The sequence below is a fragment of the Flagellimonas yonaguniensis genome, assembly GCF_029193885.1.
In the GTDB taxonomy this organism is placed as follows: Bacteria; Bacteroidota; Bacteroidia; order Flavobacteriales; family Flavobacteriaceae; genus Flagellimonas; species Flagellimonas yonaguniensis.
The window spans coordinates 173,015-230,685 of the sequence record NZ_JARFVB010000005.1 but is presented as its reverse complement, the minus strand read 5'-3'; the positions used below and the strand labels follow the sequence as shown (position 1 = coordinate 230,685).

The window sequence follows — 57,671 nt, the reverse complement described above, 5'->3', positions numbered from 1 at the left end:
GCCCCTTTTACAATTTTCACGATCATGTATTTCATGGTCTTATATTATTAATTTCTACAACCTAAGTTTGTCTTGCTTACGTGTTTTTGAACATCAAAAACTCCATGGGTTTTAGCTTTACCTTGATGAAAAGGCGGCCAGCTTCTTGATCTGTATTCTTTTCTATTCTGATTTTTTTCTTGTTCCCATAGAGGCATACCATATAGGTGCCTTCTTTATTGATAGAGTTATCTATTGCTATGTATTCTTCTTTGGTTTCCTTTGGCGAAGAATTATAGACGACAAGGATCTCGCCCTGATGTAGGATCCTTGAAAATGCCAATAGGCATTCCTTGCCATCGGGAAAATGAAAATCAACCCCGTTTTTTGAAATTTCCCTGAAATACATTCGACCGAACTTTAGAATGGACTCTTTCTGCCTTAAATGTGCCAAGACCGAAATTCGCTTGAATATCCATGAACCTTGGTTCAATACGTTGGTCTCCTTATCATCGGGATCGAACATTCCTTCCCTGATATACCGGTCATCCATACCGTTGCCCTCAAAACCCTGTTCGGTACCGTAATAAATACATGGGGCGCCAAGGGCGCAAATGAGAAAGCCCATTCCTGCAACAATTTGTTCAGGGGTGGCATTATGGCCAAAGCGGTGCTTAAAGTCCATCCCCACCTGGTCGTGGTCATCGATATAGGTTACCAAGAATTCCCCATACTCACCCCGGCTTAAGGCATTCTTTTGCAAATCCGAATACCGTTGTATCAATCGGTTCGGGGATGAATTCCCCTTTATGACCTCTGCCAGAACACTGTGTAACGGATGATCTAAAATGGAATCTAGCCCGTAATATACATTCCGGTCCTTCGGCAGCATTTTGGGGCCTATATAGGGATTGCCCATCTCATCATTACCGATAATTTCGCCAAACAGGAAAAAGTTTCTCTTGCCCAAGGTGTAGGCATATTCCCTTATGTTGGAACAAAAACGGCTAATGTCGTTTCCTTTCATGTGTTTGACGGCATCCAAACGAAAACCGTCCACATCCGTCTCGCGTATCCAATAACAGTGTATCTTGACCAATATATCCAGTAAACTTTCGCTGGCGGGAGAACCATCGTTCCTAAATGTTTTTAAGGTAAAGAAGTCGCCTTCCTGGGTCTCGGGATACGCATCGAAATTCCTGATCTGCCCTTTTCGGTTATACATTTCGGGGTCTGCCAGTTCGACTGGAAGCGGCCTGTCCTTCTGGCGCCAACCTCCTAGTGGAAACCGTTGGCCACCAGCATAGAAATAATCATAATCAAAAGGATAGGACCAATTATCGCCTGAATGGTGCAGAACGATATCCAAAAAGACCCTTATATCAAGCCCGTGTGCCTTGTCCACCAATTGTTCCAGTTCTTCCTTGGTGCCCCAGCGTTTGTCCACGTCCATATAGTTCTGGATGGCATAGCCATGGTAGGATCCTGGGTTATTTTCAAACACGGGACTTAACCAGATAGCCGTACAGCCCAAATTTTTGATGTAATCGATATTGTCTGTGATGCCTTTGATGGTGCCCCCAAAAGGCTTTTGCAGCTGGTCTTCGTTCCCGAAACCGGCATGCCGGATATCGAAATTCATCGAATGCCGTTTATTGCTATCATGAAACCGGTCGACCATCATAAAATAAATGATCTCCTCCCGCCATTCCCTGTGACAGTTTACCCAGTACGCCTTGCCCGGTTTCGGGGAAAGATCTATTTTGCTAATTGATTTTATCATTATCCGTTTCTTTTAATAATTAAACAGTTGAATATTCGGTAGTCCTTTTTACATCGCTCACTTTGGTTCCCCCTGGCTTATTTCCATAAAACCTATCGAATACCATGCAGGCCGTTAGGTCCCCGGTAACGTTGATCGCAGAGCGGAACATCCCGAGCAAGCGCTCGACCCCGATGATGATGATGATTCCTTCGGCGGGAATTCCTGCACTGGATAGTACAGAGGCCAAAATCACCACGCCACCACCCGGGATGGCCGGGGTGCCGATGGAAGCGGCGACTATGGTAACTACGACAACGATGACATTGAGAAGGCCCATTTCAAGGCCATAGGCCTGTGCTATGAACAAGGTCGTTATGGTCTGATAGAGGGCCGTCCCGTCCATATTCACGGTAGTCCCGATGGGGATTATGAAATTACTGATGGCCCCATCCACCTTAAGTTCTTCCTCCGCTGTTTTCAGCGATAAGGGCATTACCGCGGCAGAGCTTGTTGTTGAGAACGCCAAAAGCTGTACATCCGTGATCTTTCGCAAAAATTTAAAAGGGTTGCTCTGGCCAAGTATGCTGACCAGCATGATGTAAATGCCGAGCAATATGAGCAATCCCATCAGTACCACGAGCACATAAAATCCCAGACCCGTTAAGGAGTTCAGGCCAACGCTCGACGTAAGCTGTGCCATTAGACCGAATACGGCGACCGGAACCAATAACATGGCCCATTTGACCACCGTCATACAGATTTCCTGTATGGCCCCTAAGAGCAATTTTACAGGTTTGAGCAGGTCGTCGGTCAGCGACAATACGGCGACCCCTATGATAATGGTAAAAATGACGATGCTCAACATTTCGCCACTTACCATGGAGGCCAATGGGTTTTCGGGCAGTAAATTGGTTATGGCATTCGGAATATCGTTTATTCCAAAGGATAGTTCCGAACTTTTGGCAGCGTCGGCCAATGCATTTGTATGATCGACTTCCGCCTGTTGGTGCAGATATTTTCCGGGGGAAAAGATCAGTGCAAGTACGGTGCCTATGGTTACCGATATAATTGTTGTCGATATGAAATATAAGAGTACGCCACCACCCAACCTTTTCAAGTTATCCTTATCGTTACTAGCGATACCTGTAATGATGGAAGCCACGATCAAGGGAATCATGATCATTTGCACCAGTTTCAGGAAGAGCATACCCGGCAGGGCCAGCCAATTTCCTAGAACATCGGCTGTGCTTTTGGTGATCCAACCGTTTTGGGGGCTTAACAACAGGCCGACCCCGACACCGAGGAACAAGGCAATTATAACCTTGAGCCACAGCCTATTTTCTACCAGTTTACGCAGGTAGTGGTTTAGGGATTTTAATGACTTTATTTCCGTATCGAGCATGCTTATATCTGTATTATGCCACTGTGATTCTTTTCTCAATGTAAACGCCCTGGACCGCATGTATCAATTCCACCCCTTCCTTAAAAGGCCTTTGAAAGGCCTTCCTTCCCAAAATAAGCCCGGACCCTCCAGCTCGTTTGTTTACGATAGCCGTTGTGATGGCCTCGGTCATATCGGACGCCCCTTTGGAACCCCCGCCAGAATTAATCAATCCAATTTTGCCCATAAAGCAATTGGCGACCTGTAAACGGCACAAATCGATGGGGTGTTCCGTTGTCAGGGTTTTGTACATGGCATCGTCATACTTCCCAAATTGAAGGTCTTTAAAGCCAAAATTTGTTGTGGGCAATTTTTGTTTGATGATGTCCGCCTGTATTGTTACTCCAAGGTGGTTCGCCTGCCCTGTTAGATCCGCGGCGGTGTGATAGTCCTGTTTATCCGTTTTGAAAGCATCGTTGCGGGTGTAGCACCACAAGATTGTGGCCATACCGAGGCTATGGGCCTCGGCAAAGGCTTCCGCAATCTCTTTCAACTGTCGATTACTTTCCTTGGATCCAAAATAGATAGTGGCACCAATAGCAACCGCGCCCATTTCCCAAGCTTCCTTGACTTTCCCAAAAAGGTTTTGGTCATAGGCATTGGGATAGGACAGGAGCTCATTGTGGTTGATCTTCACAATAAAGGGGATTTTATGGGCATATTTACGGGCATAGAGACCCAGCGCACCGAAGGTCGATGCCACCCCGTTACAACCCGCACCGATGGCCAGTTTTATAATGTTTTCCGGATCAAAATAATCGGGATTCTTATAAAAGGAAAAAGCGGCACTATGCTCAATCCCCTGGTCTACGGGAAGTATGCTTAAATACCCTGTATCCTTTAGATTGCCATGCCCGTACAATTGGGCAAGGCTTCGAAGCGTTTGTGGGCTTCGATTACTATTGACAAAAACTTTGGAGACAAAATCAGCATCAGGCAATTGTAGTTCATCCTTGGTGATCTTTTCGCTTACGTGGTCCAGATAGAAGGAAGCTTTGTCCCCTAATTGTTCCACTATATTTTCGTATGTTTTCATGTGTTTATTTTTTTGTTTTTCAACGGCCATATGTAACATCCATATAATCATTTCGTTGTGTGACAAAATTTTTGGTCATAGATGTTTCATTGTCCTTTTTTATCCGATTCCTAAACTTTCATTGGTCTTTTCGATGGATTTGTGCGCATCGGTCTCAATACCAGTAAGGGCCCGAATGGCGTCGATGGTCTCGGGGATTACGATCGCTTGATTGTCCACCACGTAGGCATAAAAAAGTTCATCGCCCACAACCTTGAGCATATCTTCCCAAAGTGCCACCTCGTACATGTCGCCCCATGGTCTGCCCATGTCCAAAAACATTTCCTTGATCGTGTTGTTGGAGACCAAGCCTTGGTCATAGTGTATCAATTTGATACGGCTCGAAGTTTTAAAGGCGTTGAGCACTTCTTCTTTAGATGCTTCTTTCTTTAGCTTCACGTTCCAATAATGCATATGGCTCAGGGTTTCGGGCACTTTTACCGCCGAGGTGATCACATCCAAATCCGGGTCGACACTTTGCGCATCGGGCCCTTGATGACTTGGGATGTCTTTTTCAGGCACCATGGTGTTCATTATACCTCCTAAATGGCTTTCCCATGGGTCGGTGGCCCTTCTTAATAATGTTCCCCGTGCATAATCCAATAAATCTGCCCTTTTTAAAGCGGTCAATGTTCTCAAGATTGATGTGGTATTACAGGAAACCACTCGGGTAGCATCAATATTTAGCGCCGTACTATAATTGTTTTCCGCACTAAAGGAATGTCCTGTGGTTTCGTGTTTTTCGCCACCTTGAACAATGAACTTAATACCTTGTTTTTTATAGACCTCTACGTTCTTTGCCGCTATATTCTTCGGAGTGCAATCCACCACAAGGTCCACTTTATCCAATAAGTCCTGCATATTGCCCATTACCGAAATGCCCGAAGCCTTCATTTGTTTTTCCGCTTCGGTGGTTGCCGCATAGATATCATAATCCTTTCTTACAGCGTTCTTTATGCGCCAATCGCTGATAATGTCGCAAATCCCGACTAGTTTCATGTCATCCTGTAACTGTATGGCATCGGCAACTCTTTTGCCGATGACCCCGTATCCTACTACTGCAATATTTTTCATATCCTTATTATTATTTAACTGTTAATAATTTTTTACTGTTTCCGTGTAATAGTAGCGCGCCCATTACCCCTGCTATCATCGAAGCGAATAGGATGCTTACCTTGGCCGTAAATATTAGGGACTCGTCCGTGAAAGCCAATTCATTTATAAACAATGACATTGTAAAGCCTATTCCTCCAAGAAAGGCCACACCATAAATCATGTTCCAATTCACGTTTTCCGGTAGTTTGGCCAGTTTAAATGCGACCAGCAGTCGTGAAAAAGCGGTAATACCGATAAATTTTCCAAAAATCAGACCTAGACCAATCCCCAAACTAACGGGACTGGATAGTACTTTCAACAAATCTCCATGAAGATGTATTCCAGCATTTGCCAAAGCGAACAAGGGAAGAATTACAAAGCCCACTATTGGGTTTAAAGTCCTTTCCAATTTTTGAAGTGGAGTTTCAGCCTCGGAACTTGCAGTCTTTATATCCTCCAATATCTCCAATTGCGTTTTTGAGATAAGCGTGCCCTTTATCGACTTGGTTTCTTGAAATCTCTTATGCAAACGGTCTAAACGCTCTAAAAAGGTATTCTCCTTAATTTTTACCCTACCAGGAATAGCAAATGCCGTCAGAATCCCGGCAATGGTTGGATGTACCCCTGAAAAAAAGAAGGCCAGCCAAACACCACCGATACCAATGATGGCATAGAACCAAGTGCTTCTCACTCCAGCATAATTGCCTATAATCAAAGCTCCGAAGAACAATAGCCCATGCAGTAAATCCATCTCGGATATACCGGAAGTATAAAATAGGGCAATGACCAAGACGCCTCCCAAATCATCCACTATCGCCAACGTAATAAGAAAAACCCTTAAAGAGGCTGGCAGTCTTTTGCCGACAAGGGCCAGGACCCCTAGAGAAAAGGCAATATCCGTGGCCATGGGAATGCCCCAACCATTAGAAGCTTCGCCCGAGCTATTGAACATAAAATAAACAAGGGCAGGAAGTACCATGCCACCTATAGCTGCACCAATAGGTAGCACCGCATTCTTTGGGGATGAAAGTTTACCACCGATTATTTCACGTTTCAGCTCCAGACCTACTTGTAGAAAGAAGAGGGCCATCAAACCATCGTTGATCCATAACAGCAGTGGCTCCGATAGCTGAAGACTGCCAACGGTAAAGGCAATATCAGTTTGCATTAAGTCGATATAATATTCCTTCCACGGCGAATTGGCCCAGACCATTGCGACGACGACCGTGATAAAGAGAACAACACCACTGTTATTGAGTTCTTTGGCCGTGCTGCCGAAGAATTTAATAATGCCGTTATTTGTAAGGTGTTTAGACATCAATACTGGATTTTTTTGTGTTTACATCCTTTTCCAAATGATTTTCGGAATTATCCTTTGTTTGAGTTTTCGCAGTATTATTAAGTTTGAAATTCCTAATAATTACCCTATTGCTCTTTTCATAGGAAAAATAGCTTACGGCCCAATTGAAGCCGACCAATAACTTGTTTCGAAACCCACTAATGGATAACAGGTGTACGACCGACCACAGCAACCAGGCAAAATAGCCGGCAAACTTTAGTTTACCTAGATCTGCAACAGCCTTGCGCTTACCAACGGTAGCCAAAGAACCCTTGTCCTTATAGCTAAATAACCCTATTGGTTTATCATTGATGATCCCCATCAATGTGCAGGCAAGGTATTTTCCCTGTTGGATGGCCGCCTGTGCTACCTGTGGGTGGCCTTTTGGGGTCTCTTCGGAAATCAGGGCGGCAATATCCCCGATGGCATAAATGTTTTCTTGACCGTCTACTTTCAAATAAGCATCGGTTTTTAAGCGATTTCCCTTCACTACATGCCTCTCATCGATACCCTTTGGGAAGTCCCCTTTTACACCTGCCGTCCAAATTAAGTTCTTGGCCAAAATCGTCTTCCCACTTTTGGTTTGTACGATCCTACCATCATAATTGCTAACGGACTCTTTCAGCAATACTTTCACGTTTAGATTTTCCAAATAGGTCAGGGTTTTTGAAGAAGCTTTGTCGGACATGGCCGAGAGCACTTCGTCCATAGCTTCCACCAAATAAATGTTCATTATGGAAGAAGGGTACTCTGGATAATCCTTTGGTAGAATGTATTTACAAAACTCCGCCAAGGCACCTGCCATTTCTACCCCTGCAGGGCCACCGCCCACAATCACAAAATTGGTAAGGGCATCGCGTTCCTCATCATCGCATGTAATCGCGGCCTGCTCCAAGTTTTGCAACATCATGTGGCGGATGTTCAGGGAATCCCGGATATCCTTCATGCCCAAACTATTTATTTCCACTTCTTCCATACCGAAGAAGTTGGTCTTTGTTCCCGTAGCCAAGACCAGATAATCGTAGGTAAGTTTTCCTTTGTCCGTTATGACAGTATTGGTAGAGGCTTGAATTTCCTTTACCTCGGCCAGCCTGAAGCTTACATTCTTATACCCCTTAATTTGTTTTCTAAAAGGGAACACAATACTATCGGGTTCGAGGCCGCTAGTGGCTACCTGATAAAATAAGGGTTGGAATTGATGAAAGTTGTTGCGGTCTATCAGTACAACCTGAATATCTTTGTTTTTCAGCCCTTCCACCAATGCTAGACCCGCAAAGCCCCCTCCAACTATAACTACCCGTGGCAACCTAGAATTTGGCAAGCAGATAGCTTCCGTCACTTTACATGTATTGTTGTTGATACGGTCTAACATTTGGTTATTGCTCATTAACTTTTTACTGATTATTTTTCTCTTTCGAGTCGCGTTTCCGTACTATCATGACGGAACAGTCGGCATGCGTTGCCAAGGACTGGGAAACCGAGCCAAGCAGAAATCTGGAAAATGCACCATGACCCTGCGACCCGACTACGATTAAATCGGCATCAAAGGCTTCCGCCTTTTCCAAAATTGCACTTTTGGGAAGGCCATTGACCACCGCTGTTGTTATAGACAATGCGCTATTATTGTCACTTAATGATTTTGAAGCTTCATTAACAAGATCTTCTGCTGATTTTTTCGCATTGGATACCGTTTCTTCATAATAATTGCCAAGTGTGCCGCCCAATGGAAGGGCACCAGGAGCGGCCAACATGGGATTTTCGAACACATTCAAAATACATACTTCGGTACCCGCAGGCAACGGCAGCGCTGCAAGTTCATCTATGGCGACTTTACTAAAGTCAGAACCATCTATTGCTAATACTATTTTCATCTTTTTAAATTTATTTGTTCATGATTAATTATGCTTAATTCCCATATTGCCAAATCAACTTACGACCAAGGGTTTCATCAATTTTTTCCAATACAAATGCTCGTATAGCCCCGACCAGTACATTCCGAAAGTGAAAGCGAACAACAGTTCCTCAACGGGGATACCAATAACCAATATATGGGTCAGGTTCTCCAGATTCCAGTAGAGTTCCACATAATCGGGATAGAACGGAAGGATGCTACCGAAATAAATAAAGTAGAGCACCGTGAACAATAGACCTCCGATCCAAATCTTTTCTATTAAATCTGGCCTGCAATACAGCGTTGCCAAACCGCCCATGAACATGGCTAGAATCCCACAATAAATATGGTTCAATTCGGTAAAAAGACTCAAGGCCCCGAAAACCAAAACTGGAACAAAGAGAATATATACATGCAGGGAGTGTCTTCTATGACTTCTTTCGGTGTGCGGGAATTCAACGTAGCCACGTTTAAAAATAAGATTATACAATACCGTACCAATACCCCCAATAGCGAATGAAAAGATGAGACTTTCAATATCGAAGCCTGTCTTTATCGCCAAATCAAAAAGGGACGGCGGATGCCAATATTCAGGAACGAACAAAGGTTCTGTAAGCCCGAAGGGCATCGTTATCCAACTCATTTTGAGCATTTCCTTCCTAGAATCCTTTTTCAGGAGGTAAACCAGGCCCCAAAGGGCAAGGAGGATAAGCGACCATATAAACCAAACGTATTGCATAGGAATCTTCTAGTTGATATAATTATGTCCAGATTCAACAGGTCTTCCCTGTCGCCGAACTGTTTATTGAATATTTTACTAAAGGAATACACCAAGGCCAGCTGCACATGGTGCCCGATTTTACCAAATAAGTTTCCATTGGCCCCCTTGTTATTTTACCCATTTTTTGGCACTTACCACTAGCAGATTGTCAGGAAAAAACAATATACCAGCGGTCAATGCAGTGCCATATTCTAAAGCCTCTTCTATCCACAAGCTTAGATTATCTCCTCTTAATTTGTGCGTTATAAAAGCCTGCAATGCATGCTCCGATAAGCCATCCCAGAATAAAGGTTTGTACGATGCCAAAGAGAGCCTCCAGTAGGGGGACATCCATTCTTATAATATTGGTCGTGTCCAGACCGTGCAATAGGCTATTGAAAAATAATATGCTCCCTTCTTGCCCTGCGGTAGCCATGACGACCATACAGCCCAGATAAATCAAGGCTCCTGTGAGACCGAATGCAAAACCAAGTTTTTTTACGTTTAATCGATACATGATTGTTGTTTTTATGTTAATAGTTGTTCCAAATTCATTTGTGGAGTAAAGACCCTTTGTGCTAAACCAAAATTTTAATTAATGGTTCTTTTCCATACTTTTTTTGTACTCCATCTTATTGTGCATAGCTTTTTCCAATTCCTCATGCTCCAAAGTGTGGTCACAAAAGGTGTTGCTCAAAAGGCTGTCATTGGCAATGACCGGCATAAAATGATGGGTGGTCAATAGCATAAGGTCAGGGTATCCAGTAATCATATCGCTCAGTTTACCGGCGAGAATGGTATCGTTTGCCGCTGCTTTTACGAGTTCGTCTACCATCATGCCCGTGGCATGATCATTATCCATCATTTTGGTAATATACTTTTTGCCCAAATCGTGGTCTTCGACCATCAAGGTCAAGACTTCCTCTTGTTTAGAGGGGTTCTTAAGCATATCCTTTACAGCACTTTCCTGTTTTTGTGCACAGGCCGATAATGTGAAAACGGCCAATACAATTCCTACTGCTTTTTTGATTTTTGTTTTCATTTTGATTCATTCTAAGTGTTACTAATTGCTTATTATTCCTAGTGTCATGTTAAAGTTGAAATGACACTATTCGGATTTTAGAATCCTTTTTGATTCTTCAAATTCCTCTTTTGTAATTTCCCCATTGGCAAATCTTTTTTTGAGAATTGCGAGAGGGTCTTCCTTCTTTGATTTTCGGTACGGGATATCGTATGGCACAAAGAAGATCCATATTAAGAGGATCAACCATATGATCCACCATACGAAGTGCATACCGCCCCAGTGTCCGTCAAAAAAATGCATAGTTTTAGATTTAAAGATTAATAGTTGTTCGTTGTTGGACTATTTGTCCGATCTTAAAAGATTCCTTGATTGCTCATATTCCTCCTTGGAAATCTCGCCCTTGGCAAACCGGATTTTGAGCGTTGTTACCGGATCGTCTTCATTGATTTCTGCACCAGATGTGCCAGACGGCGCAAAAAAAATCCAGCCTAAAGCCACTAACCAAATTGCCCACCAGATAAGGTGCATTCCCCAAAAAAATCCATCTCTGTAAAACATGTTCTTAATTTTATGGTTACTATTATTTTAAATGATCTCAGTTATGGTATAGCCCTCAAGTTTGTTGAGTTGCTTTTGCAAATCTTCTACTGAAAGTTTCTCCTTCATACTGATGATCGTCTTTCCTTTTGGGCTTAAAAAGATTTCCGTTTTCTCAATGTCCGGGTGTGCTTCCATGGTTTTTTTTACCCTTGCTATACATCCGCCACAGCTTATTCCGTTTATTTGATATTTATGTTTCATTGGTTTCTGATTTTTTTAATGATGGCTATGGCCCTTATGTTCCTCATTGGTTTCAGATGCCAACGATTTTTTTTTACCATATTCGTGTTGCTTATTATTCTGTTCCGAATGGTTATGCCTACCGTGGCCATGTGCGCCATGCGGCATAAAGAGATGAAACACGAACATCAGGATGATAAAGCCAAAAAGTCCGTTATATCCCGTAATGCCCAATGCTGGGGCGAAAAAAATTAATAGTAACGGAAGTCCGCAACCGATAACCATCCATATCCAATGACCTTTCATGATTTCTATTTTTTAGTGTTAAATTTTATATACTTTAATGATGATCGCCATGACTTTGGCTTTTGCTCAATTCCAATTTGGCCTGTTCAATATTATCTACTCCTTTCTCGGCCATCATATCCATGCAAGACTCCATACAATCTTCGCTCATCATGCCTTTTTCATGCATCATTTTCATCATATCGCCCATCATCATTCCATCTTTCATCATGGATTGCATCATGTTTTTCATCATCATGCTATCTTTCATCATGTTTTTCATCATCATGCTATCTTTCATCATCATTTGCATACCCTGGCCTTTCATCATATTACCCATCATCTGTTGGTTGCCCTGCATCATCTGCATGGCATGGTCGTTCCCTTTCATATTGTCCATGAATTCGGTCATATAGCTGTGATTATTGGCAATTGCATCAAAGAGTGCCGTTCTCGTTTGTGAATTTTCGAGCATAGCATTAGAATCTGTTTTCTGGTTGCAACTGGATAGGATAACCATTGCGAATACCGAAATAATGATTGTTATTGTTTTCATAGTGTTATATTTTAATTATGATTCAATTGTTATCTTTTTTTGGAATTTTGCTCCCATAGCTAAGCATCTATTACTATGGGAGCATCTACCTCTAACCCTAATTTGCTGATTTAAGAAACTCTTCAATTTTTTTACTTTCATTTTCGGTAAGATTGGCCCTTACCCTCATATGGAGGCTAATGGTTTCCCAATCGGTATCGTTATAATCTGCTGGAGATGGGGCAATATGACAGCGATTACAGGTCTCTCCCCAAAGCTGTGCTCCTGATTTCTCTATCTTGAAATCATCAGCTGTATCCGCTACCGTTTCGGCGGGCACATCCGAATATTTTGTCTTGGTTGAAGAGCACGCAACCACCGTCAAACCCGTGATGGCCAGTAAGGCCAAGACTATCGATAATTTATATGTTGTTTTCATTTTTTTGCTTTTTATGATTCGATCAAAATCCTATGGCCCAATGCAGAAATAATCCATCTGTATTTGTGATTCCATTACCGTCATGGCCTCCTTCTGTTTCCGTGGTCTGGTAACTCAACTTGACTACAGAACGCCAGCTCAGCCAATAGTTGACGCCAAAGGCATACTGAACTGATTTTTCCTCCCATTCGGCACCCTCGGGAGCATTGAAATCTGAATATCTTCCAACAAACTCCAATTTCTTGACAAAGTCATTGCTTGCCATTGTAGGCCTATAGCTCAATTGCCCATAAAAGGAATTACTTTGGTTATCAAAAGAGTATTCTTCTGCGATACCATCCTCCAGTTCTGTAAAAGTTGCCGTATCCACATTGGAATTATTGTATTGCGCCTTTACGTCAACTACGCCGCCTATTCCTGATATTTGTTTGACAAAGGAAAAATCCAAGGCATAGAGAAAGGCACCGATATCTTCATATTCTGAATCTTCTTCCCCCGTTCCACTAGTGGAATACGCTGAAAACCCTATTTCTGTGGAAGAATCAGAAAAAGGCAGCAACCCGATTCGACCCCCATAAGCCTTGGCAAGATTGGTGTCCTCATAATTCTCGAATTGAAGCATCCCCGCTTCTTCAGGTTCCAAATTACCGTCCTTGAGACGTGGACCGTTTGTGGAGTATACCGAATAGTTCAAAGTAGGGCCTCCCAAATCAAATGCCCCTCTTAATTCTACCCCTATACCCGAGGAAGGTGCAATCCCGTCATGCCCATAGCCCAAAGGCGTATTGGGCAATCTGTTAATCCATGCAGGATGCAAGCGTTCCATAAAAGTGCCAAATGGTAAAAGAAATTTTCCGGCCCTAACGGTCATGTTTCTATTAAGTACATACATAACGTCCGCATATTCCAAACCGGTTTCCAGTTCGTTCCCTTCAAGAACAAACTCCAGTTCTGCCTCGAACATCAGCCTATCTGAATGTTTATAAAGAAATATTGGAGCAAAGGCCGCACCCAAAAATGTGGATTCTGTTTCATCGCCAGAATCCATATACTCAAATCCTGTATGCCCGTAACCACGCAGCATAAATTGGGTCTTGCTCGGTTCAAACGTGTTATAGGTCTGGGCGTATGAAGTTGTACCTAAGACCACTACTGTTAGAAAATATATTAGCTTTTTCATTGTTTCAAGGTTCTGATATAGTTAATCAATTCCCATCTTTTCTTTTCGGGAAGAGCGGTTTTATAGGAGGCCATGGGTGAGCGTCCTTCCTCTAGTTTCCAGAAAATTGCGCCGTCGGTCTGGGCTTGGAACTCGGCACTGGTCAAATTGGTCGGTAGCGGCTTTAATCCTGCGCCACCAACGCCATCACCTTTGCCCTTGGCTCCATGGCAGACCACACAGAGCATTCTGTACGTCCTTTTCCCGTTTGCCACTGCATCTGTGTCCCCCTTTAAGGGGTTGACAATCTTATCGGCACTTGCAGGGGCTACCCATTTTTCTTGGGCATGGCCATTGAACCCGAGAATTAACAAACCTGTGACCATTAATATGGTCCAAATACGTATGTCTCTTTTGTTTTTCATTTTATTGGTATTGAATTGTTAGTAAATCTATTTTTTGTTGGATGTTTACATCTGCATAATTTTCGTTCTTATCTATATAATTTCGTCCAGGAAGCTTCTTTCCCATACTTGGCTGTTTTTATAATCTGTCATGCTCAATCCAGTAACATTTTTAAACTGTCTGGATAAATGGTTCACGCTACTATAATCAAGTAGATAGGCTATGTCTGAGAACGCATGCTGTTGCAACTGTATGAGCTCTTTGACCCTTTCGACCTTCAGTTTTATAAAGTACTTTTCAATGGTAATGTTCTCTTTTTTAGAGAAAATCTTGCTCAACATCTTATAATCGCGATGTAGTTCTGCTGCCAAATGTTCGGAAGTCTTTTCCTTAATATGTAAAGGAAGGTCTGTTACAAGTTCGATTAAGGTGATCTTGATATTCTCAACGATCATTTCCTCCTCGTTCTTGGCGATTTCAAATCCGTTGGAATGAAGCACCTCCGCTATTTTCAAATCGATTTTTTTATCGATTTCAGTAGTGATACGGACTGATAGTTTGCCCAGTTCAAGGGAAAGCACTTCTACACCGATTTCTTCAAGGTCTTGCTTTATGACCTTAAGGCACCGACTGCAGACCATATTCTTGATCCAGTATTCTCTCTGAGAATCCATACTTTAGGGTTTATTGAATGTTCTAATTGCTTATGTCCGTAAGGACTCATTATTATTTGGTATTTTGACCAATTGGAGCGAGTGTCGTTGAAATAAAGGGTACGACATTAGAGGGCAGAACGCGATGTTTGCCAGTAGGAAGTACAGATTATTGGATCAATAATCTGTTTGAATAAAAATCAAATAAGGAAAGTTTCATGAAGCACAAGAATGTCCTTCTCGATCCATGGCGGATCGTAATTTACAAAGGGAACGATGTTTTTATCTAGCCCTTCAAAACGATTTATATAGGTGTAAAAAAAGCTATGTAAGAAAACATAGTTTTCGATGCTGAATTCCGCGGTAACCTTTTTAACGTTGTCATCACCGGCCTTGCTAAATGTTTCATTCCTGCAACAATCCTTGGCTCCTACAGAACACTCCTTGGAAGGGCTTTCGCTTTTTTGAACTTTATCGTCACAAGATTTTGCCTTACCAAATACGGCAATATCCACTAATTTGTTACAACAGAAATGCATATCAGCGCTAAAGGATGTGGTCGCAAAAAGTATTGCGAACGTCAAACCGATGGATACTATTTTACGTAAAAAGCGCTTCATACTCTAAAATTAGCAAAAAACTGTTTAAGTTTTAAAAGTTAGGCATTAACTCCCTGTGCTCTTGGCGCAGGGCTGAATTGCCTTCGTGCGAAGCACGAAAGTCGTAATTTTGGGCATGCCCAAAATTACAGATAGGAATTGGTATTGGCATCATAATGTTTCTGAATGTTATTACCACATTCAGTTGACGATCAAGTACAGGAAGAAACTGTTTGATCCTGTGGTCGAGAAAGTGGTGGTGGATGTTCTTTCCGGGTTTCGGGACCGATATTACATCGATGTCCACAATGTTGGTTTTGACAAGGACCACGTTCACCTACTTTGCAGGTTCTTGCCCAAGTACTCGGGGGGTCAGGTGATCCGTATGGTCAAGAGCATCACATCGCAACGCGTGTTCAAGGAGCTTCCATCATTGGAACAGGAGCTTTGGGGCGGGGAGTTTTGGACGGATGGGTATTATATTTCGACGATAAGTGGTCGAGGGGACAAGAATGTGATCGAACGGTACATAGAGAATCAAGGCCGAGCAGAAGATGTCAAACAACTTAGGCTGTTCGAGACCTGATCAATGCGAAGCATTGAAAAAACGCCCTGTGCTCTTGGCACAGGGATATTTACAATTAAGGGTCAATTTGAAAAATATATAATAATCTAATTTTTATGTAGTTAGAATCAATTTAAATGATATTATTTTTCAAAAATAACATAAGTGATTAAACAAGAACATGACGATTGTCATGTTTGCAAAAAAAGTTGAATGTAGTAACTCGAATAAAAGCTATTCTTGTTTTTTACTAAACACAATCAGCATAGTACTAAAAAATTGGTGTGTGCTTTTGGGTATATAACACTATAAATCAGATGCGTTCAAACACTTAGTTAGACCCCCGTGTAGAGAAATTATTGATTTTACTATCTTTTAAAAGATGCGCCGAAGACCATATATATATTGTTTGGATACGATTTTCTAGCAAAAGACGTTAATTTTTAAAAGTCTTTGTTATGGAAAGAAAACAGTTCTTACGAAGTTTGGGTGCCGGTGCGGCATTCGCAATTGTTTTTCCCTGTGTTCAAAGCTGTTCCAAAGATGGTAACGGAGACGTTTCACCAGAGGATATGAGACCGATACCTACTGGAATCGATTTTACGATAGACCTTAACTCCAATGAGGGTACTAGCTTACAGAACAACGGCGATTATATATTAAAAGACTATGTGGTCGTAGTTAAAAATTTAGAAGGTAATTTTGTGGCGGCCAGTCAGATATGTAGCCATCAACAGACCGAGGAAGTTAGGTTTGTTGAGAACGACGGCGGTATTTACTATTGTTCTACCCATGGCGCACGCTTTGACCAAACCGGAAAGCCCTTGAACAGTATTACGAGCAACCCTTTGAAAATATTCCAGACTGAACTTACTGGAAACCTACTTCGGGTCTTTGAATGAATTAGACTGAGCTAAGGTTTGGGTATCGTTTTGATTTTCACATTTTTCAATTGAATTAGGGAGAGTTCTTCCAGTTGGTCATTTTCAAAAGCCTTCTCGATTTCATCAAAATCAATGCCGTCCTTTATTTTAGGTTGTAGGTTACGGTAATCCTGTATTACGACCCCATTAACGTTGCGCTGGTTGTATGCTTCCCGAAACCGCATTCCCCCTTTGCCAGTAAAGTATTTGTAAGCCAGATAATCCATACTATAATCCTCAACATCGAACCAATAGAGGAACACATCCTCAAAATCATCGCCACCGCCCTCTTGCTTAAAAGTAACACGGATTTTATAGTACTCCTTACTTTTTATCACGCTTCTACCTTGGTCTTCTACAATGACCGCGGGGTCTTTGAGCCAAAGGGGCAAAAACGCAAAGTACATCACTGAATTTACCGAATTGGTATAGGCTTTCTCTCTTTTTTCGGTAAGGCTTATCAAGGTATCGGCCACATAGCGGACCAGCCCCTTATTGGTATAGACATCCCGTATTTCCGTGCCATCGCCTTTCTTGCCGATTCTTGTGTATTCAAATCGCCCCTGGCTTCTTTTGTATGTATACTGATAATCCCGAAAATCGAATGAAGCCTCGGCGTTTTTCAATTTTTCGGTTCCCGAAACTGCTATCGCCTTATCGATGATATCTTGTTGCGCAAACGAAAGACCAAAAGATAGTATAGATATGATTATTGGAATCGAAAAAAAGAATGGTTTGTTGCTTACTTGTTTCATATAGTCCTTGATCGGTCCAGTTGTTTTTTGGTAATTCATTTTATTTCTTGTTTGTTGGTATTCCCTTATTTTTTTCATCAATAGCTTTGGTCTCCGTATGTAAAAAGTCCGGTGCCAAGAACTGTATCCGTTCCCGTATTTTTTTTGCCTTATCTTCTTCCCCGGTACTGACATATCGCAAATAACGATGGTAAAGCGCCCCCACTTTTACAAATCGAATTTCTTCCTCTGTCAAGTTGGAAAGATAGGGGTCTTTCCCAGCAGGAAGATTAGTATTTAGTAAGGTCAACAAATCATCCAACTCCTTGCCTGTAATATAGCTTGCACTGCCCGAATTGGCTTGTTGCGATAGAATAGGTGCCTTAAATTCAATAGACCTTCTGTCATCGGTATTCAGTTCAACACCCGACAACCGATTTCTAATGGCCTCCAAGTTACCTAGATAAAAAAGACCGGCCATGTGGTTGTTTTCCGGGTCAATTTGCTTACCCACTACATGGACAATATTTTTGCGTAAGGTATTATTGTTAAGCTGTGAGCCTGCTTCCTGGCCAACGAGTACGATACTGGCCCGGTCCGTGGAAAAATCGGCCCGCCAGAGTGTCACTTGTGGATAAACGGCTGCAAATGTAGCGGCAATGGTATTGAAGTTCTCAGGTGTAAGCTGGTATAGCGGTAACCATTGCGCAAAGATGCCACCGGGCGATAATCGCTTTTTAACTTGTTCAAAATGTTCAAGGGTGTAAAGACTTCCCGTACCTGCATGCCACGGGGTAAAAAGGTCTCCGATAATAACGTCGAATTTCTTATTGGCGCCCAGAAGAAAGTTTCTGGCATCGTCAGCTACTATATTCGCCCGTTTATCTTTGAAAAGTCCATTGGTCCAAGGTGAAAAATAACGTTTTGCCGCAGTAACCACGTTGGACACCAGTTCAACGGCTACTACATTTTCTACATCATGGTTAAACGCCGCACCTGCCGTGATGCCGGTCCCCAGTCCCAAAAACGCCACATTTTTAGGTGCTGGATGTATCATAAGCGGAACATGGGCCTGCATTTGCTCGACCAAAAACGATTTCGAATCCCCGAGCACATAAAAATTATCTAATCGCATCTCTAAATTTCCCGCCAATTGTATTATAGAGACGACACCGTCGCTTGATTGCCAATAATCCAGTACTTTTTCTCCTGTTTTCAATTGTACAAGAGGTGGGTTTTTCAACACGAATATTCCGAAAATCAATGTAACTAGTAATAAAAGTTGAATAATTTTCTTTTTTCCGGATGCTGGGAAAACAATCAATAGAGCTAAGATGCCATACAGAACAGCAATGATTTTTATACTATTCCAGAGGCCGACCAAATCAAGTAGAACAAAACCTGCCACTACCGGCCCCACAAAGCCGCCCAACGAATTGTAGAGTACTAATTTGCCCGCGATTATCCCAGATGGCATATGGATTGTAGGGGCCGCTTTCAACAGAAAGGGAAACACGGCACCTAAAATAATAGTTGGAGGCATAATTACTATTAGGCTTAGTTTAAAGACGGACCATATATATGTAAGCCAAGATGCGTTCACTGCAAGGTACTCAAGTCCGTTTGTCACAGTACTGAATACCGTTGGAGATATTCCTATCAAAATTGCGGCCGAGGCCAACAATAAGATCAAAAGTTTTGTTGACGGCGCCCTTAGCCTTACCAGCACATGGGATAAAATACCGCCAAGCCCTAGGGATAAAAGGAACACTACCAATATTGCAGCGAACGAATAGACCGAATTTTGTAAAACTTGGGCGAACATTTTAGTCCATAAGGTTTCGGCCGCTAGTGCCAAGGCCCCGGAAAAAAAGGCGACCGTGATGAATTGGCCATAACCCAATTCGGATGTAGCGTAAGTGGATTTTTCGTGCTTTTCAGGCCAATCGAAGGCTTCAAGAGTAGCGGGGCGGGGAGTCTTATAAAAGCGGTCGATAACAAGCGCCAGAACCCCTACGGAAAGAGCCAGGGCCATGGCAAAGCTATAGGTTGCACTGACCCCGTACCTAGCTAACAAATAAAACGCGGCAGCAAAAGCACCTAGAGCGGCCCCTAAGGTATTTACGGCATACAAAATCGTTCCACGTCTTGAAAGGTCAATTCGGTTTTTCCCGATGTACTGTGCCAGAACGGGAAAGGTGCCTCCCATTAAAAATGAAGGAAAAAAAAGTAATGAAATACCAAATACAAACTTGATGACTAAGAGAACGCTTCTTGAAACCCCTAAAAAAGATACGATATCAGAATAGTATTTTTCATAGAAATGGAGGCCAGGAATCAACAAGAGTGCCGTTACGGCAATACCTAGCTCCATAAAGCCATATAAGCGAAGTGGCCGTTTAAAACGGGCGGAAGCCTTGCCAAAAAACCGTCCCCCAAGGGCCAATCCGAGAAAAAAAGCGGATAATGTTGCAGCCGTCGCATACGCCGCATTCCCGAACACAAGTCCCAGCCGGTACATCCAAATCACTTGGAATATAAGGCCAGCGGTGCCGGACAACAAAAACAAGGCACATAAGAAAATGAAGCTTCCAGAACGTTCAAATTTTGGAATCGCTAACAGGTTTTTCATAAAAAAATGTAATTGACAACTTTGCCTTCAGCAAACTTAAAAAGAAAAGAGGCCCTAAAAAGCCTCCTCTCTTTTTTGTATGACATTTTCAAATATTTTCAATCCAAACAGCCAACATAATTGGGGTTGTTAGATTCTGACTGTGGGACTAGAAATTTAAGATTGGGATTATATTCCCCTCCCTTGAAATAAGGCCCCCATGGAAACACACTAGAGGGCATCATATCATAAACATCCACAAGTCTTCTTAGGTCTCCCAGTCGATGACCGGTACTGAACAACCAAAAGGCACGTTCTGAAAAATGGGCCAGCAACAGGTCTTCGCCACTAATTCCTGAGAGGTCTAACTCTGATAGACCCATTGCGGCCCTAAGTTCATTATGTATATTCGCGACGGTTTGGGCATCATCTGCACTAGCGGCCGCCTCGGCTTCGATCAACCTTGCTTCTATTCCTGAGGCCAAGGCCACGGGTACACTGGAGGAATTGAATTTGAGTTGGTTGTAATACAGGGTAATATCATCTTGTCCAAATTCCGTGCCCCCGTCCCAAGGTGTCCGGGGATCCATAGCGGAGCGGTACATTAGACCATTGCCGCCTTTGCCATCTGCTATAGAAAACTGACGGCGAACAGTAGTCATTATATAAATACCGTTCTCTTGTCTACGACTGTTGTCCGATTGTTCAATATTGTAAACAAAATCTGATGGAACAGCAGCTACTTCGCCAGCCGCGGCATCAATTTGTCCTAGGCCCAAAAGGGAGCGGGCCTTGCCTAACCGCCCCAGGTTGGCCAATTTATCGTTGCTGCCGGCGTTGGTGATGGCTTGATCAAACCATTCGACCGCAGCATTAAACATTTGCTCAGTAGTCAAAGGCTCCCCATAGATCAATTCACCTCCGTCGGCAGGTGCCTTGCTAAAGGGAACCCCACCGCAAAAGGTTTCTGCGAACATAACATAGGCATACCCAACGATACTTTGCATCTCACTTTCCACTTCTGGATTTCCGCCGAAATTGGCAAGAAGGTCTATAGTAGTTTCGGCCCCGGTTCGTGATCTGTGCAGGTTACCATAAATTGTATTTATGTCACCGTTAATATCTTGAAGGTTTCGGGTATCAGCCTCACGTCTAGTGGGAAAGGTTCCAGAATAACTATACTCGTCAGCCATAAGGCCGCTCATAACGATTAGGCCCGTGGTAGCCCCATGGCCTGCTGCGGAACCGCTCATGGCCACGGCAAGATCTCCCAAAGAACCTGCGCGCAGGGTTTGTATACCGGCTTCGCTATTAAGCGATTCCGGTGTAACAATATCAGGATCTGTAACTTCTACCACCGAATCGCAAGATATACTCAACGATGTAAGTACAACCAAAACAACGACATTAAAGATCAATCTGGAATAGTTGTTTTTTATTTTCAGTAATGTTCTCATTTTCTTAGATTTTTTAATGTTAAAAAGATAGGTTTAGCCTTGCTTTCCAAGAACGCACGGGTGATTGACTGAGAAATTCCTCAGTAGTAAAATTGGCTTGCCCCTCAGAACTTATTTCGGGATCAAGTCCCGTGTAGTCGGTCCATACACCCAAGTTTTGCCCGGAAAGCGTCAGGCTTATACGATCAAAACCAAGTTGACTCGAAAAGGTGATAGGCGCATTATAGGTCAACGAAATTTCACGAAGCCTCCAAAACGAAGCATCTTCGATATACCCAGCATTAGTGCCCAAAAATTTTGATGCAACGGCCCTTGCCTGATCGGCAAGCGAGGCATTGGGATCGTTCAGTTCTTGGTTGTTACTATTCCCGTTTCGCCAAGAACCGGTGTTGTTATAAAGTTTTTGACCACCCCTGTAGTTTAGGAGTCCTCTTAGCACAAATTGATTTTCGAAAAAACTAAGTGTTGGGGTAAATGAAATATCGGTAGTGGCAAACGGCGTACCTAAGTACCCTACTTCCCCAACTTGTATCTCATCCTGCCCAATGAAACCATCGCCATTGGCATCGTTAAAAGTATAGGTTTCATCCCAGTAACCGCCAAGGGGAAAGCCTTCAACGTGACGTTGTTGACCAAAAATGACCGGTTGTATGCCCTCACCCAATTCTATCAATTCATTATCTATGAACGAACCCACAAAATCGACCCCAAAGAAAAACTTATCGGTTTCGATGATTCTTGTGTTCAATCCAATTTCAATACCCGAGTTTTTAACGGAACCCAAATTTTCAAAGCGCCCTTCGCCCACGCCGAGCGATAAGGGCAATTGCCTAAATATAAGAGCATCTTCGGTACGTTTATTAAAATAGGTCATTTCAAAGCCAATTTTTTCGGACAATAGTTTCGCATCAAAGCCGAACTCAACTTCCGTTGACCGCTCTGGGGTTAAGTCGGAGTTTCCAACGCTGCCAATAGTGACCCCGGTAACACTTTGTCCGTCCAGTGTAGCGGCTATGGGATTGAAAAACCTCAGCGCATCATTGGTGCCCGGTTGTACCCCCGAGGCTCCCCAGGCTCCTCTAAGCCGTAACGAGCTTATACCATATTTGTCGGAATCATTGAAAAATTCTTCTTCCGAAATCAGCCAAGAAGCACTCACTTTGGGGTAAAATACCGAATTGAACGAGGCACCAAAAGAACTCCCGCGATCGGCCCGTACGGCACCAGTCACGAACAATTTGTCATTAAAACCGATCTGTTCCTCCACAAAGACACCTACGGTACGCGACTCGATGGTCTGTTCGTTACTTTGTGTTACTGCTGCCCCCGCAATAGAATTACTACCCGCAACCAACTGAAGACCGGTTGCGAAGGTGCCTTGCGAAAGATTCTGTAAATATTGGAATCCAAGGGAAGTTCTGGAATTTATGCCCTCCCAAATATCTGTTTTGTAAGAACCTACGGCATCCAAAGTATAGACAAAATCGTTGAACCTATTAGAGAACCGGGCACCTTCGTCGTAGTTTAGAAAATCAGGGGCTTCACCCGTGGGGAAAAACTGACTGTCCCAACGGGATGTAAAATCTAGGCCTCCGGAGGCTCTTAGGTTCAATTTTTCAGAGGGTTGCCAAATGAGTTCAAGACCACTGGTAAAACGATTGATTATTTGCCGGGTGTCTATGGTAAACAGTTCATCGGGTGTAAATTCGCCCCAACCGTTGTTGACATCTATGGTCGATGTACCATTTAGGCCCTGACTCATTAATGCGAGGGCAAAATTATCGTTCAAGGGAAGTTCCAGATTACTGTTGGTGTAGCCCGTGGTCAAATTTACCTTAAGGTCATCAGTAATCTTGGCTCCGAAATTTCCCCGGAAATTCGTTCTTTTTATGTTATTGACGGGCAACACGCCTTCACCGTCGGTAAGACTTCCCGAAAGGAAATAGGTGAGTACTTCCGAACCTCCCGATACGCTCAACCCACCGCCATAAGACTGTCCGGTTCTAAAAGGCGAGGTACGCGGGTCGTTCAAGGGCTGAAAAGAATTGACCGTACTGTGGACAAAAGTGCCTTCGGCCGCTTCAAAGTTGAAACCGGGATTGCCTGCTGCGTCAAGTGCCTGATAGTTTTTGGGATAGGTTGTTACATCTTCTACCAAACCGCTCTCGAAAAATGCAGACCATCTTGGTTCTCCTTGTTTACCTTTTTTAGTGGTAATACGAATTACACCGTTGGCCGCAATAGATCCGTATAATGTTGCCGCGGAAGGACCCTTGATGATTTCGATAGACTCAATATCCTCTGGGTTGATATCATTTAAACGGGAAGGGGATTGCCCACCTGTTTCAAAAGAGATTGAATTTGCCTCGTTATTAATCAAAATACCATCAACATAAATTACTGGTTCGTTGGAAAGGGATGCACTGTTCGAACCCCTGATCCTAATGCGCGAGCCCATGCCTGTAGAACCTCCACTACTTGAAATCTGAACGCCGGTCGCCTGCCCCTGAAGTAGGTCCGAGACATTGCTTATCGGCCGCTGCTTTACGTCATCGGCAACGTTGAGATTCGCAATGGAATTTCCCATCTCAACCTTACGGCGCGCACCGGTTGCGGTAACGATTACTTCGTTCAAATCCATTGAACTTTGCATCATGGCAACGTTAATTACGTCTGCTTGTTTTACACTGATTTCACGTGAGGAAAAGCCAATATAGGAGAACACAAGAATATCGCCCTCAGAAGCTTCTATTTCATATTCCCCATCAAAATTGGTGGAAACCCCCTTAGTGGAGCCCTTGATGACAATACTCACTCCACCTAAGGGAATATTGTCTTGATCGGTTACCGTGCCAGTTACCGTCATAGTTTGATCCGGAACCTTTGGAGGATTGGATGAGGCCGGACTTGTACCGGAATTCAACGTTTTGCCGTTTTCAACCAACACGATAAGTTTTCTTCTAATTTCAAAAGAAACATCGGTTTCCTTTAGAACTATACCCATCAGTTCATCTATCTTGACTTTGTCGACGTTTACGGAAATACGTTTATTGATGTCTAAAGTGGAATTCTTATAAAGAATGTTGAAATCGGTCGTTTTCTCTATTTCTTCAAATACGGAGGCTATCGTAGCATCCTTCATGTTCATAGAAATATTGGATTTCTGGGAATACGTGTTATTTGCCTGAAGTTGAAAAAAGGCAACTAAAAGAAACAACATGGTAATTTTCATTTTCAGGTCTATTTTAATCGTAAAATACCTTTTACATAGTGTGTTTTTCATACTTTTGAGAGAGTTTAGAAATTGGTCAAATAGTTTTTAAATTCGTTTGGAATCATGGGATTGTTCCAGCAATCCCTGATTCTTTTAAGGTTCACTCCATACGCTTAGTTTTTAAGGTTAATTTTAATGTTATTGTTTTCAATGTTGTAGTCAAAACTTTTAATCCGTTGAAAAGCCTGTAGTATTTCCTCAATGGTTTCCGTTTTAAACCTTCCTGTATATCTTTCTTTGCTTACCTGCATATCCTTTATCTCGATTTTTACATCATAGTGCCTTTCAAGTTTTTTTGCGATATGATAAAAGTCTTCGTTCTTGAACAACAATATGCCATTTTTCCAAGCAATGTAACTGCTAACATCTATATTAGCAGTGGCTAGTTCATCATCGGAATAGGAATAGGAAGCCAGCTGATTCGGTTTTAGGATTACATCTCCCGAACCAATAGAATTATTCCGACCGACTGACAGACTACCTTCAACAAGTACCACTTGAATATGTTCGTCATCTCGGTAACTGGAAATATTAAATTCCGTCCCTAGGACCTTTGCATCAAGAAGCTGTGTGCTGACCGTAAATGGCCTTAAAGAATCCGGAGCAACGGTAAAGTAAGCTTCCCCTCTAAGAACAACATTCCTTGGGCCTTCGTCGTAAAATACCACTGGGTATGTAATTGAAGAACCCGAATTAAGGTATACTTCCGTACCATCGGATAGTACCAACTGAAACTTTTTCCCATAAGGTACATCCAAGGTGTTGAACACCAACCGATTCACCTTTTTTTGGTTCGATGCTACTTTTTTATAGGTAATTTTAGTGCCTTCTTGCTCTACCACATAAGCATTTGTAGTAGACACTATTCCGGTTGCCTTGTCATTTAAGGTTTCCTTTTTAGACCCATCTTCAAAAGTAATCGTGGCTTCTTTTTCAAGAATTACTTCAGGACTACGTTGCTCGTAAGCATAAATACCTAACATAAGAACGCCGACAAAAATCGCGGCATACCTGAGTAGTAAGTTCCTTTTTTTGACCCTGCCTGCGACGAGTCTAGCGTGATAAAAGGCCGATGTCAGATTTTTCTTTAGGTGTTCCGTACTTTCTTCTTCTCCAGCCCCGGTTATTAGATGATGGAGTTCCACCTCTTCCTGAAAGCTAGATTTATTTTTATCGACCCATTTGGCCAAAATATCAATCTCATCCAAAGTTGCCGTATTGGCCAAAAATTTGTGTATGATAATTTCTATTTTCTTGTTTTTCATTGATGATTTTTAGGAAAGTCCCAATTCATATTATGTAAACGATTGAACTATACAATACCCTTACTTTTTATTGTCAATAATCTATAATATTGATTTTTTTTTTGTTAAAATAGCCTATGAATTCAAATAACTTGGATGAAAAAATTAAGGTTGAAGCAATCCAAAAAGGGGATAGGAAGGCTTTCAAAACAGTCATTGAGTCCTATTACAATGAAATCTACTGGTACGCAAAAAGTTTAAGCCGTAACGAAGCTTTGGCAAAAGATTTGGTGCAGGAAGCATTTTTCAAACTATGGAAGAAAAGGGATAATATAAAAAAGGGAACCATCGTAAAGGGATGGCTCTTCAAGTCTGTCCGAAACAATTTTTTGGACCATGTAAAAAAGTATAAGAAAGAAACTTATTTTTTCGAGACTACCTATGCCGAAACTTTGGACCATGTAATTGAAAGGGAATATCAAGAAGACTTAAAACATAAGGTGGAACTAGTTGAAAAAGAGATCGAACAGCTTCCCAAGAAATGCAACCAAGTATTTAAGTTAAGTAAGAAAGAAGGTCTAACCAATACTGAGATTGCGGAACATTTGGGTATCTCCATCAAAACGGTCGAAGGACATCTTACCAAAGCCCTCAAAATTTTAAGGGAAAAATTAAAAGAAAAAATTCAAGTGCTGTTTTTAATTCTTGGCCATGTGACGTAAAAAGGACAAATGTCCTTACATCGGTTTTCAATTGACATGGTCTAAAAATTATGATTCTTCCTTTTAAAGGCCATAGGTTATTGAAAAATTAACCCCGAATGGATGCCCAGGCCGTAGTCCGGCAGGAACCCTTGAAACCGCATAGGTGGTGTCAAACAAGTTAATGATATTGAAGGAAAAGGTAAAATGACTATTGTAGAAATAGCGTCCCGACATGTCAACGACAAAATTGGAATCCACCCTTAAATTTGTGGGAATGGTCCCTGTTCCTGCTTGTGTCCTGAATGCATCGATATAGCGTGCGCCCAGGTCGACAGCAAATTTTTTGTGCTTTAGGCCAAGGTTCAAATTGAACTGGTTCTTGGCGATATAGGGTATTTCATCACCAACCGAGACTTCCCCGAATATAGCGTTGGCACTGTCAAATGAACTAAGGAACTCGGTATCGGTCAAGGTATAGTTAAACGTTAACGGTAAGCGGACCTTTTCCGAGCTGTTGTTCAAAAGGTTATAGTTCAACGATACTTCTACACCGCTGACCCTGACCTCGCCAGCGTTGAATTGGTCCAAGCTGCCCGTACCACCTGTAGCCGCTAGGTCGCTCCCCAACAAGTTTTGATAGTCGTTATAGTAGCCTACCACTTCGCCTTGAATTCCATGATAATTGAAACGGGTACCCAATTCATAATTTATACTGCTTTCCGCATCTTGGCCTTCGGTATTGCCGGGAGGGGAAAACCCTTTGTGCACCCCGCCAAAAACGGAAAGATTTTCGGTAAAGGTATAATTTGCCCCTATTCCCGGTATCCAAACATCCACTTGGTTCTCACGTTCGGAAAGGTCCGTACCCGATCTCGTTGCATCGTTGGTACCGTAATTTATCCTGCCCAACGTAATATTCTCGTACCGAATACCCGGGGTCAATGTAAACCTGCCCAAATTTAGTTTGTACAAGGTATGCGCAGCAATTGCCTTTGCGTTGCTGATACGGTTGGCATCCGCCCCTTTGATGCCAACCGTTGTGCGTATTAGTTCATTGTTCTGAAAACCATACCTGTCTACCCATTGAAACCTATCCTCCTCATCCTCATGGTAGCGAATACCCAACTCCAGACTTTGCAGCCAATCAGCGCCCCAGCGCAAGCGGGCTATGGACTGTATTCCTTGGGAGGTATACCTCCTGTTATTCGCTTTTATGCCGAACACATCTTCCGGGGTATCCGTGTTTCCCAACAGGGAATTATATTCCATGGCATAGGTTTCCGGATCTGCGAGCACATTGTTTATGCCAACACGCTCCCCAAGATTTACATCGTCCAATTTATACCAGTTGCGCTTAAACTTGTTCACATATCCCGTGGTGGTAATGGACAGGGCCTGGGAAAGTTTAAGAAAATGTGTTAATTGGTATTGTTGGTGCTCCGCGTCCATCACATCTTCCGAGGATGCCCTGTATCTGCGATACGGATTTTCATTGAAATCGGCATCGGTCAACCCTAAATAGGTTTCATTGGCCCTTTCTTCGGAAAATTGGATTTTAAAGAGAAGGGATTGATAGACTTTGGCACCTTCATCGGTATTCATTCGAAACTTTGCCAAATAGTCCGATTTATCAAAACCCGTATTTCCCCCTCCGTCAATATTTTTAAAACCGTCTGAATTGTAGTTATAGTATTCGCTTACGAATCCGAAGTTCTTAAAACTATCGCCTATTACGATCTGTGTATTTTTTGAATTGAAGTTACCGGCCGATAAGGTCGCTCTTCCCGTAAACCGGTCCGGTATCCGGGTAGAGATCATATTGATAGCGCCACCCGTAGTATTTGGCCCGTACTGGACCTGACTACTTCCCTTCAATACTTCCACGGCCTGCATCCTTCCGATGGTGGGGAAATAATATGCGGCAGGGGCACTGTAGGGGGCGGGGGCTATAAGTACCCCATCTTCCATAAGATTGATTTTTGCACTACGTTCTGGGGAGGTACCCCTCAAACTGATATTGGGCCGTAATCCAAAACCGTCCTCCTCGTATATGTTGACCCCGGGTACGTTTCTCAATATCCTGTTAATATCGTTATAACTGAATTTTTGGAGTTCTTTCGCCGATATATAATTTGCGGAACCCGTTCTGTTCATGGCTTCAAATTTACTCCCTAGAATTGCACTTCCATTGACTATGACCTCGTTTAGGATTTCCGTTTTCAGGGCAGTTGAATCTTTGCCATCATTGCTTTCCTGGGATAACCCTAAATTCGCCGTCAGGAGCATTGTTGAAAATACAGTTAAAAGCCATCGCATATTATACTTATTTAGATTGAATAAAAATAAAGTGCAAACGTAGTACATTTTTTGATTTGACACAATCTTATTGAGAAAGATTCTAAATAATTTTCTAATTTCGGTATGCCTATAACTTAACTGCTTTATGCTTTAGTTATGATAATTGTCATGTATTTTCAAAAGGCAAACAATTAGCTTTGCATATCATAGAATCCGACTAATTTTAGTTCTAAAATTTTGTTAAACGAAATCCCCATGTTAAAATTTTTGTAGCTTTGCAAAACTCATGAAAAGTATTTTTCATAAAATAACGTCTTTTACCATGGCACTATTAGTGCTGTTCTCAACCTTCTCTTTTTCGGTTGCGCAACACTATTGTGGGGATGTTCTGGTTGATTATTCTTTCATGGGCCATGCAGAATCTTGCGACATGGAAGTTCAGGAGACAGCAGAGTTACCAGAGTGCAATTTGGTCAAAGCCGATTGCTGTAGCGATGAAGTCCTTACCGTTGATGGTCAGAACGACTTAAAAGTATCGTTTGAAAAATTAAGCTTTGAACAACAACAGTTTGTTGCCAGCTTCATCTACACCTATCTTAATCTTTACGAAGGACTACCTGAAAACATAGTCCCGTTTAGTGATTACCCCCCTCCACTTTTGGTCAAGGATATACAGATCCTAGATCAGATTTTCCTCATTTGATTTTTAAGTAATAGCATTTTACAGCCCGACTAATAGCAGTTTAGGGCTTATCCTGTTTTCGTTGGTTTCCGGCCAGCACTTCTAATTACTTAATCATCAATGTCATGCTGAATAAAAGCATCAAATTCCTTATCGAAAATAAATTGGTAGCCGTTTTGCTCCTAGTCCTTTTTGTAGGCTGGGGAACCGTAAACGCCCCTTTCGAGTGGAGCACTGGCTCATTACCAAGAAACCCTGTTGCCGTAGATGCCATACCTGACATCGGAGAAAACCAGCAGATTGTTTTTACCAAATGGGACGGTCGTTCCCCACAAGATATCGAGGATCAAATTACCTACCCATTGACAACCTCACTCTTGGGAATACCAGGGGTTAGGACCATCCGTAGCTCCTCCATGTTCGGATTTTCAAGTATCTATATCATATTTGAAGAGGACATCGAATTCTATTGGAGCCGCAGTCGTATCCTTGAAAAATTGAATTCATTGCCGAGCGGTTTACTGCCCGATGGGGTCAACCCTGCATTGGGGCCGGATGCCACGGGACTTGGACAAATCTACTGGTACACTTTGGAGGGACGCGATGAGAAAGGAAATGTCACAGGCGGCTGGGATTTACAGGAGCTTAGAAGTATTCAGGATTTTTATGTTAAATATGCCCTATCGTCAGCAAGCGGTGTTTCAGAGGTGGCCTCTATAGGGGGTTATGTACTCGAATATCAGGTAGATGTAAACCCCGAACTGATGAAGCAATATGGTATTGGGCTACAGCAGGTGGTAAAAGCGGTAAAACAAAGTAACCGTGATATTGGGGCACAGACCTTGGAAATTAATCAGGCCGAATATCTCATTCGCGGGCTTGGGTATGTGAAGTCCATCGAGGATCTACAGAATGCAGTCGTTACCTCTGAGGATTACACGTCCATTCGCTTAAAGGACATTGCGAATGTTTCTTACGGACCGGCCACACGGCGCGGCATATTGGATAAGGAGGGTGCAGAAGTTGTCGGGGGGGTAGTGGTCGCACGGTATGGTGCCAATCCCATGGAAGTCATCAATAATGTCAAAGATCAAATCAATGATTTAAGTGCCGGACTGCCCTCAAAAGTACTTGAAGACGGCAGAACATCTCAACTTACCATTGTTCCTTTTTACGATAGGACCGAACTTATTCAAGAAACGCTGGGTACGCTCAATGAAGCCCTGACCTTGGAAATCTTGATTACTATTTTAGTTATCATCATCATGGTCTTCAATTTAAGGGCATCCATCCTGATATCGGGACTGTTGCCGGTTGCGGTGCTAATGGTGTTTATTGCTATGAAGCTATTCAATGTGGATGCGAACATCGTGGCACTTTCGGGTATAGCCATCGCCATCGGAACTATGGTGGATGTAGGGGTCATCCTCTCGGAAAACGTCATACGGCATTTAGACGAAAATGAAGAGGGCGTGCCTATTAATACCGTTGTCTACAATGCCACGGCAGAGGTATCAGGGGCCATATTGACCGCCGTGATGACCACTATCATCAGTTTTATTCCGGTATTTACGATGATCGGGGCCGAAGGAAAATTGTTCAGACCCTTGGCTTTTACAAAAACCTTTGCCCTTACCGCATCCATTATTGTAGCCTTATTTTTGATACCACCATTTGCCGCCTTTCTATTTAGAAAAAAAAGTATAAAGAAAACTACTGGATACGCCGTTAATGGAATATTGATACTTCTAGGGATTATAGCCCTTGTTTATGGCTTTTTATTAGGATTTATATTGATTGCCTTCGGTATCGTAGGCTTGCTAAAAAATCAGGAATTGGCATCACGTATTTCCACTGGATTTTCGCTTTCCGAAGAACGAGCCAATCTTATCAATATCATTATTTCGGCCTTTACCATTGTTTTTGTTTTGGCGGAATACTGGAGACCGCTCGGTCTCGATAAGAGTATTTTTTGGAACCTGATTTTTGTTTCGCTTATATGTTTCGGACTACTGGGCTTCTTTACCATATTCCGGAACTATTATACAAGGATACTTCGCTGGGCATTACGGAATAAACTGATATTTCTTTCCATACCCACCGCCATTGTGATATTCGGGGTAATGATTATGCGCAATACGGGCAAGGAGTTTATGCCTTCATTGAACGAAGGTTCGTTTTTGTTGATGCCTACCTCCCTTCCGCACGCCGGTGTCGAAGAGAACAAACGGGTATTGCAGCAACTGGATATGGCTGTAGCCAGTATTCCTGAAATAGCAACGATAGTCGGCAAATCCGGTAGAACCGAATCCGCATTGGATCCGGCGCCCTTGTCGATGTATGAGAACGTCATCCAGTACAAGCCAGAATACATGTTGAACGAGAACAGGGAGCGCCAACGGTTCAAGGTCAATGAAGATGGCCTCTTCGAACTCAGGGACGGCACCTTTGTGACCAATCCGAACATGGTTGTAGATGATGAAGGAAATTACGATGAATCTGCCATAGTTTCTGCATTCTCTCTTAAACAAAAGGATTTGATTCCCGACGATGATGGGGAATATTTTAGAAACTGGCGGCCTGAAATTGAATCCCCCGATGATATTTGGAACGAGATTGTGCGTGTAACGAAACTTCCAGGCGTTACATCCGCGCCCAAACTGCAACCTATTGAAACCCGCTTAGTCATGTTGCAGACCGGCATGCGTGCGCCCATGGGTATCAAGGTAAAAGGGCAAGATTTAAAGGAAATAGAAGCCTTTGGCCTCAAGCTGGAGGACATTTTAAAGGAGGCCGAGGGGGTCAAGGATGAAGCCGTGTTTGCCGATCGAATTGTCGGAAAGCCTTATTTGCTTATAGATATCAACAGGGAGCGTTTGGCACGATACGGCATTACCATTGAAGATGTGCAAAGCGTGTTGCAAGTAGCGGTTGGCGGCATGGTGCTTACCCAAACTGTTGAAGGCCGTGAGCGTTATGGAGTTCGGGTACGGTATCCAAGGGAATTGCGAGAGAATCCAGCGGACTTGGAGAATATTTATGTTCCCGTTGCCAAGGGAAGCCCGGTTCCTTTGAGCGAGTTGGTTACCATTCGATATGAAAAGGGACCACAGGTCATCAAGAGCGAAGACACCTTTTTGGTGGGTTATGTACTGTTCGATAAGTTGGACGGTTTTGCCGAAGTCGAGGTGGTCGAGAATGCACAGGCCCTGATACAAGAAAAAATAGATAATGGAGAATTGGTGGTTCCCAAGGGTATCAATTATTTGTTTACCGGTACCTATGAAAACCAGCTGCGTGCGGAAAAAACCTTATCGGTCGTAGTACCGTTGGCATTGGCCATCATATTCTTGATTCTTTATTTCCAATTCCGTTCAGTAGGTACCTCATTGATGGTGTTTACCGGGATTGCTGTTGCCTTTGCCGGAGGTTTTCTGATGATTTGGTTCTACGGTCAGGATTGGTTCCTGAACTTCAACTTTTTCGGGGAAAACCTACGAGACCTCTTCCAGATGCATACTATTAACCTGAGTGTTGCCGTATGGGTCGGGTTTATTGCCCTCTTTGGTATCGCTACGGATGACGGCGTGGTCATGGCCACCTACCTGACCCAAACTTTTGATAGAAACAAGCCCGATTCCCTTGTATCCGTTAGGGATTCGGTTGTCGAAGCTGGTGAAAAACGTATCCGTCCGTGTTTGATGACGACCGCAACCACTATTCTGGCACTGCTTCCGGTATTGACATCCACCGGCCGTGGTAGCGATATTATGATACCGATGGCGATCCCTTCTTTCGGGGGAATGCTTATCGCCTTGATTACCCTATTTGTTGTTCCAGTGTTGTACAGTTGGAAGGCCGAGTTTCAATTAAAAAGAATGTCCAAATGAAGAAATACCTATACATATTGATCGGAATAGTATCCATCGCTTCCATGAACGGACAGGAGCTGGAAAGCCTTATCCAACAGGCCGAACTCAACAATCCGGAAATCCAGGCTTTTGAGCTGCGGTACAATATTGCCTCCGAAAGAGTGAACGAGGTCAATACTTTGCCAAATACGGAGGTAAGTGCCGGACTTTTCGTAAGCGAACCCGAAACACGGACCGGAGCACAGAAAGCACGGTTCTCGGCAAAACAGATGATTCCGTGGTTCGGTACCATTACCGCCCGTGAAAATTATGCAAGTTCATTGGCCGATGCCCAATATGAAGAGCTGGTCATTGTCAAAAGGAAATTGGCGTTGTCGGTATCTCAGTCCTATTACCGATTATTCTCGATAAGGGCGAAGCAAAGCGTTTTGGACGAGAATATTGAATTGCTGGAAACCTATGAACGATTGGCCTTGACCTCGGTAGAAGTTGGTAATGCCTCCGCAGTAGATGTGCTGCGCTTGCAGATTCGGCAGAACGAACTGGTTCAGCAAAAAGAAGTTTTGGAACAGGAGTATCTGGCCGAACAAACGCTGTTCAACAATCTATTGAATAGGGACGAACAGACCCAAGTCGAAGTTTACGAAGGGCTTACGGTACCGGAACAAGACCCGATAACGGAAGAAGGAAGCCTTGACCTGCATCCTGAACTTTTAAAGTATGACAAGTTGTACGAGTCGGTCGAACAATCCGAAATCTTGAACCAAAAAGAAGCGTTACCGGACCTTGGCTTCGGATTGGATTACATACCCGTCGCCGAAAGGCCCGATATGTCTTTTGATGATAACGGGAAGGATATTATAATGCCCATGGTATCGGTATCCATCCCGATATTCAACAATAAATACAAATCGATATCCCACCAGAACAAGCTCAGGCAACAAGAAATAACCGCCCAAAAGCAAGAACGAAGAAACAAACTCGAAACACTTTTGAGCGAGGCCATTAACAACAGAATGGCCGCCAGGATTCGTTTCAGGACCCAAACAAAAAATATCGGACAGGCCAAGGATGGGGAGGAAATCCTTATCAAAAGCTACGAGACCGGTACCATCGATTTTAACGATGTGCTCGATATTCAAGAGCTTCAGCTTAGGTTTCAAATCAATCGAATCGAATCCATCAAGGGCTACTATGTGCAGTCGGCCATTATCAATTATCTAAGGAGCTAAGATCAATATAGATAAGAGCAAGATGTATCGATTGAATTTAATAAAATAGTCTAGTATAAATAAAAAAATAGAATTATGATCAGAAAAATTACAGTGTTGTTGGTACTTCTCATTTCATGCGCAGGTGTTGCCCAAGTAGGGACCAACGGTCAGGATAGAAAGGAAGAAGGGCGACCTGTTAAGGAATATAACCTTACCATTGAAGAAAACAAAATGACGCTTGGTGGTGTTACTGCGAATGCAATGACCATCAATGGCAGTATTCCAGGACCGGTCTTGGAATTTACCGAAGGCGACCTGGCCTTCATCAACGTAACCAATAAAATGAACGTTGAAACATCGGTACACTGGCACGGCTTGATACTCCCCAATTTTTATGATGGGGTTCCCTATTTGACTACCCCACCCATCGAACCGGGAACGACTTTCCAATACAGAATTCCGATTAATCAATCGGGTACATATTGGTACCATTCCCATACGATGCTACAAGAACAGAAAGGTGTGTATGGTTCCATTATGATTCAGCCCAAGGAAAAAACCTTGGATTATGATAAAGATCTGGTGGTAGTGCTCTCTGACTGGACCAACGAAAAACCGATGAACGTACTGCGTAACCTAAAAAGGGGAAACGAATGGTATCAGGTAAAAAAAGGTACAGCGGTCCCTTTGGGCAGGGTCATCAAAGAAGGTGCATTTGGCGCACAGCTTAAATTCTGGAGAGACCGTATGGAAGGCGCTGATATTGCCGATATCTATTATCCGGCATTTCTGACCAACGGGAAATCGTTGGCAGAATATCCCGAATTCAAGCCAGGAGAAAAGGTGCGGCTTCGCTTTATCAACGCTTCGGCCTCTACCTATTATTGGATGGATTTTGGTGGAGGTAACCCAATGGTGGTTTCCGGCGATGGTATTGATGTGCAACCCGTATCCAAAAGCCGATTTCTATTTGGCGTTGCCGAAACCTATGATGTAATCATCACCATACCTGACGGCACTTTGGAAGTTACGGCAACGGCACAAGATGGCTCCGGGCATACCTCATTGCGTTTGGGAAAGGGAACTCTTTATCCTGCGAAAACGATTGACAGACCGGACAAAGTGGCGATGATGAAGCAAATGGCCAAAATGGATATGAAAATGGGAGCACCTGCAATGGTGGGAAACAAAAAGAAGAACACGCCCGAAATTTTAATGCAGAAGTATGGGATGAAGATGGATATGAAAGACGGTCAGATGAATATGGGGATGAACGATAAGATGTCAATGAATAAAGGCAAAATGGACGATAAGATGAAAACGGATGACCAAAAACCTATGGATATGAATGACAATCATATGCAAATGGAGATGCACAAAAAGATGGACGGTATGAAGGGAATGAACCCGCCTGCCGGACGGGCAGGAATGGACTCGATGTCAATGGACCATAACGGAGAATCTAATAAAATGAAAGGCCATATGAATCACAATATGCCCAAGATGCAGAAGGATACTTCTTCATTTGATTACGACACTCGTAAAACTTATTTCAACTACGACTTTTTAAGGGCAAAGGAGAATACCACCTACAAAGCTGATTTGCCGGTAAACGACATACTGTTGAACCTAACGGGAAATATGCAGCGCTATGTATGGAGTATGAACGGCGTACCCCTTTCAGAAACCGATAAAATAAAAATCAAGGGGGGCGAAGTAACTCGGATTACGCTCAACAACCTTACGATGATGCACCACCCAATGCACCTGCACGGGCATTATTTTAGGGTCATCAACGAAAATGGCGAACGTTCCCCATTAAAGCATACGGTAAATGTACCACCTATGCAGAAAGTGGTCATAGAGTTCTATAATGAAGAGTATGGCGATTGGTTCTTTCACTGCCACATACTGTATCATATGATGGGCGGTATGGCAAGGGTTTTCAGTTACGATACGCCAAGAGACGAAAGAATGAAGGATTATCCTGTTCAGAAACTTATTGATGAAACAGACCATTATTATTCTTGGGGAAGAGCGCGTTTAGGTTCAAATTTCAATGAGCTTAATCTTATATCGAGTAATATCCGCAATGAATTTGGCCTACGTGCCGAATTTGACTACGACCAAAATGCCGAAATAGAAGTGAATTATAATAGATACCTGAATGATTGGGTACGTGTGTATGCAGGAGTAAATACCGAAACTTCAACACCGGATTCTTATGATACATTTAATACCGTAGGATTGGTCGGTGTAAAATATTTTACGCCATATAGATTTAATGTAGATGTGAGTATGGACCATCAGCTACGCCCAAGAATACGTCTGGACAGAGAATTATTGATTTTTCCTAGAGTTTTTCTGGAAGGCGAATACGAATACAGAGCTGACTTTGGATGGGTAAATGATTTGGAGAACAACAAATCCTTTGAAAGTGAAACACAATGGTTGGTAGGGGTTGCGTACATTCTTTCCCGTAATTTTTCAATCCAAGGCAATTATAACAACCGATACGGTTGGGGTGGCGGACTTTTGGTAAGATTTTAATTAATGGAAGGATATAAAAAAAATAGCTTGAGTTTGACCGGTGCCGTATCCCTGGGTACGGGGGTAATGATCGGTGCCGGTATTTTTGCCCTGTTGGGTCAGGTAGCAGAACTATCGGGTCAATGGTTTCCTATTGCGTTTTTGGTAGGGGCCATTATCTCGGGCTTTAGTGCCTACTCTTATATTAAATTATCGAATGCTTATCCATCTGCAGGAGGGATTGCCACCTATCTGAAAAAGATTTATGGTAAAGGGGCGTTTACGGCATCCGGGGCTTTGCTAATGGCTTTTTCCATGGTTATCAACGAGAGTTTGGTTGCACGTACCTTCGGTTCGTACACCTTGCAATTGTTCGATGTTGGCGACAATAGTGTATGGGTTCCTATTTTGGGGGTCGTACTGTTGATTACGGCGTTCTTGATCAATATTTCGGGAAACAACGTTATCGGCAAATCATCGTTAGTGATGGCCATCCTGAAAATAGGAGGCATTTCCATTTTTGCGATAGGCGGTCTGTGGGCCGCGGGATTCTCTTTTTCAGAAGTAGTCCCCTCTAGCAGTTTGTCCGAGTATCCAGTCTCCAGCTATTTAGGGGCCTTGGCATTATCCATCTTGGCCTACAAAGGCTTCACGACCATAACCAATAGCGGTGGGGAAATTATCAAACCTAATAAAAATGTTGGAAGGGCAATAATTATTTCACTGGCCATTTGTACCCTTATCTACCTTTTGGTCGCTTTTGCGGTTTCCTCCAACCTTTCCATAGAAGAAATCATACGGGCCAAGGACTATTCCTTGGCGGAGGCCTCCAAACCTGCCTTTAGCAAGTACGGGCTTTGGTTTACGGTAGGTATTGCCATTGTTGCCACAATTTCAGGGGTTATTGCCAGTGTTTTTGCCGTTTCAAGAATGACGGCTATGTTGACGGACATGGATTTGATTCCCCATAACCATTTTGGAATGCCAGGAGGCATACAAAAGCATATGCTTGTCTACACGGTAGTCTCGGCAATTGCATTGACCGTTCTTTTTGATTTGACAAGAATTGCATCTTTAGGGGCCATACTCTATTTGCTCATGGATATTGGAATCCATTGGGGTATTTTGAAAAACCTACGAAAAGAAATACGGGCGAATGCTGCAATAATCGGTGCCGCTATTATACTTGACCTTATTGTTCTGGGAGCTTTTTTATGGATTAAAATATCCAGTGATCTGTTGGTAGTGGTTGTAGCGGTCGTGCTTACAATACTCGTTTTTACCGGGGAAAAATGGTTTTTAAAAAGAAATGGCAACGATGAAAAAGTAGAAAAAACAAATGATTGATTAACCTAAAAAATGAAAAGATGAAAACAAAAATGATTTTAATGACAATCGGATTAGTAGCAACGATGGTAGGCTGTAAATCAACTTTCAATGCCTCCGAGACCATGCAGGTAGATGAAAATAGAAATGCCATCTATCAAGAGATCATCTCAAATCCAGTTCAGTTTACCAATTTTATCAGTGAGGCAAGAAAGAACGAAGAGGCCAAAAAAATACTGATGAAGGGCCACATGGAACAGATGGAATCTGGGGATATGAAAATGATGATGGACAAAAATCCCGAAATGAAAGAAAAAATGCAGGCCCATATGCAGAAGATGATGGAGAAGAATCCTGAAATGAAGGAAAAGATGCAGTCCAAAATGCTCGATAAGATGATGGAGAGTGAAAAGGGCCGTAAGATGTTGATGGAAAAAATGCACAAAAACGAAATGATGAAAAAACAGATGAAGGAAAGAATGAAAAATGTGATGGATGAGAATCCTGATATGATGGAAGAAATGATGCAGAAAATGATGGAAAAAAATCCAGAGATGATGAAAAAGATGAAAGAAAAAATGAAAAATAAGGGAGCGTAAGCCCACGAATACTGAGTTGGATTGAAAACAGAAAATAACTATTGAAATTCTACAATTATGATGATGTGGTGGTGGGTATTGATACCGGTCATTTTGGTGTTGGCCTTTTTTATGTATAACGGACGAAATAGTAGAGGTTCCAGGACTAAGGAAAATCCTATGGAAATTCTAGACAATCGATTCGCCAAAGGCGAACTATCCAAAAAAGAATACGAAGAACAAAAACGAACTATTAACTCTAAAAAATAAAATGATGGAATATTATTTCAACAAGACCCTTAACGAAGACTTTGATAAGGTAATCGAGAGGGTAACGGAAGAACTGAAAAAAGAGGGTTTTGGCATCTTGACCGAAATCGATGTCAAGGAAACCCTGAAAAAGAAACTGGATGTTGATTTTAAAAAGTACAAGATCCTCGGTGCCTGCAATCCGCCCTATGCCCATAAGGCACTAGAAGCCGAAGATAAGATAGGTACCATGTTGCCTTGCAATGTAATCGTGCAGGACGTATCGAAAGGGAATGTAGAGGTGGCGGCGGTAAATCCAATGGCTTCAATGCAAGCAGTCGACAATGAAATATTGGCTGAAATCGCAAGTGATATTACCGCCAAATTGGAAAATGTGATCGAGAAACTTTAGAAGGGAGAAATATGGAAAATAATAAGGGTAAAAGCGAATGGGTCTCGCAACAAAATTATTCAGAAAGTCAGAGTACCCCCTATTGCATTACGCGGAGGTACGGTAGTTTGACATTTGAGGAAATCGTACAAAACGTAAAAAATGGCATTAAAAAGTTAGGTCTTGACCTTGTTGGTGAATTTGACGTGCGCGAGTATCTCAGTTCAGATATGGAAAAGATGCCTCGGCACCTCATTCTAATGGTATGTGAAAAAGAAACTGCATTAAAACTGATTTCAAATGATATTCAAATGAGCGTTCTTTTTCCGTGCAATGTAACCATTAAGGAAGTGGAAAATAATACGATTATCGAAGTGTCGATAGAAGATACAGATTCGACTTGGTCTTCCGCAAAGAAAAAAGAAATAATAGAGGTGGCCAAAAACACAAAGAACATCTTGAAAAAATTGCTCGACACTATTGAACAGCAAAATGTAAAACTATAATTAACATCAAATTCAACAATCATGAGAAAATCAAATGTAACAACTGGAATTTTGGCCATGGCAATCATAACCCTATTGGCCACATCTTGCAAAGACAAGAAAAAAGTGCAGGAAAACCAAGAAGGTCACCAAACAGAACAAATGGAGGACAGCGGCCATATGGATGGCGCTATGGAAGACCATTCGCAAATGGACCATGACAACATGAATCATGGCGAAATGGCAATGATGTCATCTGAAGTCATCGCTGACTATCTGACGCTAAAGAATGCTCTTGTGTCCGATGACAAAGATGGGGCCGCAAAGGCAGGGGAAAAGCTTGAAGGCAGCCTAAAGAACCTCGATACGAGCAAATTCAGTGATGAACAGCAAGATGAGTTGAAAGACATTATTGAAGATGCCACCGAACATGCAGAACATATCGCGAAAAGTGACATCGGGCACCAGCGTGAACATTTTGATGTCTTGAGCAAAGATGTCATTGACCTTTTGGCGATCACAGGTTCAGATCGAACACTTTATCAGGCCTATTGCCCCATGTACAATAACAACAAAGGAGCGCAATGGTTGAGTGCTACCAAGGAAATAAAAAATCCGTATTACGGCGCAAAAATGATGAGCTGCGGTAGTGTACAAAAGGAAATCAACTAAGTGAAGAAAAGTGTAAAAATCATAGTGCTTGTGCTTTTGGTCGGGTTTGTGGGGATACAGTTTTTTTCCACTTCCCGAAACCAAAGCGACACAATACCAAAAACTGATTTTATGCTGGTAAACGATGTGCCGAAACAAGTGGAGAACATCATCAAGACCTCTTGCTACGATTGCCATAGCAACAACACGGATTATCCTTGGTACAACAAAGTGCAACCCGTTGCCTGGTTTTTGGAGGATCATGTTACCCATGGCAAGGAAGAATTGAATTTTAACGAATGGGCCGATTATTCAAACAGAAGAAAGAATAGCAAGTTAAAATCGATCATAAGTCAGATAGAAAATGGAGAAATGCCCCTTTGGTCTTATACACTAATTCATAGGGAAGCAAAACTTTCGGAGGACAAGAGGAAAACCGTTCTCGATTGGGTTTCAAAATTAAAGGACAGTTTATAAACTAAAAATTCAACAAATGAAGAATTTAAAACATGGTGTAGTAACCCTGCTCATGTTGGGGACTACAATGGGCTACGCACAGCACAAAATAGAACTGAACCATGACCATAGCAAGATGGAGATGAAAGTGGTCGAGTTGGAATTTAACGACAAGAACATCGCCAATGCCTACGAACATTACGAGCACATTAAAAATGACTTGGTCGGTTCCAATTCGGGCGATGCCCAAAAGGGAGCGGTAATGTTGAACGAAGCACTTGAAAAAGTCGAGGGTTCCGATGCGGCATTATCGGCCTCGCAAAAAATCGCTGCTACCGACAATTTAGAGAGACAGCGAAAGGCTTTTTCCGATTTGAGCAATGAAATAGAAACCTTGTTGAAAGGAACTGTTACATCGGGGAAAATCTATAAGGATTTCTGCCCTATGGCCTTGAACGGGGGTGCGTATTGGTTATCCGCCATTAAAGACATCCGCAACCCGTATTATGGGGCAAAAATGCTCAGCTGCGGAAAAGTGACGGCCGTAATAGAGAAGTAAAACCTGATTGGGGAGGTTGAATATAGTTAATGGTTAGTGTTTAAAATGCTTACCCTTTTCAGGTATTAATAGTTGAATGTTGCTGAGTACAGCTTTATGAGTATTAAAAAAATAAAATGCAAAAAAAGATTTAACGTAAGCAAAACCTAAATGGAAGCATTAAGCCTTGACATTTTTGTAGTACCAACCATTGTGCTGACCTCGGTCGTTCTGCTATATCTCTATTTTGCCAAACAGGTACGGGACAAAAAAAATTATAACAACTATATCATCGGTATTGCAGTAATAGCGTTTTCGTTCAATTTTATCTGGGAGCTGGCGCAAGGTCCGCTCTATGAAGGTTTTGAATACGATTGGCAACATATATCGTTTTGTGCCCTCGCATCTGTAGCTGATATGTTGATGGTGCTTATCCTGCTTTTCGGATTTGGTTTGGTATATAAAAATGTCTTTTGGACAAGGTCAATGGGTATCAATAAAATATTCCCGTTGATTTTTATCGGAAGTGCTGGTGCAATTTTGGGAGAAATTTGGCATACCTCACGTGGCGATTGGGCTTATGCAGAGGCAATGCCTATTGTACCATGGGTTAATGTGGGACTGTCGCCACTATTACAATTTGCCGTGTTGCCCTATTTAATTTTTGTGATTGGAAAAAACTTTATAAACGAAGTGAATTTGGAAAAGTAAATCTGGGTCGGTCGGGAATGTGTTTTTATTGGTTAGTTATTTAGTGTATTTCCTGACCGCCCTGATTTTTTTAATGAAGAAAAAGTCCTGTTATGGGAAGGGAAATTTGGTTGATTTAGTGTTTAACGCCCTTCCCTTGACAGGCACAATAAACAGAATTAGGATTGAAATGAAAGATTGTTGTAAAAATGGCCCGGAAAAGTCAGGGAAACAAGGTTGGGAAAAGTGGTTCAACTATACCATTTACATCATTATAGGCACTATTGTTATAGGTGCGCTTATTTTACAGATTATGAATAGTTCATCATAAAAACGATCGATTATGAAAAAAACAGTTTCATTTTTAGTACTGCTTTTAAGCCTAATGTCGCTTCATGCAAGTGCCCCTGAGTCCATTGAGAACAATTCGGGATATCTGACGAATAGCTCAGGAACCTTTAATGCTGTTGAATTGTCCGAAAAACCACAACAACATACCGAAACCCACGCCGAAAAGTCCATAAACAAAGAGGAGGTGGGTTTGGATGAATTCGACAATTTACATCCGTTGGTGGTGCATTTTCCTATCGTACTCCTGTTGTTTGCGGCATTGCTTCAAGGTATTCAGCTGTTCGTCCTTAAAAGGAACTTAGATTGGGTTATCCTGTTTCTTATTGGTACTGGTTTTATTGGGGCCTACGTAGCGGGAACTTTTGTACACCCGCATACCCATGGCCTTACGGATATAGCCCAAAAAGTATTGGATAACCATGATAAATATGCAGATTGGACCATTTGGTCGAGCGCTCTGGCCGCAGTATTGAAGGTTATCAGCCTTTTTTGGATAAAACTGAATCGAGGTTTTGAAATAGCCGTTCTCCTTGTTATGGCCTTTTCGGCGTTCTCCGTTTCACAAGCAGGACATTATGGCGCTCAGCTCGTTTATATTCAGGGCGTTGGCCCACAGGGCCAGTATTTGGAAACTGAAACGTCAGAGGAAGAAAGCCATTCGCATTAAAAAATAAAGCATGAGAAGAATATTTTTAATATCGTCGATAACGCTGCTAGTGGTACTTGCAGGGCTTATAATGTGGAAGCCTCATTTATGGTGGCTTGCGCTGTTAATCGCACCTTTTATGCTTCTCGGCACTAAGGACTATTTTCAAAAATCCAATAATATAAGACGCACCTATCCTTTGCTGGGAAGAATTACCAATCTACTGGAAAAACAACGTCACGTCGTTCAAGAAACGGTTTTATTGAATAGAACAGAGGGAAAACCTTTCAATTGGATACAGAAAGAAATTGTTTATAAACGTGCCGAAGACGTAGTCAAAAACCAACCTTTTGGAACGCAGATTCCGTATGACGAAGTTGGTCGCGAATGGTTTACCCATTCCACGTATCCTGCAAAGGAAATCAAAGATGATTTCAGGGTTACCATAGGAAGTTCAAAGTGTTCAAAACCCTATTCGGCAAGCATCCTCAATCTGGCTGGAATGAGCTATGGTTCCATAAGCAAAAATGCGACCCTTGCTTTTAACGGCGGTGCAAAAATTGCAGGATTTGCCCAAAATACTGGCGAAGGTGGATTTACCCCCTACCATCAGGAATATGGAGCCGATGTTATTTTTCAGTTTGGCACTGGATATTTTGGATGTAGGACAGAAGATGGGAATTTCGACCGTAAAAAATTTGCGGAAATCGCATCCAATGAGGCGGTCAAAATGATTGAGATAAAAGTCTCACAGGGTGCAAAACCCGGTTTTGGTGCCATTCTTCCTGCCAAAAAAAATACCGAGGAAATTGCAAAGTACAGGGACGTAGAAAAAGGAACCGAAATTTTATCGCCACCACATCACGCCGCATTCGGTACTGATTCGGAAATGGTTGCCTTTATACATGAATTACGGAAACTTTCCGGTGGAAAGCCCATAGGGATTAAAATGTGCATCGGACAGCAAGACGAATTCGAAAGAATGGTTCGCACTTTTGCTGAAAAGCAAAACTATCCAGATTTTGTAGCCATTGACGGCGCAGAAGGTGGTTCCGGTGCTGCACATATGGAATCGCTACATTGGGCCGGACTCCCCATAATTGAAGCCATAGATTTTACACATTCCATTTTAAAGAAATATAAGTTACGTGATGAGATAAAATTAATGGCAGCAGGAAAAATAATATCGGCTTTTGATATCTATAGAATGTTGGCACTTGGTGCCGATGCCTGCTACAGCGCAAGGGGGATGATGTTTGCCTTGGGCTGCGTACAATCCTTAAAATGCAATCTGGATACCTGCCCTACGGGAATCACTACAATGGTACCTTCAAGGGTCGCATCATTGGTAGTAGAAGATAAAAAGACCAAAGTAGCCAACTACCATAAAAACACCATGGAAGCTTTTAAGGAGCTGCTAAAATCAATGGGGCTTGAAAGTAGAAAAGGTATCGACAAGAAGTTCATTGTCCGCCGAATCAATGAAAACGGGACAAAAACATACCAAGAGTTATATTCAAACGGATTGAATGGTCGAAAAATAAAAAGCAATGGATAAAAATGCAATGTATTTTTTAATAATACTGTTGTTTTCTGGCAACGTGGCTATTAACGCCCAAAACTTTGTACTAAAGGAAGGAAGCGCATCCTTTAAGGCAAAAATGCCCCTTAATTCCTATATCGGTAAATCTGATGATTTACAGGGCACCATTGATTTTAAGGACGGTGCGTTGAACTTTTCGGTACCTGTAAAATCCATAAAGACAGACAATGAAAAACGGGATGGACATATGTACGAGTTGGTAAAAGCGGAAAAAAATCCCAATGTCGTTTTTGAAGGAAAGCTTAAAGACGATTTTGATTTTGACGAAAAAGCGGCACAAACGCTCAGCGCAATGGGCGATTTTACCCTTGCGGGAGTTACACGGGAAATAACAATTCCTATTGAGTTGAAACTTGTTTCAGAAGAAACAATTCAGTTAAAAGCTTCTTGGTCCTTGTTGATTACCGATTATAATTTAGAACGCCCCAGTTTTACATTTATAAAGGTTAATGACAAGCATGACTTGAGTGTGGATGCGCTTCTTGAGAAGAAAAAATGAGAACGAAACAAAGACCTATGATGAGATTTTTACAGATAACAAATAAGAATGGATAAAGAAAAAGACATAGAAACCACAAGGGCGTTTTATGGGCAGCTTTTCAACAGCTCAAAGTATGTTCTATTGGTGCTGCTTATTGCTTCAGTAATCGAACTGTATGCGCTACCTACTATGGAAGGGTCTTATGCTATGATTATCCTACTGGCCTTAACATTACTAAAGATAGGATTCATTATAGCCTTGTCCTTTAACCAACTAATGAAGATAATTGGTCAGAGCCATCTATTGAGCCACGTACTGGTGTTGTTCGGATACCTGATTGTGTTGATAGTTTTCTCGTTTGCAATAGATTACACAGCGTTGCAGTTTGTGGATGCTATTCATTTTAAAATGAACAACAGTATTGGCAATGATGGACTGTCGGTATTTTTTGATTTATCCTATTTCAGTTTGATAACATTCTCATCAGTAGGATATGGTGATATAGTCCCAATTTCCTTACCCGCGAAAATCCTGGTGGCGCTTGAAGTGGCACTGCGGTTTTTCGTCCTGGTCTTTGGTATCGCAAATGTGAATAGAATTCGAGTAAATAAATAACCTTTAAAAACTAAAAGTATGAAAACACTAAAATTAACTACGGTGGTAATGTTGCTCATAATAGCGACAAGCCCACTATTTGGACAAGATGCAAAAACAGAAAAAGAAGCAGTGCTTACAGTAATGAAAAGCTATAAGGATGCCCTACAAAACCTAACGACCGATGGTACTTTCGAATTATTTACCGAGGATTCCGAGGTTTTTGAATCGGGAGGCGTCGAGGGTACGTACAGCCACTATATAGAACATCATTTAGGACCGGAATTGGGTCACTTTGAAAAATTTGAATTTTCAGATTATGAAATCGATGTAAAGGTAGATGTACCCTATGCCTTTACTACCGAAACATACGTATATACCATTGTCCTCAATCCGGACGACAAGGGAAATAGCCGGACCATAAAGAAAAAAGGGGTAGCAACCTCAATCCTTAAAAAAATAGATGGAAAATGGAAAATAATAAAAACCCATTCATCTTCAAGAAATACTAAGTAACAACCGATGAGTAGATATATTTCAATTAGTATAGTGTTCGGTCTTCTTCTTATTATCAGTTGTAAAGAGAAGAAAACCGAGCCATTGCCGGAACAGTCGAAAGAAACAACCATAGAACAACCGCCAAAAAAAGTGTTAAGCCCCCACACCTTTGCAATGGCGACCATTGGTAATGCGCACATCCATATTGATTATTCATCGCCAGGGGTTAGGGACAGGATGATTTTTGGTGGTTTGCTGGCGTATGACCAAGTCTGGCAAGCTGGGGCACATATGGCTACGTGGATAGAGACAGATACGAATTTAGAAATAGATGGTAAGGAACTGAAAGCAGGTAAATATGGATTTTTTACCATTCCTTCAAAAGAAGAATGGACCATCATTTTAAATTCCAATTGGAACCAGCACGGAAAGGATGAATATGACGAAAAAGATGATGTAATACGATTTAAGGTGACACCGATTATTGCGGATAGCCTGAAGGAACACTTAGAATATAATATCAATAAAATTAGTGATACTGAAGGTGACATAACATTAGCTTGGGAAAAAGTTAAAGTAGTAATTCCATTCAAAGTAAAATAGCAAGATATGGTCAACCAAAGCTCAATGATAAAGAAATTAAAAACACGTGTATCATCAACGAATAAAAAACTAATACAGTTTAAACCGTGAACGAATTTTTAAAACAATGGGGCGAAGCCGCCTATACGACCACCGGATTTTTCTGGATGGCGCTTTGGGCATTCATTTTGGGTTATATCATCAGTAGTATGATACAGATTTTCGTGACCGAAAAGCGGATGCAAAAAACAATGGGCGAAAATGAAGGCAAAAGTGTGCTTTTGGGCACGTTTTTCGGCTTTATAAGTAGCTCGTGCAGTTTTTCGGCTTTGGCAGGTACAAAATCTATTTTTAAGAAAGGGGCAAGTTTTGTGTCTTCCATTGCCTTTCTGTTGGCATCGACCAATCTCGTCATAGAATTGGGGATTATTATTTCCATATTCTTAGGATGGCAGTTCGTGGTGGGCGAATATGTAGGTGGTATTCTCTTGATTGGTATTTCGTGGATTCTGATACGACTCATCAATCCTAAAAAACTAATTGAGAAAGCACGAAAAAATCTCGAAAATGAAGATGATGATGAGATGGACGGTTCCAAAGATTGGAAGAAACAAATCAAGAACGAAGACAGTTGGGCGCGCGTTGCCAAAAAATATAAGATGGAATGGCAAATGGTCTGGAAGGATGTAACCGTAGGTTTTACCATTGCAGGTATAACAGCGGCTTTTGTGCCAGATTCGTTCTTTAAGACCTTATTTATCAATAGCGGTCAGGGTAATACAGATTTCACATTTCTGGAAATTCTGGAACATATCGTTGTTGGGCCAGTCGCCGCATTTTTGACTTTTATTGGCTCAATGGGCAACATTCCGTTAGCTGCCTTGCTCTTTGGAAAAGGCGTGAGTTTTGCTGGCGTAATGGCCTTTATTTTTAGTGATTTGGTGGTTTTTCCAGTACTGAGAATCAATGCAAAGTATTATGGTTGGAAAATGTCATTGTTTATCACGTTTTTATTGTTTACAGCATTAATTGGTACGGCATTGACGCTGCATTATGGGTTTGATGCATTGAATATACTACCAGATTCATCACAGGTGAAGATTCAGGATAGCGAATTTTTCAAGATTGATTATACCTTTTTCTTGAACGTTGCTTTTCTCATCATTTCAGCCTATCTCGTTTATCTGGGTTTTTTCAAGAAAAAAGATGTAGAACATTCAATGAGCGAGATGGCACCCAAGAGTCCATTGTTGGAAAGTGTTTTAAAATATGCAGCCTTCATCTGTTATATATGGCTCGCTGGGGGACTTATTGTAAAATTTTTAGTGAACTAAAATTCGGATATAGAATAAAACAAATATGGTCAACAGCAAAACAGCAAAATGGATTCGAAAAGCCCACCGTTACTTGGGTATCTTTTTGGGTATTCAGTTCCTGATGTGGACGATTAGCGGTATGTATTTTAGCTGGACGGATATTGATGAGATACACGGCGACCAGTTCAAAAACCAGAAGCCAAAACAGACGGCTTTTTCAGATTTATTGGGTACAGGCCAATTAAATAGTAAGCAACCCATCCAAACGCTGGTATTATTGGAAATAGCAAAAGAACCTTACTATTGGATAAACGAAGCAAAGCTTTATAATGCCAAAACAGGAGAGGAAAAGGACGGTATCACTAAAGAAGAAGCCCGAGAGGTAGCACAAAGATATATACTTCCAGAGCTTAAAATAGCCGCAATAAAAAGGATAGAAGAAGTCGGAGACCACCACGAATATCGAGGACGTCCCCTACCGGCTTATGAGATTTCGTATGAAACACCACAAAATTTAAAGGCTTATGTGGCTGTCGAAAATGGGGCGTTTCAAACGGTGCGGCATAGAGATTGGCGCTGGTTCGACTTTCTGTGGATGACCCATACCATGGACTATGACACAAGAGATAATTTCAACACCCTTTTGTTAAGGTCATTTTCGCTTTTGGGACTAATAACCGTGTTGAGCGGCTTTGTCCTATGGTATATATCATCGCCATCTATTCGAAAGATAAAAAAACAGATTTAGAAAGTAATTTAATGAATGGAGACGTAATTTATGGAAGAAAAAAACCCGAACGGCGAGATTAGAAAAGTGCCATTTGAAAAGGAAGGCGCCTATATTTTAGCGGGCATTATCATACTTTTTATAGTACATACGCTCATTGTACTGGTTTTGAAAACTATTAGTGAATCCGTATAAATTTTTAAGAAACAATAACATTTCAATCTTCAATATCATGAACAAGAACATCATTTACATTGTAGTAGCCGCCTTAGCGGTCGGTTTATTGGGGGGATATTTTATTTTCTCAAACGCTGAGGCCGATCAATCGGCTATAAAAGATCTTTCGGATATGTCCGATAGCCATGACCATTCCGGAGAATCCGAGAATCAGATGTGGACCTGCTCCATGCACCCACAGATTATGCAACCCGAACCGGGAGACTGCCCAATCTGCGGTATGGATCTCATTCCTGCTGAAACCGGAGAGACGGGGCTTAGTGCCAATGAAATAAAAATGACGGACAACGCCTTGGCCTTGGCCAATATACGCACCTCTACCGTTGGTACAGGTGGTTCGGATGGGAGTTCACTTAAACTCTCAGGAAAGATTCGCGAGAACGAAGAAGCCAATGCTACCCAAGCTACATATTTTGCGGGTCGCATTGAACGGCTAAATGTGAATTATACCGGAGAGAACGTTGCCAAGGGCAAACTTTTGGCAACCATCTATTCCCCAGAATTGGTAAGCGCACAACAAGAGCTGTTGACGGCCGCATCCATGAAGGAATCGCAACCGGCATTATACAATGCCGTTCGCAATAAATTAAAATTATGGAAGCTTTCTGACAATCAAATAGATAAGATAGAAGAAGTGGGCAAAGTGCAGGAAAACTTTCCAGTCTATGCCACAGTTTCAGGAACGATTACCGATATCATGGTTGAAGAAGGAGATTATGTAAAACAAGGGCAGCCTTTGTACAAAATTGCCAACTTAAATTCCGTTTGGGCGGTATTCGATGCCTATGAAAATCAGATAGCATCGTTGAAGGAGGGTCAGGAGGTCAAGATAACGACGAATGCCTATCCCAATGAAGAATTTACGGCAAAAATATCCTTTGTAGACCCGTTACTTAATTCTTCTACAAGAACGGTCATGGTAAGGGCAATACTTAACAATAAGGATAATCTCTTGAAGCCGGGTATGTTCGTGGAAGGTACGATCAATGCTGCCGAAATGCAGATGGAGAATACCGTTATCATACCGGCCAGTGCCGTAATGTGGACAGGGGAACGATCGGTGGTTTATGTAAAGACCAATCCCAATGAGCCTGTCTTTGAAATGCGCGAAGTTGCCCTTGGAAGTACCAATGGCGATACCTATACAATAATTAGCGGGCTTGAAAAGGGGGATCAAATTGTGACCAACGGAACATTTACCGTTGATGCGGCCGCACAGTTACAGGGTAAAAAATCGATGATGAACGCAGAGGGAGGCAAAACCATGACCGGGCATGAGGGTCATTTGGGTATGCAGGAAGGAGATAAAATGGAACCCTCAACAAGTACGGGCACCGACCATTCTAAGATGAAAAAAAGGATTGAAGTATCAAGTGAGTTTCAAGGTCAGTTGAAGCAGGTTTTCGAAGCCTATATAGATGTTAAGGATGCTTTGGTAAATGATGATGGCGCGGCCGCACAAAAAGAAGCAAAACAAATGGAAGAAAGTTTGGCCAAAGTCGATATGAAGTTGCTAAAAGACAAAGAGGCCCATGATCATTGGATGACCATTCAAAAAGAGCTCAAAGCATCGTTAAATGCAGTGGCCAGCACTTCTGAGATCAAGGAGCAAAGGGACCACTTTAAACATTTATCGGCCCACATGATCAGCGGTGTTCAGCTTTTTGGAGTCAATCAAAAAGTGTACAACAGCTATTGCCCGATGGCAGATAGCAATAAGGGAGCCAATTGGCTAAGCCTGGAAAAGGAGATTCGAAACCCATACTACGGAGAAGCAATGATGACTTGTGGGGAAATTATGGGAACGATACAATAATTAATTATAAGGCCGATAAAATTATAATAGAGAAAATTGAATGGTGTGAGTAAAAGAAAAATGAAAAGATTTTGGCATCATGAGTCAAAAACGTAGGGAGAGAAGAAGCCAACAAAGAAAGGAGAGCAAGAAAACAAAAATAGAATCTAACCGAAAAACAAGATTCTATGCTGCATTGGCGATTATCATCTTGTTTATAGTCACGGTAGTCTTGGTTTTGTTGAGAGCGATTTGGGAACATCGGTCCCATCTGTGATAATGGATAATGTGAGCGCAATGTATTTTAAAACTTTATCATGAGCCATATGCTGCACATAAAAAACATGGTCTGCCCAAGATGTGTTACGGCGGTATACAATGTTCTGAAAAAGATTGGTATTGATTATTCCAATGTGCAACTGGGCCAAGTCACATTGAAGGAAGAACTGACCGCAAAACAAGAAAATCAATTACAAACCGAATTGAATAAGCTGGGTTTTTCTTTGATCGGTAATCGCAAGTCTCAATTGATCGAGCGTATGAAAAATCTTGTAATAGAAAAAATTTTTCATTCAAGACAAGAATTAAACGTCAAATTGACCGATTATGTTGGTTCAGAAATAGGTCTGGATTACAAGTACTTAAGTTCCCTTTTCTCTTCCGTGGAGAGTATCACTTTTGAACAGTATGTCATTAGCCAAAAAATTGAAAGGGTTAAGGAATTGCTCATCTATGACGAGCTAAGCTTAAAGGAAATAGCCCATCAGTTGGACTACAGCAGTGTCGCGTATTTAAGCAACCAGTTCAAAAAAATCAATGGTATGGCACCTACACAATTTAAGAAAAGTGCCCTTCAAAATAGAAAATCGCTGGATAACATATAATTTATAAGCTTAACCTTCTCTTCGTGGCTTGTGATAAGAAGTCGATTCCCATGCATTGAATTTCATTATCATCTTCTTTATGTTCAGGTTTCAATAAAGATGTTTAGAGATTTTTTGGTGCATAGTGATGGGCGAACTTAAACCTATTGCACTGAATTTTTTAGTCATTAATGGCAAAAGCTCGATTACAATAAAACTTTTTAGGTAATCGCATACTTTTTTGATGTAAATAGCCCTAAATAATCGAATGGGTCAAGGTTTGTTTTTTTTCAAACAACGCCCAGATTTAGAAAATGTTATTTTTCGATAACGTATTTGAATCAACACTTCTGATTCAAAAGGTGAAATTGTTAGAATAAAAATTGATTATAATATGAAAAGAAGATACGAAATAGAAGGAATGACCTGTAACGGCTGTAGAAACCATGTAGAAGAAGCACTCTTAAACGTCGCAGGAGTGGCCGATGTATCTGTCGATTTGAAAAATGCCGAAGCAACGGTGGAGTCGCAATTTGAAGTGCCTTTGGAAAATTTGCAAGAGGCCTTAAAAAATGCTGGTAATCAATATAAAATACAACCTGTAAATTGAGTGGAACATGGCTAAAATAATCCCTTTATAGTTGTCCAGTAATCTTGATGATGGCCAAAAAGAATGAAATCATAATAACCAATTAAAAGTATATACAATGGAAAATAAAGAAAAGAAAGTCAACAATTACTTAAAGTTCTTCGCAATGATCGGCACCTCAATGGTCGCGATGTTCTTTTTAATGTACACACATTCCTATCAGATTATCGATCACTTCTGGTATAGTGAAACCAGGTTCTTTATGACGTTGATCATGGGTGGGTCCATGGTTATTATCATGCTCCTGTATATGCTACAGATGTACAAAGACCGCAATAAGAATATTGCCATCTTGGCTTTGGGTGTTTTGCTGATCGCGGGTGGAATATGGCTGGTCAGGAGCCAGGTTACGGTTTCCGGTGTTGACTATATGGAAGGTATGATTCCCCATCACTCCATCGCTATTTTGACCAGTGAGCGTTCTCAAATAAAGGACGTCAGGGTTCGGGAGCTTGCCGATGAAATCATCAAGGCGCAGCGTAGGGAAATCATGGAAATGCAATGGTTGATCGACGATATCAAGAAAAATGGGATAGTAGAAACAGAAACAGAGAAAGAAAAGCGGCCTATTCCCAAGTTTGAAGGATCGCTTACCGAAGAAACGAAGAATCTGAACGATTAAAGAAAAGATAAGACCTGTATCGATTGTTATAATAAAGGTTTTCCGAAAATGATTTTTCTTTACCAAAGAAAGTCATTTGAAACTGGAGAACCTTTTTTACGTTGCCAAATTCAAAAAATTAATCACAGGTATTCAAAAAGCTCTAATGGAGAACCGCAGGTCAATTTTTCGGGAAATTCTACAATTCTTTCAGTAAATAACGTAATAGCTTTTCATTATTCTATTCCGAAATTTGTGAAATACAAAACGGAGTAATAAATGGAAGCAACGAACATATTCGATACCAAACCCAAAGAAAAAAAAACAGGAACAAAAAAATCCTTCCCAGTAACAGGTATGACCTGTGCCGCCTGTGCCAGCAGTGTAGAGTCGATTCTTTCCCATACTGATGGTGTCAACGAGGCCACTGTAAATTTTGCCAGCAATTCCGTGTTGGTAGATTATGATGCAAATGTTTCCGAAGAAAAACTTCAGAACGCGCTTCGAGAAGTGGGCTATGATATCATTATCGATGCCAAAGACCCAGCCGAAGCGCAACAAGAACTTCAGCAGCAACATTACAGAGACATTAAAAACCGTACCATTTGGTCCGCAATTTTAACCCTGCCCATTTTCGTTCTTGGGATGTTCTTTATGAAATGGGACCCTGGCAAGTGGATTTCGCTATTGTTAACCGTTCCCGTCCTGTTTTGGTTTGGCCGTAGTTTTTTTATCAATGCCTTTAAACAAGCGAGGTACGCCAAGGCCAATATGGACACCTTGGTCGCACTCAGTACGGGGATTGCCTTTTTGTTCAGTGTCTTTAATACGCTCTTTCCCAAATTCTGGCTGAGCCGTGGCATTGAACCCCACGTGTATTACGAAGCGGCAACCGTTATCATTACCTTTATTTCCCTTGGAAAATTATTGGAGGAAAAAGCAAAATCAAATACCTCTTCGGCCATAAAAAAACTGATGGGCTTACAGCCAAAAACCTTGAAGGTAATAGAAGGTGGCGAAGAAAAGGAAATCCCGATTTCCGAAGTCCAAGTTGGGCAGACCATCTTGGTACGCCCAGGTGAGAAAATTCCTGTGGATGGCGAAGTCTCAAAAGGGAGTTCGTATGTAGATGAAAGTATGATTACTGGCGAACCTGTTCCCGTAGAAAAAACAAAGGATGAAAAAGTATTTGCCGGAACGGTAAATCAAAAAGGGAGCTTTCAATTTACCGCAGAAAAAGTTGGTGGTGAAACTTTGCTATCCCAAATCATAAAAATGGTTCAGGAAGCTCAAGGAAGCAAAGCGCCTGTCCAAAAACTGGTCGATAAGATTGCTGGAATATTTGTTCCGGTTGTGTTGGGTATCTCTATCATTACGTTTATTGTTTGGATGTCAGTAGGAGGGGAGAATGCATTTTCGCAGGCTTTATGGACCTCAGTAGCAGTGTTGGTAATTGCTTGCCCCTGTGCGCTAGGGTTGGCAACACCTACTGCCATAATGGTGGGTATTGGCAAAGGAGCTGAAAACAATATTCTTATAAAAGATGCCGAAAGTTTAGAACTCGGTCATAAAGTTGATGCGGTCATTCTTGATAAAACAGGTACAATTACCGAGGGAAAACCTTTAGTTACTGACATACTTTGGAAGGATACACTTGAAAATAGAAGTGAATACAAGCAAATTCTTTTAGCAATCGAGGCACAATCAGAACACCCCTTGGCCGAAGCGGTAGTCAACCACTTAAAAGATGAAGATATTGAACAAGCTGAAATTGCTTCTTTTGAAAGTATTACAGGAATGGGCGTGAAGGCCCAAGCAGAAAATGGGTCAAAATATTTTGTGGGAAACCAAAAGCTAATGCTTGATAATAATATTCAAATCGACGCTATCTTAATGCAAACAGCAGAAAGTCTCGAAGAGCAAGCAAAAACAGTCATATTTTTTGGTAATGAAAAACAAGTGCTGGCGATACTCGCCATTGCAGATAAAATTAAGGAAACTTCAAAGAAAGCCATAGCAACGCTTCAAGAAAGAGGCATCGAGGTCTATATGCTCACGGGCGATAATAACAAGACCGCATCAGCGGTGGCATTAGAAGTAGGGATAACCAACTACCACGGAGAAGTAATGCCCTCAGATAAAGCCGCTTTTGTAGAAAAATTGCAAGCAGAAGGAAAAATAGTAGCTATGGTTGGCGATGGCATCAACGATTCCCACGCCTTGGCGCAAGCCAATGTGAGTATTGCGATGGGTAAAGGTTCTGATATAGCGATGGATGTTGCAAAAATGACTTTGATAACTTCAGATTTGCAATCCATCCCAAAAGCATTGGAACTATCAAAGAAAACGGTTTTGGGTATCCGTCAGAACTTATTTTGGGCATTCATATATAATATCATTGGAATACCGATTGCGGCGGGCGTTTTGTATCCCATAAATGGGTTCTTATTGGACCCAATGATTGCGGGAGCAGCAATGGCATTCAGTAGCGTATCTGTCGTTCTAAATAGCTTAAGGCTTAAACGAGTAAAACTTTAAGATTAATCATAAATTTAAATACTATGAAAACTATAAAATTCAAAACAAATATCAATTGTGGCGGTTGCATCTCTAAAGTAACCCCCTTTTTAAACAAACAAGAAGGGGTCGAAAGTTGGGAAGTGGACACTACTAATGCTGATAAAATCTTGACCATTGAAAGCGATGGTGCTTCAGAAGAAGATGTAAAAGCTACTTTGCAAAAAGTGGGGTTTAAGGCCGAGTCCATAGAGTAACACCTTTAAATTATTATGGGTTACGTAATCCTCTTAGGTGTCATTCTTCTTTTGGTTGTTCATTTTTATAGAAAAGCAAAACGACAAAAGGTACAGCCTTTTCCAGAGCATTGGCATGGATTGTTGTTGGATAATGTGCTCTATTATCGCCATCTTTCAGAAGAAAAGCAAAAGGTTTTTCAGCAGCGAATGATGCAATTTTTAAGTGAAGTCTATATTGATGGCGTACAATTGGAATTGCAAGAACTCGACAAGATTTTAATTGCCGCAAGTGCCGTGATTCCGGTTTTTGGTTTTGAGAAATGGCACTATACCAATTTAAGCGGGATTCTATTGTATCCTGATAACTTCAATGAGGATATGCAATTTAGCAGCAAAGATAAGTTGCGAAATATTGGCGGAATTGTAGGGAATGGACGTTTTGAAAAGCAAATGATATTATCGAAGAAAGCCCTTTACCATGGCTTCAAGAACCAAAGCGATAAAAACAATACGGGCATACACGAATTTGTACATCTTATTGATAAATTGGACGGTTTCACGGATGGAATCCCAGAAAGGTTGTTGGAGCATCAATATACCATCCCGTGGTTAAAGTTGATCCATACAGAAATGGAAGTTATCAATGCCAATAAATCAGATATCAGAAATTATGGCGGAACCAACGAAGCAGAGTTTTTTGCCGTGGCTGCCGAATACTTTTTTGAGCGACCTCGTCTTTTAAGCAAAAAACACCCTGAACTTTATAAAATGTTGGTGGAATGCTTTAGGCAGGAACCAGCACTTTTAAAAAAGTAACTGCAAAAAATAGTATAGTTAAGGTCCACTAAAAAATAAGGTATGGGTGCTGTAAATGGCACGTATGATGGGCGTCATCACACAGACCATCAAGAGGATAACCGGAAGGCAGAGTCCAGGCCCCGCCATCGATAGTGGCAATCCCGGCGGTCATTGGACACTCTTCCCCAGCATTAAGGAATATCAAACAAGAACGTCGAACTACGAAGCCATGCCCACTGGGTATGTAGCCACTTTTATGGCGACAATTACCGTAATTGCCAGTAACTATCCAGAAATCAAATGGATAAAACCGGTTGGGTATACGCTGATGGGTGCAATGGCTTTTGAAATTATGAGCAGTAAGGTGCATTGGGCCTCTGACTATCCCTAGGGTCTTTTTATCGGTTATGTCGTTGGAAAGACGGTCGCCAATCGAAGAATCAAGAAAATAGATACAAACGATGGTTTGGGCTGGAAAA

At 41.8% G+C, this 57,671-nt stretch carries 59 protein-coding genes (1 of these 59 cut by a window edge); 32 read left to right on the top strand and 27 right to left on the bottom strand.

The features are described from left to right. From PY092_RS10795 to PY092_RS10695, 21 genes are all read right to left on the bottom strand, one after another. On the bottom strand, positions 1-35 hold the 5' end (the start) of the coding sequence (locus PY092_RS10795; RefSeq protein WP_275615848.1) for an alpha/beta fold hydrolase. The gene continues 883 nt to the left of window position 1, outside the view; only the first 35 of its 918 coding nucleotides appear in the window; the start codon lies at positions 33-35; the stop codon falls past the left edge of the window. 41 nt (positions 36-76) lie between these two features. After that, positions 77-1,762 carry an alpha-amylase family glycosyl hydrolase gene (locus PY092_RS10790; protein WP_275615847.1) on the bottom strand — a complete coding sequence of 562 codons (1,686 nt, stop codon included), beginning with the start codon at positions 1,760-1,762 and terminating at the stop codon, positions 77-79. A gap of 19 nt (positions 1,763-1,781) precedes the next feature. Beyond that, positions 1,782-3,146 carry a dicarboxylate/amino acid:cation symporter gene (locus tag PY092_RS10785; protein WP_275615846.1) on the bottom strand — a complete coding sequence of 455 codons (1,365 nt, stop codon included), beginning with the start codon at positions 3,144-3,146 and terminating at the stop codon, positions 1,782-1,784. A 13-nt stretch (positions 3,147-3,159) separates the two neighbouring features. Further along, on the bottom strand, positions 3,160-4,221 hold the full coding sequence (locus tag PY092_RS10780; RefSeq protein WP_119648604.1) for a class I fructose-bisphosphate aldolase: 1,062 nt from the start codon (positions 4,219-4,221) through the stop codon (positions 3,160-3,162). 99 nt (positions 4,222-4,320) lie between these two features. Beyond that, positions 4,321-5,334 (bottom strand): type II glyceraldehyde-3-phosphate dehydrogenase, encoded by a 1,014-nt coding sequence (locus tag PY092_RS10775; RefSeq protein WP_275615845.1) that lies wholly within the window; start codon positions 5,332-5,334, stop codon positions 4,321-4,323. A gap of 10 nt (positions 5,335-5,344) precedes the next feature. Beyond that, entirely contained in the window at positions 5,345-6,673 is a 1,329-nt protein-coding gene (gene nhaA / locus PY092_RS10770; protein WP_275615844.1) for a Na+/H+ antiporter NhaA, read from the bottom strand. Further along, complete coding sequence (locus PY092_RS10765; protein ID WP_275615843.1) at positions 6,666-8,081, bottom strand: NAD(P)/FAD-dependent oxidoreductase; 1,416 nt, start codon at positions 8,079-8,081, stop codon at positions 6,666-6,668. The genes nhaA and PY092_RS10765 overlap by 8 nt, the downstream gene beginning before the upstream one ends. A 7-nt stretch (positions 8,082-8,088) precedes the next feature. Further along, positions 8,089-8,565: a universal stress protein gene (locus tag PY092_RS10760; protein ID WP_275615842.1), complete on the bottom strand. Its 477-nt coding sequence runs from the start codon at positions 8,563-8,565 to the stop codon at positions 8,089-8,091. Between the two features lie 54 nt (positions 8,566-8,619). Further along, complete coding sequence (locus PY092_RS10755) at positions 8,620-9,228, bottom strand: lycopene cyclase domain-containing protein (RefSeq protein ID WP_275615841.1); 609 nt, start codon at positions 9,226-9,228, stop codon at positions 8,620-8,622. A gap of 358 nt (positions 9,229-9,586) precedes the next feature. Further along, the gene (locus tag PY092_RS10750; protein WP_275615840.1) at positions 9,587-9,862 is read right to left on the bottom strand and encodes a DUF5676 family membrane protein; all 276 of its coding nucleotides are present in this window, start codon (positions 9,860-9,862) and stop codon (positions 9,587-9,589) included. A gap of 78 nt (positions 9,863-9,940) precedes the next feature. Continuing rightward, on the bottom strand, positions 9,941-10,387 hold the full coding sequence (locus tag PY092_RS10745) for a hypothetical protein (RefSeq protein ID WP_275615839.1): 447 nt from the start codon (positions 10,385-10,387) through the stop codon (positions 9,941-9,943). Positions 10,388-10,453: 66 nt separating this feature from the next. Next, positions 10,454-10,639 (bottom strand): SHOCT domain-containing protein, encoded by a 186-nt coding sequence (locus PY092_RS10740; protein WP_262890565.1) that lies wholly within the window; start codon positions 10,637-10,639, stop codon positions 10,454-10,456. Between the two features lie 69 nt (positions 10,640-10,708). After that, positions 10,709-10,927: an SHOCT domain-containing protein gene (locus PY092_RS10735; RefSeq protein WP_275615838.1), complete on the bottom strand. Its 219-nt coding sequence runs from the start codon at positions 10,925-10,927 to the stop codon at positions 10,709-10,711. A 27-nt stretch (positions 10,928-10,954) separates the two neighbouring features. Next, positions 10,955-11,170, bottom strand: coding sequence for a heavy-metal-associated domain-containing protein (locus PY092_RS10730; protein WP_275615837.1), 216 nt, complete (start codon positions 11,168-11,170; stop codon positions 10,955-10,957). Positions 11,171-11,185: 15 nt separating this feature from the next. Continuing rightward, a complete protein-coding gene (locus tag PY092_RS10725) occupies positions 11,186-11,455 on the bottom strand; it encodes a hypothetical protein (RefSeq protein ID WP_275615836.1) in 270 nt (89 codons plus the stop codon). A 34-nt stretch (positions 11,456-11,489) separates the two neighbouring features. Further along, positions 11,490-11,990 (bottom strand): hypothetical protein, encoded by a 501-nt coding sequence (locus PY092_RS10720; protein WP_275615835.1) that lies wholly within the window; start codon positions 11,988-11,990, stop codon positions 11,490-11,492. A gap of 97 nt (positions 11,991-12,087) precedes the next feature. Further along, a complete protein-coding gene (locus tag PY092_RS10715; protein ID WP_275615834.1) occupies positions 12,088-12,408 on the bottom strand; it encodes a hypothetical protein in 321 nt (106 codons plus the stop codon). 22 nt (positions 12,409-12,430) lie between these two features. Next, the gene (locus PY092_RS10710; RefSeq protein WP_275615833.1) at positions 12,431-13,588 is read right to left on the bottom strand and encodes a porin family protein; all 1,158 of its coding nucleotides are present in this window, start codon (positions 13,586-13,588) and stop codon (positions 12,431-12,433) included. Beyond that, entirely contained in the window at positions 13,585-13,992 is a 408-nt protein-coding gene (locus tag PY092_RS10705; RefSeq protein ID WP_275615832.1) for a c-type cytochrome, read from the bottom strand. The genes PY092_RS10710 and PY092_RS10705 overlap by 4 nt, the downstream gene beginning before the upstream one ends. Before the next feature lie 72 nt (positions 13,993-14,064). Next, entirely contained in the window at positions 14,065-14,646 is a 582-nt protein-coding gene (locus PY092_RS10700) for a helix-turn-helix domain-containing protein (protein WP_094997501.1), read from the bottom strand. A 179-nt stretch (positions 14,647-14,825) separates the two neighbouring features. Further along, positions 14,826-15,245, bottom strand: a complete 420-nt coding sequence (locus PY092_RS10695) for an HYC_CC_PP family protein (RefSeq protein WP_275615831.1) — start codon at positions 15,243-15,245, stop codon at positions 14,826-14,828. A 115-nt stretch (positions 15,246-15,360) separates the two neighbouring features. On the opposite strand from PY092_RS10695, the gene tnpA reads away from it, so the two are divergent. Further along, positions 15,361-15,810, top strand: a complete 450-nt coding sequence (gene tnpA, locus PY092_RS10690; protein WP_275615830.1) for an IS200/IS605 family transposase — start codon at positions 15,361-15,363, stop codon at positions 15,808-15,810. 437 nt (positions 15,811-16,247) lie between these two features. Further along, entirely contained in the window at positions 16,248-16,691 is a 444-nt protein-coding gene (locus PY092_RS10685; protein ID WP_275615829.1) for a QcrA and Rieske domain-containing protein, read from the top strand. An 11-nt stretch (positions 16,692-16,702) separates the two neighbouring features. Here PY092_RS10685 and PY092_RS10680 read toward each other — a convergent pair whose 3' ends face one another. From PY092_RS10680 to PY092_RS10660, 5 genes are all read right to left on the bottom strand, one after another. Continuing rightward, a complete protein-coding gene (locus PY092_RS10680) occupies positions 16,703-17,506 on the bottom strand; it encodes a DUF6503 family protein (protein ID WP_275615828.1) in 804 nt (267 codons plus the stop codon). 1 nt (position 17,507) lies between these two features. After that, entirely contained in the window at positions 17,508-20,078 is a 2,571-nt protein-coding gene (locus tag PY092_RS10675; RefSeq protein ID WP_275615827.1) for a spermidine synthase, read from the bottom strand. A gap of 98 nt (positions 20,079-20,176) precedes the next feature. Beyond that, positions 20,177-21,514 carry a hypothetical protein gene (locus tag PY092_RS10670; protein ID WP_275615826.1) on the bottom strand — a complete coding sequence of 446 codons (1,338 nt, stop codon included), beginning with the start codon at positions 21,512-21,514 and terminating at the stop codon, positions 20,177-20,179. 19 nt (positions 21,515-21,533) lie between these two features. Next, positions 21,534-24,797, bottom strand: a complete 3,264-nt coding sequence (locus tag PY092_RS10665) for a SusC/RagA family TonB-linked outer membrane protein (protein ID WP_275615825.1) — start codon at positions 24,795-24,797, stop codon at positions 21,534-21,536. A gap of 104 nt (positions 24,798-24,901) precedes the next feature. Beyond that, positions 24,902-26,053 carry a FecR family protein gene (locus PY092_RS10660; protein WP_121848282.1) on the bottom strand — a complete coding sequence of 384 codons (1,152 nt, stop codon included), beginning with the start codon at positions 26,051-26,053 and terminating at the stop codon, positions 24,902-24,904. A gap of 116 nt (positions 26,054-26,169) precedes the next feature. Between PY092_RS10660 and PY092_RS10655 the strand changes: the two genes are divergently transcribed. Next, a complete protein-coding gene (locus tag PY092_RS10655) occupies positions 26,170-26,754 on the top strand; it encodes an RNA polymerase sigma factor (RefSeq protein ID WP_121848283.1) in 585 nt (194 codons plus the stop codon). Positions 26,755-26,817: 63 nt separating this feature from the next. Here the strand turns inward: PY092_RS10655 and PY092_RS10650 are convergent, their stop codons facing one another. Next, on the bottom strand, positions 26,818-29,052 hold the full coding sequence (locus PY092_RS10650; RefSeq protein ID WP_275615824.1) for a TonB-dependent receptor family protein: 2,235 nt from the start codon (positions 29,050-29,052) through the stop codon (positions 26,818-26,820). A 268-nt stretch (positions 29,053-29,320) separates the two neighbouring features. On the opposite strand from PY092_RS10650, the gene PY092_RS10645 reads away from it, so the two are divergent. The 29 genes from PY092_RS10645 (at position 29,321) to PY092_RS10505 (ending at position 57,583) form a co-directional block, all read left to right on the top strand. After that, on the top strand, positions 29,321-29,737 hold the full coding sequence (locus PY092_RS10645) for an HYC_CC_PP family protein (protein WP_414459867.1): 417 nt from the start codon (positions 29,321-29,323) through the stop codon (positions 29,735-29,737). 104 nt (positions 29,738-29,841) lie between these two features. Beyond that, positions 29,842-33,606: an efflux RND transporter permease subunit gene (locus PY092_RS10640; RefSeq protein ID WP_275615822.1), complete on the top strand. Its 3,765-nt coding sequence runs from the start codon at positions 29,842-29,844 to the stop codon at positions 33,604-33,606. Beyond that, a complete protein-coding gene (locus PY092_RS10635; RefSeq protein WP_275615821.1) occupies positions 33,603-34,820 on the top strand; it encodes a TolC family protein in 1,218 nt (405 codons plus the stop codon). Before PY092_RS10640 ends, PY092_RS10635 begins: the two co-directional genes overlap by 4 nt. Positions 34,821-34,895: 75 nt before the next feature. Further along, a complete protein-coding gene (locus PY092_RS10630) occupies positions 34,896-37,352 on the top strand; it encodes a multicopper oxidase domain-containing protein (RefSeq protein WP_275615820.1) in 2,457 nt (818 codons plus the stop codon). Positions 37,353-37,355: 3 nt separating this feature from the next. Next, positions 37,356-38,678, top strand: coding sequence for an APC family permease (locus PY092_RS10625; RefSeq protein WP_275615819.1), 1,323 nt, complete (start codon positions 37,356-37,358; stop codon positions 38,676-38,678). Positions 38,679-38,719: 41 nt separating this feature from the next. Further along, complete coding sequence (locus PY092_RS10620; protein WP_275615818.1) at positions 38,720-39,256, top strand: hypothetical protein; 537 nt, start codon at positions 38,720-38,722, stop codon at positions 39,254-39,256. 57 nt (positions 39,257-39,313) lie between these two features. Beyond that, positions 39,314-39,505, top strand: a complete 192-nt coding sequence (locus PY092_RS19680; protein WP_313790220.1) for an SHOCT domain-containing protein — start codon at positions 39,314-39,316, stop codon at positions 39,503-39,505. Between the two features lie 4 nt (positions 39,506-39,509). Then, positions 39,510-39,896: a DUF302 domain-containing protein gene (locus tag PY092_RS10610; protein WP_275615930.1), complete on the top strand. Its 387-nt coding sequence runs from the start codon at positions 39,510-39,512 to the stop codon at positions 39,894-39,896. An 11-nt stretch (positions 39,897-39,907) separates the two neighbouring features. Continuing rightward, complete coding sequence (locus PY092_RS10605) at positions 39,908-40,381, top strand: DUF302 domain-containing protein (RefSeq protein WP_275615816.1); 474 nt, start codon at positions 39,908-39,910, stop codon at positions 40,379-40,381. A 21-nt stretch (positions 40,382-40,402) separates the two neighbouring features. Continuing rightward, positions 40,403-41,032: a DUF3347 domain-containing protein gene (locus tag PY092_RS10600; protein ID WP_275615815.1), complete on the top strand. Its 630-nt coding sequence runs from the start codon at positions 40,403-40,405 to the stop codon at positions 41,030-41,032. Next, positions 41,033-41,488 carry a heme-binding domain-containing protein gene (locus PY092_RS10595; protein ID WP_240467932.1) on the top strand — a complete coding sequence of 152 codons (456 nt, stop codon included), beginning with the start codon at positions 41,033-41,035 and terminating at the stop codon, positions 41,486-41,488. Positions 41,489-41,504: 16 nt separating this feature from the next. Beyond that, positions 41,505-42,026, top strand: a complete 522-nt coding sequence (locus PY092_RS10590) for a DUF3347 domain-containing protein (RefSeq protein ID WP_121848292.1) — start codon at positions 41,505-41,507, stop codon at positions 42,024-42,026. 150 nt (positions 42,027-42,176) lie between these two features. Continuing rightward, positions 42,177-42,716 carry a hypothetical protein gene (locus tag PY092_RS10585; RefSeq protein ID WP_121848293.1) on the top strand — a complete coding sequence of 180 codons (540 nt, stop codon included), beginning with the start codon at positions 42,177-42,179 and terminating at the stop codon, positions 42,714-42,716. A gap of 322 nt (positions 42,717-43,038) precedes the next feature. Beyond that, the gene (locus PY092_RS10580; RefSeq protein ID WP_275615814.1) at positions 43,039-43,713 is read left to right on the top strand and encodes a DUF2231 domain-containing protein; all 675 of its coding nucleotides are present in this window, start codon (positions 43,039-43,041) and stop codon (positions 43,711-43,713) included. A 118-nt stretch (positions 43,714-43,831) separates the two neighbouring features. Further along, positions 43,832-45,250 (top strand): FMN-binding glutamate synthase family protein, encoded by a 1,419-nt coding sequence (locus PY092_RS10575; protein ID WP_275615813.1) that lies wholly within the window; start codon positions 43,832-43,834, stop codon positions 45,248-45,250. After that, positions 45,243-45,794: a YceI family protein gene (locus tag PY092_RS10570; protein ID WP_121848296.1), complete on the top strand. Its 552-nt coding sequence runs from the start codon at positions 45,243-45,245 to the stop codon at positions 45,792-45,794. Before PY092_RS10575 ends, PY092_RS10570 begins: the two co-directional genes overlap by 8 nt. Positions 45,795-45,842: 48 nt before the next feature. Continuing rightward, entirely contained in the window at positions 45,843-46,391 is a 549-nt protein-coding gene (locus PY092_RS10565) for an ion channel (protein WP_121848297.1), read from the top strand. 18 nt (positions 46,392-46,409) lie between these two features. After that, positions 46,410-46,886, top strand: coding sequence for a YybH family protein (locus PY092_RS10560; protein WP_121848298.1), 477 nt, complete (start codon positions 46,410-46,412; stop codon positions 46,884-46,886). A 6-nt stretch (positions 46,887-46,892) separates the two neighbouring features. Then, on the top strand, positions 46,893-47,471 hold the full coding sequence (locus tag PY092_RS10555; RefSeq protein WP_275615812.1) for a DUF2911 domain-containing protein: 579 nt from the start codon (positions 46,893-46,895) through the stop codon (positions 47,469-47,471). Between the two features lie 86 nt (positions 47,472-47,557). Next, on the top strand, positions 47,558-48,784 hold the full coding sequence (locus PY092_RS10550; RefSeq protein WP_121848300.1) for a permease: 1,227 nt from the start codon (positions 47,558-47,560) through the stop codon (positions 48,782-48,784). A gap of 25 nt (positions 48,785-48,809) precedes the next feature. Beyond that, positions 48,810-49,514: a PepSY domain-containing protein gene (locus PY092_RS10545; protein WP_275615811.1), complete on the top strand. Its 705-nt coding sequence runs from the start codon at positions 48,810-48,812 to the stop codon at positions 49,512-49,514. A gap of 211 nt (positions 49,515-49,725) precedes the next feature. Continuing rightward, complete coding sequence (locus PY092_RS10540; protein WP_275615810.1) at positions 49,726-51,546, top strand: efflux RND transporter periplasmic adaptor subunit; 1,821 nt, start codon at positions 49,726-49,728, stop codon at positions 51,544-51,546. Positions 51,547-51,842: 296 nt separating this feature from the next. After that, the gene (locus PY092_RS10535; RefSeq protein WP_275615809.1) at positions 51,843-52,409 is read left to right on the top strand and encodes a helix-turn-helix domain-containing protein; all 567 of its coding nucleotides are present in this window, start codon (positions 51,843-51,845) and stop codon (positions 52,407-52,409) included. A 373-nt stretch (positions 52,410-52,782) separates the two neighbouring features. Further along, the gene (locus tag PY092_RS10530) at positions 52,783-52,998 is read left to right on the top strand and encodes a heavy-metal-associated domain-containing protein (RefSeq protein ID WP_109649922.1); all 216 of its coding nucleotides are present in this window, start codon (positions 52,783-52,785) and stop codon (positions 52,996-52,998) included. Between the two features lie 97 nt (positions 52,999-53,095). After that, entirely contained in the window at positions 53,096-53,659 is a 564-nt protein-coding gene (locus PY092_RS10525; protein ID WP_275615808.1) for a DUF305 domain-containing protein, read from the top strand. A gap of 258 nt (positions 53,660-53,917) precedes the next feature. Then, on the top strand, positions 53,918-56,176 hold the full coding sequence (locus tag PY092_RS10520; protein ID WP_275615807.1) for a heavy metal translocating P-type ATPase: 2,259 nt from the start codon (positions 53,918-53,920) through the stop codon (positions 56,174-56,176). 23 nt (positions 56,177-56,199) lie between these two features. Continuing rightward, positions 56,200-56,412 carry a heavy-metal-associated domain-containing protein gene (locus tag PY092_RS10515; protein WP_275615806.1) on the top strand — a complete coding sequence of 71 codons (213 nt, stop codon included), beginning with the start codon at positions 56,200-56,202 and terminating at the stop codon, positions 56,410-56,412. Between the two features lie 15 nt (positions 56,413-56,427). After that, entirely contained in the window at positions 56,428-57,210 is a 783-nt protein-coding gene (locus tag PY092_RS10510) for a M90 family metallopeptidase (protein WP_275615805.1), read from the top strand. Positions 57,211-57,274: 64 nt separating this feature from the next. Then, positions 57,275-57,583, top strand: coding sequence for a hypothetical protein (locus PY092_RS10505; protein ID WP_275615804.1), 309 nt, complete (start codon positions 57,275-57,277; stop codon positions 57,581-57,583). Positions 57,584-57,671 lie beyond the last annotated feature (88 nt).

Excerpts from the sequence above, each read along its gene's own strand:
- PY092_RS10790 (WP_275615847.1), bottom strand. The coding sequence starts at position 1,762 with ATGATAAAATCAATTAGCAAAATAGATCTTTCCCCGAAACCGGGCAAG.
- PY092_RS10785 (WP_275615846.1), bottom strand. The coding sequence starts at position 3,146 with ATGCTCGATACGGAAATAAAGTCATTAAAATCCCTAAACCACTACCTG.
- PY092_RS10780 (WP_119648604.1), bottom strand. The coding sequence starts at position 4,221 with ATGAAAACATACGAAAATATAGTGGAACAATTAGGGGACAAAGCTTCC.
- PY092_RS10775 (WP_275615845.1), bottom strand. The coding sequence starts at position 5,334 with ATGAAAAATATTGCAGTAGTAGGATACGGGGTCATCGGCAAAAGAGTT.
- nhaA (WP_275615844.1), bottom strand. The coding sequence starts at position 6,673 with ATGTCTAAACACCTTACAAATAACGGCATTATTAAATTCTTCGGCAGC.
- PY092_RS10765 (WP_275615843.1), bottom strand. The coding sequence starts at position 8,081 with ATGAGCAATAACCAAATGTTAGACCGTATCAACAACAATACATGTAAA.
- PY092_RS10760 (WP_275615842.1), bottom strand. The coding sequence starts at position 8,565 with ATGAAAATAGTATTAGCAATAGATGGTTCTGACTTTAGTAAAGTCGCC.
- PY092_RS10755 (WP_275615841.1), bottom strand. The coding sequence starts at position 9,228 with ATGAGTTGGATAACGATGCCCTTCGGGCTTACAGAACCTTTGTTCGTT.
- PY092_RS10750 (WP_275615840.1), bottom strand. The coding sequence starts at position 9,862 with ATGTATCGATTAAACGTAAAAAAACTTGGTTTTGCATTCGGTCTCACA.
- PY092_RS10745 (WP_275615839.1), bottom strand. The coding sequence starts at position 10,387 with ATGAAAACAAAAATCAAAAAAGCAGTAGGAATTGTATTGGCCGTTTTC.
- PY092_RS10740 (WP_262890565.1), bottom strand. The coding sequence starts at position 10,639 with ATGCACTTCGTATGGTGGATCATATGGTTGATCCTCTTAATATGGATC.
- PY092_RS10735 (WP_275615838.1), bottom strand. The coding sequence starts at position 10,927 with ATGTTTTACAGAGATGGATTTTTTTGGGGAATGCACCTTATCTGGTGG.
- PY092_RS10730 (WP_275615837.1), bottom strand. The coding sequence starts at position 11,170 with ATGAAACATAAATATCAAATAAACGGAATAAGCTGTGGCGGATGTATA.
- PY092_RS10725 (WP_275615836.1), bottom strand. The coding sequence starts at position 11,455 with ATGAAAGGTCATTGGATATGGATGGTTATCGGTTGCGGACTTCCGTTA.
- PY092_RS10720 (WP_275615835.1), bottom strand. The coding sequence starts at position 11,990 with ATGAAAACAATAACAATCATTATTTCGGTATTCGCAATGGTTATCCTA.
- PY092_RS10715 (WP_275615834.1), bottom strand. The coding sequence starts at position 12,408 with ATGAAAACAACATATAAATTATCGATAGTCTTGGCCTTACTGGCCATC.
- PY092_RS10710 (WP_275615833.1), bottom strand. The coding sequence starts at position 13,588 with ATGAAAAAGCTAATATATTTTCTAACAGTAGTGGTCTTAGGTACAACT.
- PY092_RS10705 (WP_275615832.1), bottom strand. The coding sequence starts at position 13,992 with ATGAAAAACAAAAGAGACATACGTATTTGGACCATATTAATGGTCACA.
- PY092_RS10700 (WP_094997501.1), bottom strand. The coding sequence starts at position 14,646 with ATGGATTCTCAGAGAGAATACTGGATCAAGAATATGGTCTGCAGTCGG.
- PY092_RS10695 (WP_275615831.1), bottom strand. The coding sequence starts at position 15,245 with ATGAAGCGCTTTTTACGTAAAATAGTATCCATCGGTTTGACGTTCGCA.
- tnpA (WP_275615830.1), top strand. The coding sequence starts at position 15,361 with ATGCCCAAAATTACAGATAGGAATTGGTATTGGCATCATAATGTTTCT.
- PY092_RS10685 (WP_275615829.1), top strand. The coding sequence starts at position 16,248 with ATGGAAAGAAAACAGTTCTTACGAAGTTTGGGTGCCGGTGCGGCATTC.
- PY092_RS10680 (WP_275615828.1), bottom strand. The coding sequence starts at position 17,506 with ATGAATTACCAAAAAACAACTGGACCGATCAAGGACTATATGAAACAA.
- PY092_RS10675 (WP_275615827.1), bottom strand. The coding sequence starts at position 20,078 with ATGAAAAACCTGTTAGCGATTCCAAAATTTGAACGTTCTGGAAGCTTC.
- PY092_RS10670 (WP_275615826.1), bottom strand. The coding sequence starts at position 21,514 with ATGAGAACATTACTGAAAATAAAAAACAACTATTCCAGATTGATCTTT.
- PY092_RS10665 (WP_275615825.1), bottom strand. The coding sequence starts at position 24,797 with ATGAAAAACACACTATGTAAAAGGTATTTTACGATTAAAATAGACCTG.
- PY092_RS10660 (WP_121848282.1), bottom strand. The coding sequence starts at position 26,053 with ATGAAAAACAAGAAAATAGAAATTATCATACACAAATTTTTGGCCAAT.
- PY092_RS10655 (WP_121848283.1), top strand. The coding sequence starts at position 26,170 with ATGAATTCAAATAACTTGGATGAAAAAATTAAGGTTGAAGCAATCCAA.
- PY092_RS10650 (WP_275615824.1), bottom strand. The coding sequence starts at position 29,052 with ATGCGATGGCTTTTAACTGTATTTTCAACAATGCTCCTGACGGCGAAT.
- PY092_RS10645 (WP_414459867.1), top strand. The coding sequence starts at position 29,321 with ATGAAAAGTATTTTTCATAAAATAACGTCTTTTACCATGGCACTATTA.
- PY092_RS10640 (WP_275615822.1), top strand. The coding sequence starts at position 29,842 with ATGCTGAATAAAAGCATCAAATTCCTTATCGAAAATAAATTGGTAGCC.
- PY092_RS10635 (WP_275615821.1), top strand. The coding sequence starts at position 33,603 with ATGAAGAAATACCTATACATATTGATCGGAATAGTATCCATCGCTTCC.
- PY092_RS10630 (WP_275615820.1), top strand. The coding sequence starts at position 34,896 with ATGATCAGAAAAATTACAGTGTTGTTGGTACTTCTCATTTCATGCGCA.
- PY092_RS10625 (WP_275615819.1), top strand. The coding sequence starts at position 37,356 with ATGGAAGGATATAAAAAAAATAGCTTGAGTTTGACCGGTGCCGTATCC.
- PY092_RS10620 (WP_275615818.1), top strand. The coding sequence starts at position 38,720 with ATGACAATCGGATTAGTAGCAACGATGGTAGGCTGTAAATCAACTTTC.
- PY092_RS19680 (WP_313790220.1), top strand. The coding sequence starts at position 39,314 with ATGATGATGTGGTGGTGGGTATTGATACCGGTCATTTTGGTGTTGGCC.
- PY092_RS10610 (WP_275615930.1), top strand. The coding sequence starts at position 39,510 with ATGGAATATTATTTCAACAAGACCCTTAACGAAGACTTTGATAAGGTA.
- PY092_RS10605 (WP_275615816.1), top strand. The coding sequence starts at position 39,908 with ATGGAAAATAATAAGGGTAAAAGCGAATGGGTCTCGCAACAAAATTAT.
- PY092_RS10600 (WP_275615815.1), top strand. The coding sequence starts at position 40,403 with ATGAGAAAATCAAATGTAACAACTGGAATTTTGGCCATGGCAATCATA.
- PY092_RS10590 (WP_121848292.1), top strand. The coding sequence starts at position 41,505 with ATGAAGAATTTAAAACATGGTGTAGTAACCCTGCTCATGTTGGGGACT.
- PY092_RS10585 (WP_121848293.1), top strand. The coding sequence starts at position 42,177 with ATGGAAGCATTAAGCCTTGACATTTTTGTAGTACCAACCATTGTGCTG.
- PY092_RS10580 (WP_275615814.1), top strand. The coding sequence starts at position 43,039 with ATGAAAAAAACAGTTTCATTTTTAGTACTGCTTTTAAGCCTAATGTCG.
- PY092_RS10575 (WP_275615813.1), top strand. The coding sequence starts at position 43,832 with ATGCTTCTCGGCACTAAGGACTATTTTCAAAAATCCAATAATATAAGA.
- PY092_RS10570 (WP_121848296.1), top strand. The coding sequence starts at position 45,243 with ATGGATAAAAATGCAATGTATTTTTTAATAATACTGTTGTTTTCTGGC.
- PY092_RS10565 (WP_121848297.1), top strand. The coding sequence starts at position 45,843 with ATGGATAAAGAAAAAGACATAGAAACCACAAGGGCGTTTTATGGGCAG.
- PY092_RS10560 (WP_121848298.1), top strand. The coding sequence starts at position 46,410 with ATGAAAACACTAAAATTAACTACGGTGGTAATGTTGCTCATAATAGCG.
- PY092_RS10555 (WP_275615812.1), top strand. The coding sequence starts at position 46,893 with ATGAGTAGATATATTTCAATTAGTATAGTGTTCGGTCTTCTTCTTATT.
- PY092_RS10545 (WP_275615811.1), top strand. The coding sequence starts at position 48,810 with ATGGTCAACAGCAAAACAGCAAAATGGATTCGAAAAGCCCACCGTTAC.
- PY092_RS10540 (WP_275615810.1), top strand. The coding sequence starts at position 49,726 with ATGAACAAGAACATCATTTACATTGTAGTAGCCGCCTTAGCGGTCGGT.
- PY092_RS10535 (WP_275615809.1), top strand. The coding sequence starts at position 51,843 with ATGAGCCATATGCTGCACATAAAAAACATGGTCTGCCCAAGATGTGTT.
- PY092_RS10530 (WP_109649922.1), top strand. The coding sequence starts at position 52,783 with ATGAAAAGAAGATACGAAATAGAAGGAATGACCTGTAACGGCTGTAGA.
- PY092_RS10525 (WP_275615808.1), top strand. The coding sequence starts at position 53,096 with ATGGAAAATAAAGAAAAGAAAGTCAACAATTACTTAAAGTTCTTCGCA.
- PY092_RS10520 (WP_275615807.1), top strand. The coding sequence starts at position 53,918 with ATGGAAGCAACGAACATATTCGATACCAAACCCAAAGAAAAAAAAACA.
- PY092_RS10515 (WP_275615806.1), top strand. The coding sequence starts at position 56,200 with ATGAAAACTATAAAATTCAAAACAAATATCAATTGTGGCGGTTGCATC.
- PY092_RS10510 (WP_275615805.1), top strand. The coding sequence starts at position 56,428 with ATGGGTTACGTAATCCTCTTAGGTGTCATTCTTCTTTTGGTTGTTCAT.
- PY092_RS10505 (WP_275615804.1), top strand. The coding sequence starts at position 57,275 with ATGATGGGCGTCATCACACAGACCATCAAGAGGATAACCGGAAGGCAG.